The organism is Arthrobacter alkaliphilus, from assembly GCF_021483235.1.
Lineage (GTDB): Bacteria > Actinomycetota > Actinomycetes > Actinomycetales > Micrococcaceae > Arthrobacter > Arthrobacter alkaliphilus.
The window spans coordinates 1-56,276 of the sequence record NZ_JAKEEC010000027.1 but is presented as its reverse complement, the minus strand read 5'-3'; the positions used below and the strand labels follow the sequence as shown (position 1 = coordinate 56,276).

55 protein-coding genes and 1 tRNA gene (1 of these 56 running past the window's edge) are annotated in these 56,276 nt (G+C 62.2%); 23 read left to right on the top strand and 33 right to left on the bottom strand.

Annotation, left to right across the window (positions count from 1 at the left end; all coding sequences use genetic code 11):
* From L0B83_RS16410 to L0B83_RS20025, 5 genes are all read right to left on the bottom strand, one after another.
* Positions 1 to 444 carry the 5' portion of a DUF805 domain-containing protein gene (locus tag L0B83_RS16410; protein WP_234759622.1) on the bottom strand. It extends 63 nt beyond the left edge of the window, so 444 of the gene's 507 nt are visible here — the first part of the coding sequence; it begins with the start codon at positions 442 to 444; its stop codon lies off the left edge, out of view.
* 331 nt (positions 445 to 775) lie between these two features.
* Entirely contained in the window at positions 776 to 1,174 is a 399-nt protein-coding gene (locus L0B83_RS16405; RefSeq protein WP_268821023.1) for a DUF4259 domain-containing protein, read from the bottom strand.
* Between the two features lie 216 nt (positions 1,175 to 1,390).
* A complete protein-coding gene (locus tag L0B83_RS16400) occupies positions 1,391 to 2,071 on the bottom strand; it encodes an ABC transporter ATP-binding protein (protein WP_234759620.1) in 681 nt (226 codons plus the stop codon).
* A 31-nt stretch (positions 2,072 to 2,102) separates the two neighbouring features.
* Positions 2,103 to 4,097 carry a bacteriocin-associated integral membrane family protein gene (locus L0B83_RS16395; RefSeq protein ID WP_234759619.1) on the bottom strand — a complete coding sequence of 665 codons (1,995 nt, stop codon included), beginning with the start codon at positions 4,095 to 4,097 and terminating at the stop codon, positions 2,103 to 2,105.
* 94 nt (positions 4,098 to 4,191) lie between these two features.
* Complete coding sequence (locus L0B83_RS20025) at positions 4,192 to 4,482, bottom strand: lactococcin 972 family bacteriocin (protein ID WP_372461208.1); 291 nt, start codon at positions 4,480 to 4,482, stop codon at positions 4,192 to 4,194.
* Between the two features lie 312 nt (positions 4,483 to 4,794).
* Here L0B83_RS20025 and L0B83_RS16390 point away from each other — a divergent pair, with 312 nt between their 5' ends.
* The 4 genes from L0B83_RS16390 to L0B83_RS16375 all read left to right on the top strand — a co-directional run bounded on the left by L0B83_RS16390 (position 4,795) and on the right by L0B83_RS16375 (position 8,022).
* The gene (locus L0B83_RS16390; RefSeq protein WP_234759618.1) at positions 4,795 to 5,226 is read left to right on the top strand and encodes a LexA family protein; all 432 of its coding nucleotides are present in this window, start codon (positions 4,795 to 4,797) and stop codon (positions 5,224 to 5,226) included.
* On the top strand, positions 5,219 to 6,517 hold the full coding sequence (locus tag L0B83_RS16385) for a Y-family DNA polymerase (protein WP_234759617.1): 1,299 nt from the start codon (positions 5,219 to 5,221) through the stop codon (positions 6,515 to 6,517). The genes L0B83_RS16390 and L0B83_RS16385 overlap by 8 nt, the downstream gene beginning before the upstream one ends.
* Positions 6,518 to 6,584: 67 nt before the next feature.
* Positions 6,585 to 6,998, top strand: coding sequence for a VOC family protein (locus tag L0B83_RS16380; protein WP_234759616.1), 414 nt, complete (start codon positions 6,585 to 6,587; stop codon positions 6,996 to 6,998).
* Between the two features lie 199 nt (positions 6,999 to 7,197).
* A complete protein-coding gene (locus tag L0B83_RS16375) occupies positions 7,198 to 8,022 on the top strand; it encodes an alpha/beta hydrolase (RefSeq protein WP_234759615.1) in 825 nt (274 codons plus the stop codon).
* 90 nt (positions 8,023 to 8,112) lie between these two features.
* Here the strand turns inward: L0B83_RS16375 and L0B83_RS16370 are convergent, their stop codons facing one another.
* The 3 genes from L0B83_RS16370 to L0B83_RS16360 are packed head-to-tail and all read right to left on the bottom strand — an operon-like array spanning position 8,113 to position 10,888.
* A complete protein-coding gene (locus L0B83_RS16370; RefSeq protein WP_234759614.1) occupies positions 8,113 to 8,991 on the bottom strand; it encodes an aldo/keto reductase in 879 nt (292 codons plus the stop codon).
* Positions 8,992 to 9,001: 10 nt separating this feature from the next.
* A complete protein-coding gene (locus L0B83_RS16365; protein ID WP_234759613.1) occupies positions 9,002 to 9,394 on the bottom strand; it encodes a VOC family protein in 393 nt (130 codons plus the stop codon).
* 9 nt (positions 9,395 to 9,403) lie between these two features.
* Entirely contained in the window at positions 9,404 to 10,888 is a 1,485-nt protein-coding gene (locus L0B83_RS16360; RefSeq protein WP_234759612.1) for a DUF2142 domain-containing protein, read from the bottom strand.
* Positions 10,889 to 11,218: 330 nt separating this feature from the next.
* Here L0B83_RS16360 and L0B83_RS16355 point away from each other — a divergent pair, with 330 nt between their 5' ends.
* Entirely contained in the window at positions 11,219 to 11,626 is a 408-nt protein-coding gene (locus tag L0B83_RS16355; protein ID WP_234759611.1) for a GtrA family protein, read from the top strand.
* A gap of 167 nt (positions 11,627 to 11,793) precedes the next feature.
* Here L0B83_RS16355 and L0B83_RS16350 read toward each other — a convergent pair whose 3' ends face one another.
* A complete protein-coding gene (locus tag L0B83_RS16350; RefSeq protein WP_234759610.1) occupies positions 11,794 to 12,288 on the bottom strand; it encodes a GNAT family N-acetyltransferase in 495 nt (164 codons plus the stop codon).
* A gap of 234 nt (positions 12,289 to 12,522) precedes the next feature.
* Positions 12,523 to 13,149, bottom strand: a complete 627-nt coding sequence (locus L0B83_RS16345) for a 2'-5' RNA ligase family protein (protein ID WP_234759609.1) — start codon at positions 13,147 to 13,149, stop codon at positions 12,523 to 12,525.
* Between the two features lie 925 nt (positions 13,150 to 14,074).
* On the opposite strand from L0B83_RS16345, the gene L0B83_RS16340 reads away from it, so the two are divergent.
* The 4 genes from L0B83_RS16340 to L0B83_RS16325 all read left to right on the top strand — a co-directional run bounded on the left by L0B83_RS16340 (position 14,075) and on the right by L0B83_RS16325 (position 16,572).
* Positions 14,075 to 14,974 (top strand): uL30 family ribosomal protein, encoded by a 900-nt coding sequence (locus tag L0B83_RS16340; protein WP_234759608.1) that lies wholly within the window; start codon positions 14,075 to 14,077, stop codon positions 14,972 to 14,974.
* Positions 14,975 to 14,978: 4 nt separating this feature from the next.
* Complete coding sequence (locus tag L0B83_RS16335; RefSeq protein WP_234759607.1) at positions 14,979 to 15,383, top strand: hypothetical protein; 405 nt, start codon at positions 14,979 to 14,981, stop codon at positions 15,381 to 15,383.
* Positions 15,384 to 15,387: 4 nt separating this feature from the next.
* Complete coding sequence (locus L0B83_RS16330) at positions 15,388 to 15,966, top strand: hypothetical protein (protein ID WP_234759606.1); 579 nt, start codon at positions 15,388 to 15,390, stop codon at positions 15,964 to 15,966.
* Positions 15,967 to 16,356: 390 nt separating this feature from the next.
* Positions 16,357 to 16,572, top strand: coding sequence for a hypothetical protein (locus L0B83_RS16325; protein WP_234759605.1), 216 nt, complete (start codon positions 16,357 to 16,359; stop codon positions 16,570 to 16,572).
* Between the two features lie 563 nt (positions 16,573 to 17,135).
* Here the strand turns inward: L0B83_RS16325 and L0B83_RS16320 are convergent.
* The 6 genes from L0B83_RS16320 to nrdH form a co-directional block, all read right to left on the bottom strand.
* The gene (locus tag L0B83_RS16320) at positions 17,136 to 17,852 is read right to left on the bottom strand and encodes a protein NO VEIN domain-containing protein (RefSeq protein WP_234759604.1); all 717 of its coding nucleotides are present in this window, start codon (positions 17,850 to 17,852) and stop codon (positions 17,136 to 17,138) included.
* A gap of 151 nt (positions 17,853 to 18,003) precedes the next feature.
* Entirely contained in the window at positions 18,004 to 19,194 is a 1,191-nt protein-coding gene (locus L0B83_RS16315; RefSeq protein WP_234759603.1) for a type II toxin-antitoxin system death-on-curing family toxin, read from the bottom strand.
* Positions 19,195 to 19,729: 535 nt separating this feature from the next.
* Positions 19,730 to 20,704 (bottom strand): class 1b ribonucleoside-diphosphate reductase subunit beta, encoded by a 975-nt coding sequence (nrdF, locus tag L0B83_RS16310; protein WP_074590806.1) that lies wholly within the window; start codon positions 20,702 to 20,704, stop codon positions 19,730 to 19,732.
* Between the two features lie 118 nt (positions 20,705 to 20,822).
* A complete protein-coding gene (gene nrdE / locus L0B83_RS16305; protein ID WP_234759628.1) occupies positions 20,823 to 22,943 on the bottom strand; it encodes a class 1b ribonucleoside-diphosphate reductase subunit alpha in 2,121 nt (706 codons plus the stop codon).
* Positions 22,944 to 22,999: 56 nt separating this feature from the next.
* Positions 23,000 to 23,470 (bottom strand): class Ib ribonucleoside-diphosphate reductase assembly flavoprotein NrdI, encoded by a 471-nt coding sequence (gene nrdI / locus L0B83_RS16300; protein WP_234759602.1) that lies wholly within the window; start codon positions 23,468 to 23,470, stop codon positions 23,000 to 23,002.
* A 56-nt stretch (positions 23,471 to 23,526) separates the two neighbouring features.
* Entirely contained in the window at positions 23,527 to 23,769 is a 243-nt protein-coding gene (nrdH, locus tag L0B83_RS16295; protein WP_028267421.1) for a glutaredoxin-like protein NrdH, read from the bottom strand.
* A gap of 463 nt (positions 23,770 to 24,232) precedes the next feature.
* Between nrdH and L0B83_RS16290 the strand changes: the two genes are divergently transcribed.
* Positions 24,233 to 25,210: a LysR family transcriptional regulator gene (locus L0B83_RS16290; RefSeq protein ID WP_234759601.1), complete on the top strand. Its 978-nt coding sequence runs from the start codon at positions 24,233 to 24,235 to the stop codon at positions 25,208 to 25,210.
* A 51-nt stretch (positions 25,211 to 25,261) separates the two neighbouring features.
* Positions 25,262 to 25,768 carry a DUF2004 domain-containing protein gene (locus L0B83_RS16285; protein ID WP_234759600.1) on the top strand — a complete coding sequence of 169 codons (507 nt, stop codon included), beginning with the start codon at positions 25,262 to 25,264 and terminating at the stop codon, positions 25,766 to 25,768.
* A 137-nt stretch (positions 25,769 to 25,905) separates the two neighbouring features.
* Here the strand turns inward: L0B83_RS16285 and metE are convergent, their stop codons facing one another.
* Positions 25,906 to 28,239: a 5-methyltetrahydropteroyltriglutamate--homocysteine S-methyltransferase gene (metE, locus tag L0B83_RS16280; RefSeq protein ID WP_234759599.1), complete on the bottom strand. Its 2,334-nt coding sequence runs from the start codon at positions 28,237 to 28,239 to the stop codon at positions 25,906 to 25,908.
* 52 nt (positions 28,240 to 28,291) lie between these two features.
* Positions 28,292 to 29,260, bottom strand: coding sequence for a methylenetetrahydrofolate reductase (locus L0B83_RS16275; protein WP_234759598.1), 969 nt, complete (start codon positions 29,258 to 29,260; stop codon positions 28,292 to 28,294).
* Between the two features lie 451 nt (positions 29,261 to 29,711).
* Here L0B83_RS16275 and L0B83_RS16270 point away from each other — a divergent pair, with 451 nt between their 5' ends.
* On the top strand, positions 29,712 to 29,909 hold the full coding sequence (locus L0B83_RS16270; protein WP_234759597.1) for a hypothetical protein: 198 nt from the start codon (positions 29,712 to 29,714) through the stop codon (positions 29,907 to 29,909).
* Positions 29,910 to 29,927: 18 nt separating this feature from the next.
* Here L0B83_RS16270 and L0B83_RS16265 read toward each other — a convergent pair whose 3' ends face one another.
* The 4 genes from L0B83_RS16265 to L0B83_RS16250 all read right to left on the bottom strand — a co-directional run bounded on the left by L0B83_RS16265 (position 29,928) and on the right by L0B83_RS16250 (position 34,444).
* Positions 29,928 to 30,797, bottom strand: a complete 870-nt coding sequence (locus L0B83_RS16265; RefSeq protein WP_268821028.1) for a carbohydrate ABC transporter permease — start codon at positions 30,795 to 30,797, stop codon at positions 29,928 to 29,930.
* A gap of 5 nt (positions 30,798 to 30,802) precedes the next feature.
* Complete coding sequence (locus L0B83_RS16260) at positions 30,803 to 31,606, bottom strand: carbohydrate ABC transporter permease (RefSeq protein ID WP_234759626.1); 804 nt, start codon at positions 31,604 to 31,606, stop codon at positions 30,803 to 30,805.
* 126 nt (positions 31,607 to 31,732) lie between these two features.
* Complete coding sequence (locus tag L0B83_RS16255) at positions 31,733 to 33,088, bottom strand: extracellular solute-binding protein (protein WP_234759596.1); 1,356 nt, start codon at positions 33,086 to 33,088, stop codon at positions 31,733 to 31,735.
* A 102-nt stretch (positions 33,089 to 33,190) separates the two neighbouring features.
* Positions 33,191 to 34,444, bottom strand: coding sequence for an ROK family transcriptional regulator (locus tag L0B83_RS16250; protein WP_234759595.1), 1,254 nt, complete (start codon positions 34,442 to 34,444; stop codon positions 33,191 to 33,193).
* 129 nt (positions 34,445 to 34,573) lie between these two features.
* Between L0B83_RS16250 and L0B83_RS16245 the strand changes: the two genes are divergently transcribed.
* Positions 34,574 to 35,461 (top strand): aminoglycoside phosphotransferase family protein, encoded by an 888-nt coding sequence (locus L0B83_RS16245; RefSeq protein ID WP_234759594.1) that lies wholly within the window; start codon positions 34,574 to 34,576, stop codon positions 35,459 to 35,461.
* A 4-nt stretch (positions 35,462 to 35,465) separates the two neighbouring features.
* On the opposite strand, the gene L0B83_RS16240 is transcribed toward L0B83_RS16245, so the two are convergent.
* Positions 35,466 to 36,605: a class I SAM-dependent methyltransferase gene (locus L0B83_RS16240; protein ID WP_268821026.1), complete on the bottom strand. Its 1,140-nt coding sequence runs from the start codon at positions 36,603 to 36,605 to the stop codon at positions 35,466 to 35,468.
* Between the two features lie 209 nt (positions 36,606 to 36,814).
* Here L0B83_RS16240 and L0B83_RS16235 point away from each other — a divergent pair, with 209 nt between their 5' ends.
* Complete coding sequence (locus L0B83_RS16235) at positions 36,815 to 37,192, top strand: cupin domain-containing protein (RefSeq protein WP_234759592.1); 378 nt, start codon at positions 36,815 to 36,817, stop codon at positions 37,190 to 37,192.
* Between the two features lie 70 nt (positions 37,193 to 37,262).
* Here L0B83_RS16235 and L0B83_RS16230 read toward each other — a convergent pair.
* Both L0B83_RS16230 and L0B83_RS16225 read right to left on the bottom strand, forming a co-directional pair.
* Positions 37,263 to 37,338: transfer RNA gene (locus tag L0B83_RS16230), tRNA-Ala, on the bottom strand.
* Positions 37,339 to 37,591: 253 nt separating this feature from the next.
* Positions 37,592 to 38,542, bottom strand: a complete 951-nt coding sequence (locus tag L0B83_RS16225; protein ID WP_234759625.1) for an NAD-dependent epimerase/dehydratase family protein — start codon at positions 38,540 to 38,542, stop codon at positions 37,592 to 37,594.
* On the opposite strand from L0B83_RS16225, the gene L0B83_RS16220 reads away from it, so the two are divergent.
* Positions 38,541 to 39,230: a ScbR family autoregulator-binding transcription factor gene (locus tag L0B83_RS16220; protein ID WP_234759591.1), complete on the top strand. Its 690-nt coding sequence runs from the start codon at positions 38,541 to 38,543 to the stop codon at positions 39,228 to 39,230. The genes L0B83_RS16225 and L0B83_RS16220 overlap by 2 nt on opposite strands.
* Here L0B83_RS16220 and L0B83_RS16215 read toward each other — a convergent pair whose 3' ends face one another.
* Together L0B83_RS16215 and L0B83_RS16210 are read right to left on the bottom strand one after the other, a co-directional pair.
* Positions 39,231 to 40,118, bottom strand: coding sequence for a ScbA/BarX family gamma-butyrolactone biosynthesis protein (locus tag L0B83_RS16215; protein ID WP_234759590.1), 888 nt, complete (start codon positions 40,116 to 40,118; stop codon positions 39,231 to 39,233).
* Entirely contained in the window at positions 40,108 to 40,770 is a 663-nt protein-coding gene (locus tag L0B83_RS16210) for a TetR/AcrR family transcriptional regulator (protein ID WP_234759589.1), read from the bottom strand. Before L0B83_RS16210 ends, L0B83_RS16215 begins: the two co-directional genes overlap by 11 nt.
* A gap of 72 nt (positions 40,771 to 40,842) precedes the next feature.
* Here L0B83_RS16210 and L0B83_RS16205 point away from each other — a divergent pair, with 72 nt between their 5' ends.
* Both L0B83_RS16205 and L0B83_RS16200 read left to right on the top strand, forming a co-directional pair.
* Positions 40,843 to 41,886, top strand: coding sequence for an agmatine deiminase family protein (locus L0B83_RS16205; protein ID WP_234759588.1), 1,044 nt, complete (start codon positions 40,843 to 40,845; stop codon positions 41,884 to 41,886).
* On the top strand, positions 41,886 to 43,607 hold the full coding sequence (locus tag L0B83_RS16200) for an amidase (protein ID WP_234759587.1): 1,722 nt from the start codon (positions 41,886 to 41,888) through the stop codon (positions 43,605 to 43,607). Before L0B83_RS16205 ends, L0B83_RS16200 begins: the two co-directional genes overlap by 1 nt.
* A gap of 2 nt (positions 43,608 to 43,609) precedes the next feature.
* Here L0B83_RS16200 and L0B83_RS16195 read toward each other — a convergent pair whose 3' ends face one another.
* The 3 genes from L0B83_RS16195 to L0B83_RS16185 form a co-directional block, all read right to left on the bottom strand.
* Entirely contained in the window at positions 43,610 to 43,969 is a 360-nt protein-coding gene (locus L0B83_RS16195) for a sec-independent translocase (protein WP_234759586.1), read from the bottom strand.
* 47 nt (positions 43,970 to 44,016) lie between these two features.
* Positions 44,017 to 44,571, bottom strand: a complete 555-nt coding sequence (locus tag L0B83_RS16190) for a hypothetical protein (RefSeq protein ID WP_234759585.1) — start codon at positions 44,569 to 44,571, stop codon at positions 44,017 to 44,019.
* Between the two features lie 87 nt (positions 44,572 to 44,658).
* The gene (locus tag L0B83_RS16185) at positions 44,659 to 45,261 is read right to left on the bottom strand and encodes a cadmium resistance transporter (protein WP_234759584.1); all 603 of its coding nucleotides are present in this window, start codon (positions 45,259 to 45,261) and stop codon (positions 44,659 to 44,661) included.
* Positions 45,262 to 45,348: 87 nt separating this feature from the next.
* Here L0B83_RS16185 and L0B83_RS19920 point away from each other — a divergent pair, with 87 nt between their 5' ends.
* Both L0B83_RS19920 and L0B83_RS16175 read left to right on the top strand, forming a co-directional pair.
* On the top strand, positions 45,349 to 46,194 hold the full coding sequence (locus L0B83_RS19920) for a phosphotransferase (RefSeq protein ID WP_234759583.1): 846 nt from the start codon (positions 45,349 to 45,351) through the stop codon (positions 46,192 to 46,194).
* Between the two features lie 506 nt (positions 46,195 to 46,700).
* On the top strand, positions 46,701 to 48,467 hold the full coding sequence (locus L0B83_RS16175) for a putative bifunctional diguanylate cyclase/phosphodiesterase (protein WP_234759582.1): 1,767 nt from the start codon (positions 46,701 to 46,703) through the stop codon (positions 48,465 to 48,467).
* Between the two features lie 68 nt (positions 48,468 to 48,535).
* On the opposite strand, the gene L0B83_RS16170 is transcribed toward L0B83_RS16175, so the two are convergent.
* Positions 48,536 to 48,904 carry a hypothetical protein gene (locus L0B83_RS16170; protein WP_234759581.1) on the bottom strand — a complete coding sequence of 123 codons (369 nt, stop codon included), beginning with the start codon at positions 48,902 to 48,904 and terminating at the stop codon, positions 48,536 to 48,538.
* 539 nt (positions 48,905 to 49,443) lie between these two features.
* Here L0B83_RS16170 and L0B83_RS16165 point away from each other — a divergent pair.
* The 4 genes from L0B83_RS16165 to L0B83_RS16150 all read left to right on the top strand — a co-directional run bounded on the left by L0B83_RS16165 (position 49,444) and on the right by L0B83_RS16150 (position 53,614).
* Positions 49,444 to 50,160: a DUF4397 domain-containing protein gene (locus L0B83_RS16165; RefSeq protein ID WP_234759580.1), complete on the top strand. Its 717-nt coding sequence runs from the start codon at positions 49,444 to 49,446 to the stop codon at positions 50,158 to 50,160.
* Between the two features lie 183 nt (positions 50,161 to 50,343).
* Complete coding sequence (locus L0B83_RS16160; RefSeq protein WP_234759579.1) at positions 50,344 to 50,916, top strand: RNA polymerase sigma factor; 573 nt, start codon at positions 50,344 to 50,346, stop codon at positions 50,914 to 50,916.
* The gene (locus tag L0B83_RS16155) at positions 50,903 to 51,754 is read left to right on the top strand and encodes an anti-sigma factor (protein WP_234759578.1); all 852 of its coding nucleotides are present in this window, start codon (positions 50,903 to 50,905) and stop codon (positions 51,752 to 51,754) included. The genes L0B83_RS16160 and L0B83_RS16155 overlap by 14 nt, the downstream gene beginning before the upstream one ends.
* A 1,584-nt stretch (positions 51,755 to 53,338) precedes the next feature.
* Entirely contained in the window at positions 53,339 to 53,614 is a 276-nt protein-coding gene (locus L0B83_RS16150) for a hypothetical protein (protein WP_234759577.1), read from the top strand.
* A gap of 28 nt (positions 53,615 to 53,642) precedes the next feature.
* Here the strand turns inward: L0B83_RS16150 and istB are convergent, their stop codons facing one another.
* On the bottom strand, positions 53,643 to 54,461 hold the full coding sequence (istB, locus tag L0B83_RS16145) for an IS21-like element helper ATPase IstB (protein ID WP_234759576.1): 819 nt from the start codon (positions 54,459 to 54,461) through the stop codon (positions 53,643 to 53,645).
* Positions 54,458 to 56,134, bottom strand: coding sequence for an IS21 family transposase (istA, locus tag L0B83_RS16140; protein ID WP_234759624.1), 1,677 nt, complete (start codon positions 56,132 to 56,134; stop codon positions 54,458 to 54,460). The genes istB and istA overlap by 4 nt, the downstream gene beginning before the upstream one ends.
* Positions 56,135 to 56,276: the final 142 nt, after the last annotated feature.

Here is a 56,276-nt window from a genome sequence, read left to right as displayed (position 1 = left end):
CAGGAGGATGATTCCGCCGACGAACGGAATCAGGCCGAGCAGGATCATCCAGCCGCTTTTGTTGCTGTCGTGCAGGCGGCGCACCGTCAGAGCCAAGCCGGGGACGATGGTCCCGAGGCCCCAGATCACGGCGAGAACTGTGCCGATCACGGCACCCGGCCCGGGCGTGGTGCCATCTGCGGTGGTGGTGCTTCCAGCGCCGACGATGATGTTCAGGATGATGGCGACGACGACGGATACGAGCGTCCACCACCAGTATTCGCTGCGGCTGGCCCGCCCGGTGAAGGTGGCGTATTTCTTGAAGAATCGCTTGACTGCTGCCGGGAAAGGCGCGCCGTAATAGGGCGCCCACAGTGGCGGTTCGCCCTGCCACGACTGCTGCTGGGTCGGGTAGGGTTGCTGGGACGGGTATGGCTGCTGAGACGGGTATTGCGGCGAGCTCATGGTTCCCCCATGCGTTCAGAGTAATGAGACGCGCTCATCGTACGGCCTTGCACAGCTTGAAAGCGTCAGGTTTGGGCAAATTCCCGGGAAATTTTTCAACCGATAGCGGGCATCCGAAAGGGACGGCAGCGTAGCGCCGCGACTCAGCTTCGATGAACACCACCCAGTGGGGGCCGGACGCCAAGCATGCAGGGCGTCGCGCGCCTCGCCGGAGTGTCTTCGCAATCTCGGATGTCTCCCTGCAGGGGTAGCTATCCTCTCGAATAACTGCGCCGGCCGGCGCCCACTATCGGGCGAACATGAGCACCGTTAGCGCCTCGCCCGCAGCGCTCTACGGGAGGGCGGCCCGCAGCCGATCCGCAAGGTCGTCAAGGGATTCACGCCATTCGGGCTCGTCGGCGTCGTCCCACAGCTCGGCCAGCTCGGATTCTTCACTGGCTACCCGTTTCTCGGCCCGGAGGGCGAGTTCCACGTCATCCGGGCCAAGCTCGGACCCATAGGTGGCCAACCAGGAGGTGACATTCTCCGGCACCTCCCCGGGCGGGTTTCCCTGGGACGTGGAGATGATCTCCGCGGCGGCCACGGCAGTGCTGCCGTCCGGCGCCTCCAAGTAGTCGGCTTCGGCTACCTGCAACGCTGCGCGGACCACCTCCGCACCGCCGTCTTCGAGTTCGTCCAGCCACTCCATCGCGTCGTCATTCTCGAAAGGCAAAAACCCCCATGCGCCCATCTGTTCGCCCTTTCATCGGTCCCTGTCGCTAGAGCCTAACCCGGCGAGGAAGATCAGCGCTGTGGTGAAATGAAGTTCGGCATCGTGTTGGGAGACAAAAGTGGGGCGGCGGGTCTCCAGCCACCCGTCAGGTTGCTTTTTCGCCTCGTCGCTGAGTGTCCTCGCGTCCCACAACTCACCGTCTCCTACGCAAAATGCCAAATCCATTTGATGGTCTCAGACGATGGGATTGGCCACGGTTTGCGGGCGTGTCGCAGCGGCATGTCCTACGCTAACACGCTGGTCGCAGGCCGCGATAAGGGCCTCGTCATGAGTGGCGATGACCACAGTGGCACCTCGGGCGGCCTCTTCCAGGAGGAATCCGGTGACGAGGTTTCGGTTCTCCAGGTCAAGTGAGGCTGTAGGTTCGTCCGCCAATATGACATCGGCTGACCGGAACATCGCCCGGGCCAAGCCGACTCGTTGCTTTTCGCCTCCACTCAGGGTCGAGACTTTATGATCGGACCTACCGCCCAAGCCGACGCGTTCTAGGACTTTTTCGACTCCGGCCCTCTGGCTGGATAGGCGTCCGAACACAGGGAGCTTTGAGAGTGCGACGTTGACGGCGATCGATTCTTCGTCGATGAGCCCGTAGTCCTGAAATACGAAGGCCGCGTGTTGTTGCCAGAACCGGCGTCGGTGGCGGTCATTCCAGTGGGTGGCGTCGTTGCCACCTACCAGAACCCGGCCGCTATTCACGCGCCGAAGGAGGCCCAGAGTGTTGAGCAGGGTGGTCTTTCCTGATCCGCTGGGTCCGGTGAGCGCGAGGGTGGTTCCCGGAACGGCCGAGACACTCTGCCGAGCCAGAACGTCGTGGCCGTCAATGGTGATGGTGATGTTCTCTGCTGAGATTTCCAACCAGGTTCCCCTTTCGGGAGGTCATGAACCGTCAAGCCTTGCGGGCTAGGGTCGTCTTGAAGATGCGCTTGGCAAAGATGATGTGCAGGGTCGAGGAAATCGCCAGGTACAGCGGTATTCCGGCGAAAGCCCAGAGTACTTCTGGTCGTGTTGCCCCTCCGAGCGCCAGGAACATTCCAACGGTTAGCGCGCAGGCGAGGGTGGCTTCCCAGGCAGTTCTCCGTGCGAGGGACTTTCCCCATGCCCAACCTGCTGTGCGTTGCACGAACAGGCGTTTGGAGTGGGAGATGGCGTAGACAAGTGCGGAAACTGCGGTGCTCATCGTCAGGGCCAGAAGAGCGAGGGCGAATGACAGAGCCTTCAGGCCGGCGGATTGGTTCTGAAGCTGGCTGTTGTAGAGTGCCGCATCTGCGATCCTGTCGACGGAGAGGACGGCTGTTGTGAGCGAAGACGATTGGAGATATTCGCCGACCCAGTTTGAGTCGTTGAAGACGATGTTTCCGGACGAGAGGAAGGCTGCTGCTGTGGCATCGCTGAATATCTCTTCCGGACGCTCCGCAACGATGATCAGGGGGTTGTGGAACTCGGCCATCTCGCCCACTACCGGAGGCAGTGCCGGGAAATCCTGCCGGCCGGTGTAACGGTAATACTCGAGGTCTTGCAGGCTTCGCCCCGCCCGGTTCAACAGCGGGAACTGCTGGCCCCAGAATTCCTTGACTCCCTGCGGAAGTGCATCAAACTCGACCCGTTTCCCCACGCCTTCCAAGAGCGTTCCGGCGCGGGTTGCGCTTGGGGCGATCAGTGGCGCAATCGCCCGGAGGTAGTCCGGGTTGACTAGTACGATGCCGTCGAAATCGCTGGTATCCGGTCGGGTTTCTTGGCCGGGCCGGTCATTGGTCCGGGACGGGAACGCGTAGGACAGAGTGAGCTTGCCGGCTCGGGATGCGGCGGCGGCCATGTCGTGCAGGGCCGGCCGACGGCCGACAAATTCCGCGTCGGACTGTACGGAAATGCGTAGCGCCACATGGTTCTTCAGCACCTGCCACTTGGCGCTCTGGTTCGAACGATCCGTGGCTTGTCCTATTGATGCGCCCAGCACGGGAAGCATCACTGCGATCAATATGAGGGTTGCGGCCTTCAAGGCTTCGCTCGCGCCGCGGAAGCCGCTCTCCGGCGGCCGGCGTGAGGCGATCCCATCCAGGGTCGGCCACGTGATAAAGCCGACGACGATGGCACACAAGATCATCCCCGCGGCTGCGGCGGCGAGGAAAGTACCGGTGGTGAGGAGGAATTCGGGCAGCCGGGAAGCCTTGCCCTCGACCGTGACGACGGCTACGGCGGCTACCAGGCCAGCGGCGGCTGGTACCCCAAAGGACACGAGGAGTGAAAGCAGATCGTTGAGGGCGATCCTCGGCGTGGCGGCCCCGTTCAGGACTTTCAGCGCTCGAGCCCGCGCGCGCAGGACGTACCAGGAGATCACCGTCGTGAGGCAGAGGACAACGCACGTCAAGAAGGTCAGCCATGCACCGGATTCCACCAGAGCCTGACCGATTATTGTTGCCGGGTTCTTGGCGACCACATTCCGGCCAATCCCATGGGAATCAATCCAGCCGATGAACTGTCCGACGGCAGCAGGGCTCCCCGAGTAGACGTAGGGACCATTGAGCGAAGCGGTCCCCAGTTCGCCGGATGGAAGCAGCTGGCCAGTCATTCCGGGCTTGAACCAGTCAATTTTGCGGGTCTCCGCCGAGGCATTCTGCCCGAATGCGTAGAGAGAGCGGGAATTGAAGAAGTCATTCGGGTCGGCGACAACCTTGGCGAGCCGCAGGCCCGAGGCGTCTGCGATCGAATCCAGATCCGCGATGGTTTGGTCTTTTGTCAGCTGGCTGTGGGTGAAGTCAAGGCTCACCCTGAAATCTGCTCCCAACGGGAAGGCATCGTCGGCTGTGGAGATAACAATCCCGGCGAGTATGGATAGGAAAATGGCGATGCCGAACGATGTCAGCCTCACAAGAGTTTTGAGCATTTAGACGTGGTCCCCCGTAGGATTGACCCGTACCGTGGCGGGCCTTCAATGCTCGCCACGGCAAGGGCTCGATCAGGCCAGTGCGGCTGTCCGGCTAGCAGACCCCGTAGTACCACCGGTTGTTGGTCCAGATGGTCCCGGTGTGCCAGGCATTCGACCACTGATTAGGCGCAACGTTGATACTGCTGTTGTAACCCCAGTCGTTCTGAACGGATGACCTGTGGCACCTGCCAACGAGGTAGTCAGAGTAGATCCCGGTGTTATACCCGTAATTCCACGTACCACCCTCAGCCGGGTACTGGGTCCAAGCATTAGCAGCCACGGCGCCCGTCGTTGCAAGAACTCCGGTCAAGGCAAGGCTTGCCATCACCCTCTTCGCTTTCATGGTTTCCCCTATTTTTCTGCATGCGAAGGGGGCGCAATCCTGCCGCGCAAGTATCCACCCCCCCCCAAATGGATACCGTGACCATCGAGCCACGGTCCTGAGAGCCTCCACTACTGAGAGCTTGCTGTCAATTGTTTCACCGCGTGTTACAAGCGGGGCGGCTAGCTGAGTCCCAAAAGCCATGCCCACACCGCATAGCCGCACGTGGTCGCTGATGCAGCCGACTGAGACATGCTCACCGCCCTGACCGGTGAAATGTCTGCCGAAGAGACTACACTGATATTCGAACATATTTTCGAAAAAAGGTGTGTCATGAGTCTTGCTTTGGACCCCCGCATGGTAGACGCGGGGGCGCCTCCGGGGCACGTTCCGGTAGCCCCGGTAGCCGTCCCGGCGGGCTATCCGTCCCCGTCGCAGGACTACTTTTCCTCTGAACTCGACCTGAACGAACACTTGATCCAGGACAAGACCAGCACCTTCATTGTCCGGGTGGCCGGGGACTCCATGGAACCGGGCGGCATCAGCGACGGCGACGAACTCATAGTGAACAAGGCCCTTACGCCCAAGGACGGCTCCGTCGTCGTGGCCATTCTCGACGGCGAACTGACGATCAAACGTCTACGGATCACCACGGCCGGGGTGATCCTTCAAGCGGACAACCCCAAATACCCGCCGATCCGCGTCCCCGAACTGTCGGACCTTCGGATCTGGGGCGTTGCGGTCAGGTGCCTTCACTATGTCTAAGCCGGCAGTGATGCGCCGCATGCAGGAAATCGCGCACATCGATGTCAACTGCTTCTATGCCTCGGCCGAGCGGATCTTCGATCCTTCCCTTGAAGGCAAACCGCTCGTTGTGTTGTCCAACAACGACGGCTGTGCCGTGACCAGGTCCAGCGAGGCCAAGAAGCTCGGGATCGTGCTGGGAGAACCGTGGTTCAAACTCGCGCCCCGGGCGAAGGAATGGGGGCTCGTGGCCAGATCCAGCAACTACGAACTCTACGGATCGATCAGCGCCCGCGTCATGGAGCTCCTGGCCCGGTACTCCGCCTGGCAAGAGGTCTACAGCATCGATGAGTGCTTCCTGGGCGTCAAAGGCTCCGGAGAGGATCTGCTGGCCTTGGGCCGGACCATGAAAGACGCCTGCCGGACCCACGTCGGCGTGCCCGTTTGCGTGGGCATCGCCCCCACGAAAACCCTGGCCAAGCTCAGCAACAAGTGGGCCAAACACAACCCTGTCTTCGGCGGGGTGTGCCGGTGGGAATCCGTGCCGGCGGCCCAGCGCGAAGCCCTCATGTCACGACTGTCCGTGAGCGAGATCTGGGGCGTCGCCACCAGACTCACGAAACGCCTCGCGGGGATGGGGATCTACTCGATCCTTGACCTGTCCAAGGCAAATCCCGTGGCGATCCGGGACAAGTTCTCGGTGGTGATGATGCGTACCGTCCTCGAGCTGCAGGGAACCCCCTGCATACCCATGGAAGAAGAACGGATAGGACGCGACCAGCTGATCTTCTCCCGGTCCTTCTCCAAACCGATCACGACGACGGCCGACATGCGCCAGGTCATGAGCGTATACGCACAACAGGCCAGCGCCCGCCTGGCCAAACACGACCTCCAAGCCAAAGTCCTCACCGCCTTCGCCGGCACGTCCTACTACAGCCCGGGCGACACGTCCTACCCGTCCGTCTGCGTCGCGTTGCCGATGCCCACAGCCGACCCCGTGATCCTCACCAAAGCAGCCCACGCCCTGATCCCCAAAATCAACGACGGCGTGAAATACGTCCGCGCAGGCATCATGGTCACCGACCTGCGCCCCAGCGGAAACCAGAAGCCTCTGGAACTGTTCGAGAACGTCCACGAGGAACGCGGCATCGGCCCGCTGCTGGAACAAGTGGCAGGAAAATACGGCCGGGGATCCATAGCCATGGGCCACGCCGGCATCAAGGGAGGCCCGGACTGGACCATGAAACGCGACATGCTCTCCCCCAGGTACACCACGCACTGGGACGAACTCCCCCTCGTCAAAGCCGCCTAAACCACAGTCATGCGATCAGATCGCCAAGTGCTGGCTGGAAGACGCTGGTAGTTGCTAGTCTCGGCCAATGACGGGATTTCCTCAGTTACTTCACACGGTTCTCGACACGACTGACGTGCGAGGACTGGCCGAGTTCTACCGCCAGCTTCTCGGACTCCAGTACCGGCCAGGCGATGAGCCCGCGGCCGAGGGCTTCCCTGATGATCTCAACTGGCTTGTCTTAACTGATGCGCAGGGCAACCGCAAGCTCGCCTTTCAGCAGGTTCAACAATTGAAGCGGACCACATGGCCTTCGCCCGATGTGCCAATGCAGATGCACCTCGATCTCACTGTTCCAGACCGGGAAACCCTCACACATCAACACTCGAGGGCACTGGCATTAGGGGCCGAGCTCCTCTTTGATCGTACGGACGATCCAAACGAGCCGCTGTTCGTCTACGCCGATCCGGCCGGTCATCCGTTCTGCATCTTCGTGGGCTAGGGCGAGCAGGAACTCCCCGAGCGCACCGTTCGGGGATCCATTAGCGACGGCGGGGTAGAAGGGCGCAACCTTCCCTGAGCTCGGGGAACGATCCACCGCGGACAAGAGGATCTGGTGTCGCCGCCGGTTGAAGTTTGTCCCTTTGTACCGGCCGAAATTTGACTACCCCGGCCGGGGTGCCCTTGTTACCATGTAGCGCATGGCTACAGCGTCTAAGGTCGTCGTACTGATCCACGGGCTGTGGATGACTCCCTACAGCTGGCAACCGTGGGTCGAGCGCTACGAAGCGCGTGGTTTCACGGTGCACACGCCAGGTTATCCGGGGATCGGCCAAGGCAAGGAGGGTGTTGAGGCGATCCGCCGCGACCCGAGCCCGCTGGCCGGTCTTGGCGTGGCCGACGTCGTGAACTCCCTGGCCGAGCAGATCGAGGCCCTTGATGAGGCGCCGATCATTATGGGGCACTCCTTCGGCGGCGCCTTCGTGCAGTTGCTTCTCGACCGCGGCTACGGCGCGGCGGGTGTTTCAATCGACGGCGCGGGAGTCAAGGGGGTTAAGGCGCTCCCGCTCGCACAGATCAAGTCCACCTTCCCGGTGCTGAAGAACCCGGCCAACCGTGACAAGGCCGTGCCGATCACCGAGGAAGAGTTCCACTACGCCTTCACCAACAACCTCACCGCCGAGCAGTCCAAGCCGATCTATGACGAGTACGCCATCCCTGTCTCGGGTCGGATGCTGTTTGAGGCCGGGTTCGCCAACTTCACGCCACACTCCTCGATGACACTCGACTTCGGCAACGACGACCGGGCACCGCTGCTGTTCATCGCCGGCGGCAACGACCACGCCGTCCCGGCCGCCGTCCAGGCTGAGAACTACAAGAAGTGGGCCAAGAAATCCGAGGCGATCACCGCGCACCGGCTCTTCGAAGGACGCGATCACTACACCTGCGGCGAGGAAGGCTGGGAGACCGTCGCCGACTTCGCGCTCGACTGGGCCCTGAACCCAGTCGCCGGGGAGCTGACCTGACCGGTCACCAAGCTGCTTCGCCCTTTTGCCCTGCGCCGGGTCCGGCGGGTGAAACATTCGGGCTAAAAAGCTTGCAGTTCCAGCGCGAAGCTATGTCGATGCCGGCCAGTCGGAGCCGACTGCCCGCCACGCCCGGTCGATGTCCTCCAAGATTTGATCGGGTAGGGGTCCTTGGGTGGCGGCGGTGATGTTGTGGCGCAGGTGGGATAGTTTGGCCGTACCGACAATGGCGGTGTGGACGCCCGGCGCGTATGCCGTGAAGCGCAAGGCAAACTCTGCCCAATCCAATTCGCCGGGGTCGAAGTCGAGGATCTGAAGCCGCTCCCAGTAGAGCTCTGCGTAATTCCCTGCCGGACGCTCGACAAACCTCCACGGCGCGTTCGCGATCGGCCGCTTGGCGATCACTCCCAGTTCGGGCCGCCGCCCGAGGACGTTTCTGAGGTTCCACTGGTCCGCGATGTTGACGCTGGTTTCGATGGAACCGAACCTGCCGGAATCGGCGGCGAAGGCCAGATGCTCGTTGTCCCCGCTGTAGCCGGCGACGCCGATCTTGCCGGCGGTGACGGCCTGGTCCAAAGTCTCCTGGAGGTCGCCTCGGCGCAGGATCCCGATCGGGCACGAGTGCAGATAGAAGATATCGATCCGCTCGGACCGGGTTAACCGGAGGGACCGCTCGATACTGGCCAACACGCTGTCCGGCGACCAATCCCGTTGACCGTTGATCTTGGGACCACCCTTGGTTGAGAGCACAAACTCGTCCCTGCGTGCACCCAGGTGCCGGCCGATCCGTTCTTCGCTCAACCCGTAGCTCGCGGCGGTATCGATCAACGTCACGCCGAGATCCAATGCGCCGTTGAGCACCTCGGCGGCCTCGGCTTCGGTGACATCGCTCTCCCCGATCTGACCTGCGCCAAGCCCCACAATGGAGACATCCAATCCGGTGTGGCCAAATTGCCTTCGCTCAAGCATGCTGCTCCCCCTACCGTCGGACTCCCGGTTCGTACGACCCAAAGCTCCACTCGCGCCCGCCGGGGTCCAGAACGCGAGCCCGCCGTGTACCCCACTCAGTATCTTCGGGCGGAAAAACCGACACGCCTCCACCACTTATTGCGGCGGTGTAGAGCAGATCAACATCGTCACTCACGACATAAAGGCCCGCCCCGGTCGAGCTCCCAACAAGCGGAGCGACAACATAGTCGTTGTCATCACTTGCGACCATGACGACAACCTCGTCCATCCGCAGTTCAGAGTGCATGACCCTGCCCCCGGGACCGTCCTGCCGGACAACCACTGTGAAACCGATCGCTTCGAGCCAGGCAATCACGGCGGAAGCGTCAGGGTAGCTCAAGTAGGGCGCCAGCTTGGATGCCATACCGGCATTCTACGTCGATGAAGGAGTACTCGCCGTAGCCTCTGCCAGCCTCTCTTCCGCCTTCGGCAGGGCCGTCATTGACCGGTGCAGGAGCGTCGCTCCGGCTATCAATACCACTAGGTACGCCACCGCGAGTGCAATCCATCCGAGCGGCGGCTGCCATTGAGGGGCGGCAATCATATCGCTCCAATTGGATTGGTCCTGGATACCAATCACGTATCGGCGCAATCCATAAATGAAACTGTAAATATGGCCGAACACCATGACTGTCAGAACGACCAGGCTTGCCCGGCGGCCGACGCCACTGAGGTCGACGTTGAAAGACCGCAACGCAACTCCGCACGCAGTTATCAGAATAACTACTAGCGCCAGAATGTAACGCCCCTGCCAGATAATCCCGACGTCTTTCGCGAGCGGAATCTGTAGAAGTGGTGGCAGGACTATGATCGCCGCGACCAGAAATCCGATAGTCCAACGAGCTGCTCGACTTGGTACGCACAGCGCAGCCACGATCACGCCAATGATGAGGGCGGCCCACACCGCTAGTACGCCGCTCGGTCCTAAGGTGTCCAGCCACCCGAGGTAAGAAACGTATCCGGCTGCGAAATCGAAAGTTCTGTCGAGCATTATGGACACTATCTGGATCGGGGGCGTGTTAATCCCGGTACCCATGAGGTTCTGCAGGCTGTCCGCGCTTTTTTGCCAGAGCACGGCCAGGCCGCAGCCAACGGCGACCAGAGCGGCCATGACCCAGAAAAACTTTTCACGGAGGATCGAAATTAGCGGGCGGAGCCCGAACATGGTCAGCGAGGCCGCGACTGCCAGCGCAAGCCAAAGCAGTGATGCTGCTCGGGTATTGGCCAGAACTGCGGCGGAGACCGCAGCTGAAGCGAGAGCCGGGCGCCATCTGCCACCTGTAGCAGTTCTTTCCCAAGCGAGGCACAGGCCACTGAAAACAGCCATTGAGGTTGCGACTTCGAGGGCATTCGGATTCACTCCACCCGACAGAAACAACACCATCGGAGTCACCGCGAATGATCCGACGAAGAGCGGCAACTTCCATCGCTGGAGGCTGGCCAAACATGTCAACGCAACAGCCAGAAATGCCGCGCTGATCAGGCTACTCAGAATACGCATCGCATAGATGGCTTTGGCGCCGGTCCAGAACAGGCTTGGGAGTCCAGTCACGGCGTAGTACATCGGGTTATAGTTGCCCGCACTGGTATTTGCCTTGATTGTCGCGGTGCCTGGTGCCAACGCGGGGCTGCAAGCAGCGGATACGTTTGGTTTCCAAGTGAAGCAAGCAGACAAACCGTCTGTGCTGGCTATGAACGTGGGCACGAGCACTTGGGCGCGTTCACCCTGAGCTGTGCCCGGTTCCCCCTGCATTTGTCCTCGGACCACAGCGGCTGCCTTGATAGTATGGGCCTCTTCATCCGGCACCGACATCAGCGGGCTTGCGAGTGCCCAGAGCGATGAGAGCAATCCGAGCACAGCGAAAATTGTGAGAAACCGAAGGAGCCATGGAGCGGTGCTGGGAAATTTCAAGTCTGAGTGTCTGTTCTCTTCGGACGGGTCGAGGGTAACGACGTCTAATCTACGGGGTGAACCTGACTGCCGCACGCAGCTCGCTTGGACGCCGTGCCGCCGTGCCCAACATGGCGATCGACTGGTTTAGACTACATGGGTGCCTTGAGCAACAGTCGGGGACGGTGCGGTCCATCAATTACAGGCGGTAGTCGAATCATGCAGGGTAGTCCCACGAGTCTGGTTCGCCGTCTCTTCGGCTTCGTGCGAAATGGGTATCTCATTAAATTTCTGGTGGTGGGTGTTGCGTCCTTCGCCATTGATCTGGGACTTCTCGCGTTGTTGCATGAAGTGGGGAAGGTAGATTTGTGGATAGCCACACCGATCGCTTTCCTAACCAGCCTGGTCTTCAACTTCTTCGTGCAGAAGAAATTTACGTTCCAATCGGGCGCGCGTGCTCATGTGAGCTTCTTGAAGTACGGCGCGCTGGTGATTTTTAACCTTTTTGCGACAGATGTAATCGTGAACTTGATCGCAGGAGCTGGCCAGTCATATGCGATCGGCAAGGTTGTTGCCACGATCGCGACAACCGCCTGGAATTTCCTTCTCTACAAGCACTGGATCTTCAAAGAGCAGAAGGCGACAGGAACTCCGACCGCGGATTTGACGCCCGATGCAACCCTTTCGTCGCGGCGCGAAAAGTAGCGACGAAAACGGCACGGACTCCAACCGACTCCCCCACGCCACCGCCCAACACGCCGAGCCCTCCAACGCAATCGAAACTTTGGGACTTACCTGCAGTTGGGGATCGCCTTCCATCATGGAGAGCCCACAGCGTCAGAAGACTTGCGACGAACGCGTCCAATTTGTGGTTATCTGACCATGCGAATATCGACGAAGGAGCGTAGCGCTTCGTCCACGACTTCGGTGCCGTCCGCCGTAAAGCCGTTACGACGATAAAAGGCCTGCGCTCGAGAATTATCTTTGGCCACCCAGAGAAAGGCTGACTTCTTCCCGAGCACGGTGTCGAGAAGTGCCTGACCTGCGCCTGCGCCGTGGTGGAGACTGGAAACGTAGAGCATGTTGAGTTCGATTTCCCTTGCTGCTCCTGGCTCTTGGGCCGGCCCAGCGAGTGCGAAGCCAATGATGTCATCTGCTAATGCCGCGATAGCAACATGGCGTTGATCAGAACGGTTCTGGACGATCCAGGCCCATAACTGTTCCCGCTGTTCCAGATGCACGGGGGAAAAGAAGTCATCGGGAAGCAGATGGGCGTAGGTCTCCTTCCAAGTGGAGACGTGCAGCTTGGCCAGTTCTTGAACGTCGGTGTTCCGAGGTTCTCTGATTGCGAACGAACTATTCCCCATGATCCGACCCTACATGCCGGCCTCAACAACGAGTCATGGGATCGAATATCCATGCGCTAGCTGCTTTGTGGCGGCCAGCTACCTTCGAAGGGCCCTTGGTTCGGAACCATGGTGGTCCTGATTCGAGACGCAACAAAAGGTCCTGAATCACGGTGAGATATTCACGGGTTCCTGGACGTCCGATGGAGGATCCTGCACCGTGCACATCGTGGAAGGCAACGGCGTTCGCATCGCTTATTTGGCCGGAACTCCACTGAAGGGGAAGCGAGATGTGGCGTCCCAGGTGAAGGTTCCTCGGTGGACGTCTTGGTGGACGGCTATGAAGTGCACTTCGTTGATGGTCAGAGGAGGCAGGGCACGGACCCGTAACCGGTCGGACGCTTGTTGAATAAGCTCGGTACTTCCTTCGGCCAAGGCGTAGCCCAAGGTGAGATGCGGATTGAAGGGGGCTCCGGGCAGCGGTTGGCTCTTATTGATGGTATCGGCGGCCGCGTCGCGGACCTCCGCGGTGAGTTTCGCCCATGGTGGACTAATCGTCCCTTTGACCCCGAGCGAATAATCATCCGCTTCGGGTTCGCCCAATTCGATGCTGAACGCCTGGGTTTCGGAGGCGAGGCTCTTGAGCCTGGAGCTGAAGGCGTCCATTTCTTCGGGGCTGACCTCATCGGAGGAAACCGCGAACTGCTGCACAGTTGCATGCAGGTAATCGGCTGGCTGGATGGAGCAGTAATCGAAAGCTTCCAGGACGCGTTGACGTTCCTCCAGTGCTGATCGGAGATCAGGGCTGGGAAGGGCGTAGACATGCAGGCGGTTCCGCATGGACGGCCACAAGGTCATGGGGTGCCCAAAGAAGCGCTTCACGAGTGCACCGTCACGTCATGGTATGAACCGGAGGTTAACCGCCTGCCTGGTCGCGGCATAATGCAACCGTCTGGGTGCCCTCGGGATGCCCCTTCACTCCCGACTTTCGCGCCGCCCGATCACCCCGACCGGTCTCCGTGGTGCTCACGTCATTGGCGAAGTCGAGCTGAGCATCAGACAGTTCAACTCCAGGCATTTGGCCGCAAGCGTGCCACATCAAGGGCCAGCGGCCATTTCATCCCGGCGGCTTACAAATCGGGCCCTGCACGATCTACCGCGCAGGGCCCGCTTTTGTGAGATTCCGATCTAACTGGCCCAGTCCGTGAAGTTGAACCCACCGTTTGCGGGAAGTTTTCGACTAAGCAATTAGGCCGCTGTTCCAAGATAGTTGCCCATTTTCTATCAAAGACGGTCCCCCATCGTGGACGAGCAGCCGTCCGCCTGTTCATCGTCGGGGTGGCTGCGTTGGTCGATGAACTCTACTCTTTTCCGCGGGCGCCCTTGTCTGCTCCGAGCATGACAAAGCGATGTGGCGCGGCACCGGTATCCGGCGATGACACGAGATAGGTCGCGATTTGGAGAAGTGCTTACAGACCCGACACGCCGAATTACATGCATGTGATTTGCATCGCTGCACCGGATCGTATACTGAAGTCAAGAGGGTTGTAGGACCGTAGCCCTTCCGGGATACTTGGCATTTTAGGACGTGCGTCTCGCCCAAGACTTGGCGTCAGGAGGTCGAAAAATGAGCATCAAGATTATATCCGACATTATATACGATATTTAATAAGATTTGCCTGATTATGCTCAAGCTTCTGCCGGACCCAGCCAGTCGAATCTTCGGCCTCCGTTCTTCCGGAGAGTGTCAGGCGGCGCGCTTTGACGCAACAATTTTTCCATTTAGCGTGAATTGGGGAATTATTTCATGGGCCCTACGCAGGCGCGGGAAAGACAGCCAGGCTCGGTTTACAATTTCGAAACCGTCCACAGCCGGTACAGTTTCATGGCTGCCGGAATTGATCACCTCGCGGAGAACGCAAGGGTACGGAGCTATGGCGGCCGACTCCTTTTCATACGCACGGGCAGTCTCATCGGGGCGACACACAGCCAGCGGAGGTGCGCGGAAGACCTTCGACTTGGCAAACGCGGGCAGGCATGTATCGTCGATGCCGATCGCCCAGAGCTGTTGGGCAAGCTGCGAAAGATCCGACACTTGGTCACGCTCTACATCCTGCCTAGCGACGTCCCGCCTGGACGCTTTCGAATCTCGAGTAGGGGCAATGCGATGATCCTGAGACACGAGCAGTTCGACGCTAAGGGTGTTCACGGCGAAGCAGTTATCGCAGGCGTTGACGAGTATCTAAGAGTAGAAAGCACGAACAAGGGTACGGGGGCTCTTTGGACAAGCGATCTCAATCCCTTTGAATCGCTCCAAGGGTGTCTTAAGGCCCTCGATGCCAGTCCCATCGACGATGAAGGCTACCTCGTTGTCGTTAAGCGGGAGGACGGCGAGGACGTCGAGTTCAAGGGGAATGGGCCGTCGACCGAGATCTACGACTATGTTCAAGAACACTCAGAGCAAGTTGTGTATGTCGTACTGTGCACCGACGGCGGAAAGGTGACCTGGGAAGCCCCAGATCGCCGTATTTTTAGCGCAAAACGGCCAACTGCAGAGGCCGGCATATATCAGGAAGGCCTGAGTCGAGCTTCCGTGACAAATTTGCTCGGCTACACAGCTACTGCCGGGCTTCGGAACCACTCCCGTGCTGTTTCTCGCAAGATCAAGCATCTTGCCGATATTCAAACGGAGAACCATGCCCATTAGGTTCGTGCGCGTTCAGTCCCACAAGGAAGCCCTGTTTCCAATCAAAGGCATGTCGCTTGACGGCGAAGTAACGGAACGGAGAAATCAGGCATCACTATCTCTCTCCATCGTCAATCGGTCGCCAGTGTCTCCTACGGTGAGGGGCATCAGCGAGATTCGGGAACACGCCGATCTTGCTTACGGTGTTCCTACTACGGGCACCGTAAGCGGCCGCAGCTGGGTGTTGGAGAATCTCGAGGCGATTGATGTGTGGAAGACCATTGGGCCTTTCAATATTGTCCTGGAAGGCTACACGCGAGACCGTTACAGCTGCATCATTGTGGTCGGACAGGTGAAACCCGAGTTCTCCGACTGGATGAGGAAGACGGCCAAGATGAGCCTCGTTTGGCCTCGGCATCCCGCGGGCTGACACTTTGTTTTCGGAGCTCACGGCGGCGATCGTCGGGTTTCTGCTGGTGTTCGTTGGCCAGATCGCGTCCACCAACGCCGGCGACCTATTTCAGCGCGAGGTGGGTGCTCGCCTAAACTTTGCAAGGTCTCTGGCTGAGGACGAAAACCCGGGAGGCAACGGCCAAAGCGTAGCCCCTACGATTAGCCTCAGCGTTCCTGAGATCATGGTTGACTTTGTCTGGGCGACGGACATCGTCCAGACAACACTCACACTCGTCGCTGGCGCTCCGCTTGCGGCAATTGTTCTCAGTGGGGTTTTTGGTCTGACAGACCTGCTGGCGATTTTAATTGCTATTGTGCCTCTAGGCGCCTACTTGATCATCGCCGGCATGGACTCCAATCGGTATGTGTCCAAGAGCCAATGCCGCGTGCCGTTGCTCGGCAAAATCAGCCCAGGGTTCAAGTTTTGCCTCGTCTGGTATGGTCTCTTGCTAACATTTGCCACCGTCCAGCTTGTGCTGCAGCTCCAATCCTGCCAATTGTCCTCGCCTGCTAACGAGTCAATTTCCCTGAAAATCGTACTTGAATGCCACACAAAGTAGGCAAATGCCGAAACCCCGCACTAGAGTTCTAGGCAAGTCGGAATTGGTTTTGAGCACGGCGGTGCGAGGTGCTCGAGCGGTATCCAGGCCAGCTGTTAGTCGTACCCTGTGAGCTTGCCAAAGAAGTTCCTGCCCCGAACCGACCTCGTACTGGGTGGGCGCCCCGTCTCGGTCAAAGCCTGCTTGAACAGGCGGCCCCTCCCGGACCGTCAGCGGTCTGGCCGCAGATCTGACCCCCGGGTACTGACCCCCGAATGAGTGCGAACCCCTCGGGATTCGGGAATCCTACGGTTGGCAATATCCGCACACCTCGCTGAGGTCCGGCTCTTTCCGCCACGACCGAACCCCGGTATCATCCCCGTACCGAGCCATCCAACATGGGAGCCAGCGATGCCACTCAAAGCCAAAGACCACGTAGTCGCCCACGCAGACATCAAGGTTGACAACATGACGGTCGTCAAACGAGGCGACAAAGGGATCGTGGTGGGCGCCAACGGAAGTTGGGGTAAGTCCTACGTAGTGGTTTTCGTTCCGACTACCGACGCCACCAGCGGTTACCCGGTAATGGTCGACATGGTCGGCGAAAACCAGATCACGCCGGTATAACCTGGCGTTCTCGGTTCCGCATTGTTCTTCTACCCAGGCCATCCGCTCGCACTCCGGAGCGGTGGAGTTCGGAGTGCGGTTTCCGAACCAATTTATGCCGACCTGTTCAAAACCTGTTGAATTTTTCTCCAGCTTCTAATCCGCTCGGCGGTCCCGACTAAGGCTGGCTGCTAAACAGACCTGCGCGTGGGTAGTTACGCATGGGTACGTGCGAAGAGATGTCGGGCAGTAAGTACACCGGTGAGAATTGTTGGAGTCAGGTTCTCCGGTCACGGCGAGGTATTCGATCTACGTAAGACCGGATCTTCTGTCACCCCGAGAAATTCTGTTCCTCACCGATGCTCCCGTAGATCCTGCCGAGGATCGGCGGGAGCCGCACTCACCTGGGCGGGTGCGAACGCGAAGTCCTCGCACTCGTGAAGGGACACAGATTCAAGAAAGTTCCGGAACTGGCACAGGAATAGTCCAGTCAAAGTCACGTGGACGCAGTTCGTGGTAGTCCGGGCTAAAAGCAAGAATCCGGAACTTGCCCGCTGAGCGATCCACAACGCCATCCACCAGCTTCATATCAGACCAGATCCCCATGACGCATTCTCCGGGATGCTGGCGAGCGTGCTCGACCTCGTTACGGGTGACGATGACAGAATCCCTCGGCTTTGAGTACCCTTAGCTTCGAGGTAGATCCTTTCTGTTCCCCTCTCGGCGACAGCGTCGTAAGGGCGATTGTGCCGGGTATCGGTGACGGTCCAGCCTCTATCGCGGTAGTAGTTCATCAAGTAATCCTGCGCGGCATCCTCTATCGCCCTGCGGACTTGAGGGTCCGTCTGCACCCCGTGGCCCGCGGCTCCGGTCCAATCGGTCGTTTCAGCATCGACCGCCGGCGCGGAGTCAGCATCCACGAGGCTGTCGAGCTCAGGGGTCGGGTCGTATTGAATTGCGTTACGGCTCGAGTACGAGATCTGCTTTCCAATCAGGGCTTTGCTGACCGGATGATCCTCTGTCAGGACACGGCCGAGGAGCGCCTTCTTCGGTCGTGCTACCCCGGGGGGCACCTCGTATGCGGGGTCCTCAAGTTCCGCGACCAAGACGACCTGGCCCTCAAAGTTCAGCGCTACCCAGCGTTCCTCTGAAATGCGCTCCGCCAATAGGCTCCAGTCCCCGCGGTTGTTCGCCCAGAGTTCGGCCGGTATCGCGTCGGGGTCGTAGCCGTACCAGGAGCGTCCAAGGGGATCATCGCCGTCGGCGGTCTTATGGGGGCTGAGTTTGATGTGAACGACCATGAATCGAGTATCAGGGAAGCGGCCGAAAACGCCGAGCGCCGGCACGCCATGCTTTCCGAACTCTTCTTTGTAGAGTCAGGCGCGGAGAGCCACGAGGGCATTAGTGTGCGCCCCACAGAACCCGACTGCATCACGTGGCCGGCCCGGACGGTCAAACACGAGCGAGCCTTTGAAGCAGCTTCGAATACTCCAAGATGAAGTAGTCAGGTTCGCGCGCAGTTGAGTAGAAGTGCTCGGAATCCACGCCGTGTTCCTGATCTAGTTCCAGTTCTTGACGGATGCGCTTCACTATCGCTTTGGGTACTTCTCGTCCGTCCCCCGTGTTCGTGAAATACGCCTGGAGGCGTCTAGATCTAGATAACCGGAGGATCCCACGACGTTCAACCACGACGCGCGAAATTTCGAGTTTCTCACCTCGGTGTTGAAGTATCTCGCAGCCCTTGGTCCTCAAGAGCTTTGACAGTTCCCGCCATGTTATTGAGCGCTCTTCCTTGCTAACTGGCCGCGAGCGTCGGATGATCCAGTCTGCGATCTCGGAAGTCTCACGGTCGGCGACTTGGTCGAAGACAAAATTCGATGGCAAGAGCTGATGCGATGCGACCTTCAGCATCCACTTGAAAAGCTCATCTTCACTGGACTCCAACACGAAGTTGTTACGATCAAGAAAGACAAGAAGCGCCACTAGCGCCGTTCGTTTGTTTCCATTGTGGAAAGCGTGATTCTGAACTAACGAGTGTAGGAGGGCGGCGCCAGCTGACTGGATGGTGGAGTACTTGTACTGGCCACCCAAGCTCGTCCCTGGTCTCGACACAGCGCTTTCAAGAAGCTGTACGCTCCGGACGCCTGGGGGACTAATCGGGTCCTCCGCTTCCGCGAAATCACGTTCGAGTTCCTCATGGATTCCTAGAATCTCCTCGGTCGTCAGGAGTCTGCTCTCACGAGCCGTTCCCTTCGCCGTCCACTCAAACGGCGGCGCCACAGGCTTTGAATCAATCTTGAGAACCTCGCGCTGCTGTTCCAACCTGCGGGCCGTGTTGTCAGTGGTGGACACCAGATACGAGTTAAGTCGTCTGATGGAGCCTCTTGGCATGGTGATGGTGCCGGGCTTCAATGTGAAACCCAATTCCTCCAACAGGTCTGCGAATTCGTTGCGCTCCAGCCCGTACTCTCCCAGCCAGTACGAAACTTTCCTCTGCTGAGCACCCGGAAGGCCCAAGGCCCTTTCGGCCGCCCGCATGTCGCGGCGTTCTACTACCGAGTTTGGGGAGTCCACATATTCGATGCCTTCTCCCCATAGCGCGACCAACACTTGCTCAGTGTCGACCTTGGCCTTTGCTGCCAACGAACTGACTGTAAGCGAACCCTTTGCCACTATTCCCCCAAATTTTGCGATCTCAGATTCACATGAACAACGCCCGTAGCTGCGCCATTTAGCGCACATCTTGGCAGCCGCGAGCCGCTCGTCCAACTTGCTGGCAGAACTAATCTCCATTACGAGGGAGTCGGTGGGCCGGGCCCGGCCCCAGCTGCCAAGCTGCTTGTCACGGATGCCATGTCAATTGTCACCGACCGACTAACTCGTCACTTGTGCCACCTATCCTGCATCTCACAGCAGCGATTGGAGCCGAAGACGGCTCGGCCCTAGTTGTGAGTCCAGCAGCTAGGGCCAAGCGCCTGTACCGCCAAAAATGCCGAGGCTTCGCCAACTACTTTGAGCCGTTCCGCCGACTAGCCGGGTAACCGCCAACGAGCCTCCGACGATCTCGTACGTCTACTCGCACGTACTGAGCAATGCTCAGATACGAGGCTGTTCTTACCGGGATACTTTAGTGGAAACTATCCGGAAGGATTCCCGATATCACACAGCAAGAGAAGAACTAAAACTCCCAGTCCTCATCCTCAGTATTAACAGCCTTGCCAATCACATACGACGAACCGGACCCAGAGAAGAAGTCGTGGTTCTCGTCGGCGTTCGGTGACAGGGCCGAGAGGATGGCCGGGTTCACGTCGGTGACGGAAGCCGGGAACATGGCCTCATAGCCGAGGTTCATGAGGGCCTTGTTGGCGTTGTAGTGCAGGAACTTCTTGACGTCCTCGGCAAGGCCGACGCCGTCGTACAGGTCGTGCGTGTACTGGACTTCGTTCTCGTACAGCTCGAAGAGCAGCTCGAACGTGTAGTCCTTGATCTCCTGGCGCTTCTCCTCGGAGACCTTTTCGAGGCCCTTCTGGAACTTGTAGCCGATGTAGTAGCCGTGCACGGCCTCGTCGCGGATGATCAGGCGAATGAGGTCTGCCGTGTTCGTGAGCTTCGCCCGGGAAGACCAGTACATCGGAAGGTAGAACCCGGAGTAGAACAGGAACGATTCCAGCAGCGTGGAGGCGACCTTGCGCTTCAGGGGATCGTCGCCCTGGTAGTAGTCCATGACGATTTGGGCCTTCTTCTGCAGGTTCTCGTTCTCGAGGGACCAGCGGAAGGCGTCGTCGATTTCCTTGGTGGAGCACAGGGTGGAGAAGATCGACGAGTACGACTTCGCGTGCACCGACTCCATGAAGGCGATGTTCGTGTACACGGCCTCCTCATGGGGAGTGAGGGCATCCGGGATCAAGGAAACGGCGCCGACCGTGCCCTGAATGGTGTCCAGCAGGGTCAGGCCCGTGAACACGCGCATCGTCAGCTGCTGCTCTTCAGGCGTCAGCGTGTGCCAGGACTGGACGTCGTTGGACAGCGGCACCTTCTCCGGCAGCCAGAAGTTGTTGACCAGGCGGTTCCAGACCTCCACGTCCTTGTCATCCTGGATGCGGTTCCAGTTGATCGCTTCGACGTGGCTGAGCAGCTTGACCTTCTCGGTCATTTCGTCCCCTTAACGTATGTGTTCTTTAAGGTAAGCGTACGACGCCGGGCGCTCACCCGGCGTCGTACTCTTCAGTTTTGAGGCGCGGCGGTCGCCGCAGATAAGCAACCGATACCGGTTACAGCATGCAGGAAACGCAGCCTTCTACCTCAGTCCCCTCCAGCGCGAGCTGGCGGAGGCGGATGTAGTAGAGCGTCTTGATGCCCTTGCGCCATGCGTAGATCTGCGCTTTGTTGATGTCACGCGTGGTGGCGGTGTCCTTGAAGAACAGGGTCAGGGACAGGCCCTGGTCCACGTGCTGCGTGGCCGCGGCGTAGGTGTCGATAATCTTCTCGTAACCGATCTCGTACGCGTCCTGGTAGTACTCCAGGTTGTCGTTGTCGAGGTACGGCGCCGGGTAGTAGACGCGGCCGATCTTGCCTTCCTTGCGGATCTCGATCTTGGCGGCCACCGGGTGGATCGACGACGTCGAGTTGTTGATGTAGCTGATGGAACCGGTGGGCGGCACAGCCTGCAGGTTCTGGTTGTAGATGCCGTGCTCCATGACGGAAGCCTTCAGCTCGCGCCAGTCGTCCTGCGTCGGAATGTGGATGCCGGCGAAGAGCTCGCGGACGCGTCCGGTTTCCGGGACCCATTCCTGCTCGGTGTACTTGTCGAAGAAGGTTCCACTGGCGTACGTGGAGTTCTCGAAGCCGCCGAAGGGCTGGCCGGTCTCGATGGCCAGCTTGTTCGAGGCCCGGAGTGCGTGGAACAGCACCGTGTAGAAGTAGATGTTGGTGAAGTCCAGGCCCTCTTCAGAACCGTAGTGGACGTGCTCACGGGCAAGGTAACCGTGCAGGTTCATTTGGCCGAGGCCGATAGCGTGGCTCTGCGCGTTGCCCTGCGCGATGGACGGCACCGAGTTGATGTAGGACATGTCCGACACTGCGCTCAGGGCACGGATCGCCGTCTCGATCGAAGCACCGAAGTCCGGAGAGTCCATGGTCTTGGCGATGTTCATCGAGCCGAGGTTGCAGGAGATGTCCTTGCCGACGGTCTCGTACGTCAGGTCCTCGTTGTACAGCGACGGCGTGGAAACCTGCAGGATCTCCGAGCACAGGTTGCTCATGGTGATCTTGCCCGCGATCGGATTGGCCCGGTTCACGGTGTCCTCGAACATGATGTACGGGTAACCGGATTCGAACTGGATCTCCGCGAGGGTCTGGAAGAACTCCCGCGCGTTGATCTTGGTCTTCTTGATCCGCGAGTCGTCCACCATCTCGTAGTACTTCTCGGTGACCGAAACGTCGGAGAACGGGACGCCGTAGACGCGTTCGACGTCGTACGGGGAGAACAGGTACATGTCCTCGTTCTTCTTGGCCAGCTCGAACGTGATGTCCGGTACCACGACACCAAGGGACAGGGTCTTGATGCGGATCTTCTCGTCGGCGTTTTCACGCTTGGTGTCGAGGAAGCGGTAGATGTCCGGGTGGTGGGCGTGCAGGTACACGGCACCGGCACCCTGGCGGGCACCAAGCTGGTTGGCGTAGGAGAAGCTGTCTTCGAGGAGCTTCATGACCGGGATGACGCCGGAGGACTGGTTCTCGATCTGCTTGATCGGGGCGCCGTGCTCGCGGATGTTGGTCAGCGAGAGGGCCACGCCGCCGCCGCGCTTTGACAACTGCAGTGCCGAGTTGATGCCGCGGGCAATCGACTCCATGTTGTCTTCGATGCGCAGGAGGAAGCAGGAGACCAGCTCGCCGCGCTGGGCCTTGCCGGCATTCAGGAACGTGGGAGTGGCGGGCTGGAAGCGGCCGTCGATGATTTCCTCAACGAGGCGGCTGGCCAGTTCCTCGTTGCCGCGGGCAAGGTGCAGTGCAACCATGCAGACGCGGTCTTCGTAGCGCTCAAGGAAACGCTTGCCGTCGAACGTCTTGAGTGTGTACGAAGTGTAGAACTTGAAGGCGCCGAGGAAGGTTTCGAAGCGGAACTTCTTCTTGTAGGCGCGGTTGAACAGGTCACGGATGAAGTTCATCGTGTACTGGTCGAGGGTCTCCCGCTCGTAGTACTGGTTCTTGACCAGGTAGTCCAGCTTTTCTTCCAGGTCGTGGAAGAAAACGGTGTTGTTGTTCACGTGCTGCAGGAAGTACTGGTGCGCGGCCTCGCGGTCGGCTTCGAACTGGATTTCTCCGTTCGGACCGTAGAGGTTCAACATGGCGTTGAGCTCATGGTAGCCAAGGCCCTTGTAGGCCTCCGGCAACGGCTTCTTGGTTGCCTTGACTGCTTCCACGGCGGTGGCCTGCCCTTCCGACCTGGTTACTTCTGTATCTGCGACAGTCGTGTCCAAAACTTTTCCAATCCTTGTTTGACCCGGACAACATCTTCCGGAGTCCCCATGAGTTCGAATCGATAAAGAAGCGGAACCCGGCATTTGGTGGCGATGATGTCCCCCGCCATGCAGTAGTTTTCCGCGAAGTTGGTGTTTCCTGCTCCAATGACTCCGCGGATCAGTTCCCTGTTCTGCGGGTTGTTCAGAAACCTGATGACTTGCTTGGGAACCGATCCTTCGCCGTTCGTGCCGCCATACGTGGGCAGCACAAGGACGAAGGGTTCCAGTGCGAGCAGCGGCGCGTCCTTGGCGTGGAGCGGGATGCGTGCCGCCTCGACGCCGAGCTTCTGGACGAAGCGCTTGGTGTTCTCAGATGTGGAGGAAAAGTAGATGAGGTGACTCCGCGTGCTGACAGCTTCGGCGTTTGGTTGAGCAGTTGCTGTTGCCAGCGCTGCCATGGGAGTCACCTCGACTACATTGGAATGCTTTGTGGCTGTGGCGGAGTCTTGGAAGACTAGGCCACCGAAGCGGCAGCCAGTGCCAGCTCTTCGATCTTGTCCGGACGGAATCCCGACCAGTGGTCCTGCTCGGTCACCACGACGGGGGCCTGCATGTAACCAAGGGCCTTCAGGCGCTCGAGGGCCTCGGCATCCTGGGAGATGTCAACGCTCTGGTAGGCGATGCCCTTCTTGTCGAGTGCGCGGTAGGTTGCGTTGCACTGAACACAGGCCGGCTTCGTGTAAACCGTAACAGTCATGGTTCCTGTCCCCTTTGTTGAAGTCTTTGCTCTTCGTTCGGCAGGCCCCGACCGGAACTGGTTCCGACTCCGATACTGGCCCGCTGGCCGCCGAGGCGGCCAAACTCTCTTATTCACGTCTTGTGCTGGCTTCCCGCTCAATCCGTAAGTTGATACTACATGTAGTGCAAGCGCCTCAGCGGAACCCCAAGATGATGTATTACAAGTATGTCATTTTACGCACCGATAGTCCACAGGCGAAGGGGGTAAAAATGTCCGGGAATCCGCCAAATCCAGAGACTTAATCCACACCCTGTGGACTACTTAGCCACAATTAATCGTCAGCGTGTCGCTGGGGTACCGGCGTGTCGCGCCAACCTGCAAGCACTGCTTCATGGCTCCCCTCCGCACGCAGCGGAGACTGAATTCACACCGCTAAGCTGGCTGGGCACGGTTTTCGGCGCCCTGAGCCAAAGGATCACTGATGGTCAACCTTCTCCACCTGCGGACACTGATTGAGGTCACGCGGCTCGGTTCGTTCGCAGCAGCCGCCGCGCGGCTCGGCTACACCGCCTCAGCCGTATCCCAACAGATGTCGACGCTGGAACGGGACACCGGCGTCGAACTCTTCCACCGTTCCGCACGCAGCGTGGCTCCCACCGAAGCCGCCATCACCATGGTGCGGCATGCATCCAAGGTGCTCACCGACGTCGAGACCCTGCTGGCCGCCGCATCGCGGAGCACGGACTCCCCCGTCCAGGAACTGCGGCTCGGCATCTTTCCAAGCCTGGCAACCTACGTCCTGCCGGACATCCTCCGGAACGCGCGCTGGAAGAAGCTGGGCATCGAACTGCGTGTGTGGGTGGCCGAACCTTCCCAGACCATCCAAGGGCTGCGCGCCGGCGGCGAACTGGACCTGGCGCTGGTGTACCAGGTGGGCCAGTCGGGGCTCGCATGGCCCCATACCTTGGAGCGGCAATGGATCGGCGACGACGACTTCCGGGTGGTGCTTCCCGCGTCCTGGGGCATCCGGGAAGACGCGGAGATGCAGGCCTCGCAGCTTTCGGAGATGCCGTGGATCATGCACCATCCGGGCACGAGCGATGCCGTAGTGATTGAACGCCTGTTCGCGAGTTGCAACCTCCATCCCCGCGTCGTGGCCTACAGCGACGATTTCCACGCAAGCCTTGAGATGGCGGCGGCGGGGCTGGGTGCCGCGCTGGTGCCGGAACTGGCGCTGCGGCACCGTCCTCCCGGCGTCGTGGTCCTCGATGTCCCGGACATCAGGCTTGCCCGCAACGTGTTCGCCCTGCTCCTCAACGGAAAGCGCACGGCGCAGGTGCAACTCTTCACCGAATTGCTGGCCGATACGCTCCACGGGAGCACCGCAACCGTCCGCGCCGGCAGCACCCCAACCGTGCCCAAAACAACTCAAAAGTCAACGCCCAAGCCGCCTTCCTGAAATCTTCCTGGAAGCTGGAACACGCCGCTCCTTTGGGACTATCTTGAAGACATGAGCAAGGTAGCGAGCAAACATTTCGGGGAGATCGAGCTCAACCACGGGCGGGAGCACTGTTATGTGGCTTCGCACGAGCTCGCCGGAAATCCCCTCGAGCTGGACCTCAACGTCGGGGCTCACGACCACTTCGACGAGAAGGCACTCCACAAAGTGGACTACCGCCTGGGCTACCTCCCCGAATTGGTGGACCAGGTCCGGGACATGATCGCCGAGGAACTGGACCAGGACGGCACCAACTCCCAGCAGTTCCTCCACTTCCACTGCACCCAGCTCAAGGAAGAGCAACTGGAGGCAGTGTTCGGCGTCCGCGACAAGAGGCAACTCACCAACGAAGTCTTCCTGAAGGCCCTCAAACTAGGCCATGTAGCGATCTATCCCGGCCAGCCGGAGCGTTATTTCGTCCTGGATTTCACGTTGGGATCCCACTTCACCGACGAGCTCCTGGTGGCGGCCGCGGACGAGGACGGCGTGGTGGACGACGAGATCCTCTGGGAGTCGTGAGGGTTTAACGACGGCGGCCGGCCACCTTTCGGGTGGCCGGCCGCCGCTGCTTGTACTGCTTGGGCCTTACTTTGCTGCTTCGAGCAGTCCGGCGCGGACCGTCTTNCCCCCCCGCCGCTGCTTGTACTGCTTGGGCCTTACTTTGCTGCTTCGAGCAGTCCGGCGCGGACCGTCTTGGTGGCCTTGACCAGGTTGCGCAGGGACTCTTCGGTCTCGGCGTAGCCACGGGTCTTCAGGCCGCAGTCCGGGTTGACCCAGAGCTGGCGGGACGGAACGTGCTTGACGGCGGTGGACAGCAGTTCGGTGACCTCGGCCTCGCCCGGGACACGCGGCGAGTGGATGTCGTACACGCCCGGCCCAACCCCGCGGCCAAAGTGGTGTGCCTCGAGGTCGTGGACAACCTCCATGCGTGAACGCGCCGCTTCGATGGACGTGACATCGGCGTCGAGGCCGTCGATCGCGTCGATGATCACACCGAACTCCGAGTAGCAGAGGTGGGTGTGGATCTGGGTGGCGTCGGCAGCACCGGCGGTGGCGAGGCGGAAGGAGTCAACTGACCACTTCAGGTACGCCTCGTGGTCGGCCTTGCGCAGCGGAAGGAGCTCGCGCAGCGCGGGCTCGTCCACCTGGATGACCTTGATGCCGGCGGCTTCGAGATCGGCGATTTCGTCACGCAGTGCCAGGCCTACCTGGTTTGCGGTCTCGCCCAGCGGCTGGTCGTCGCGGACGAAGGACCAGGCCAGGATGGTGACCGGGCCGGTCAGCATGCCCTTCATGGGCTTGTTGGTCAGGGACTGGGCGTACTCGGCCCAGGCAACGGTGATCGGTGCCGAGCGGGTCACGTCGCCCCACAGGATGGACGGACGGGTGCAGCGCGAACCGTACGACTGGACCCAGCCGTGGACCGTCACGTCGAAGCCTTCAAGGTTCTCGGCGAAGTACTGGACCATGTCGTTGCGCTCGGGCTCGCCGTGGACCAGGACGTCGTAGCCAAGCTCTTCCTGCAGGTCGACGACGCGCTTGATCTCATCCTTCATGAGCTGCTCGTACTGCTCGTCGCTCAGCTCGCCCTTGTTGTTGCGGGCACGGGCGGAGCGGATTTCCGAGGTCTGCGGGAAAGAACCGATGGTGGTGGTGGGCAGCGGCGGCAGGTGCAGGGCTGCTTCCTGGGCCGCTTCACGGACCGAGTACTCGGAACGGTTGAAGTCGGCCTCGGTGAGGGCCGCGGTGCGGGCACGGACGTCGGCGCGCCGGACGCCTTCGGCAGTGGCGCGGGAGGCGATCACGGCGGACGCCTCGTCGATGGCGGCCTTCGCGGAAGCGGGGTCGGCCAGGTAGTCGGCCAGGGTCTTGACCTCCACGGCTTTCTGGTCGGCGAACGCAAGCCAGCTGCGCAGCTGCTCGGAGAGCTGGGTCTCCTCGGCGGTGTCGTGCGGAACGTGCTGGGTGGAGGTCGAGGTGCTGACAGCGAGCTTGCGGGCCGCGGCCTTCAATTCGTCGAGCTTCGCGGCGGAGGCAGCGAGGTCGTTGCGCCAGATGTTGTGGCCGTCCACGACGCCGGCAACCAGCGTCTTGTCGCCCAGCCCGGCCAGGGCTGCCGCGGACGGTACCGCGCCCTTGAAGACGTCGATGTGCAGGGCATCGATGTTGGTCGCGGCAAGGGCGCCGAGCTGGCCATCGAGGGACCCGTAAGGGGTGGAAACGAAAAGCTGCGGGCGGGCAGCGGCAGCGGAGAGGACCTCGTAGGCGCGGGCAACCGCGGCCTGGATTGCCGGCGCCGGGGTGTCCTGGTCGACCACGAGGGCGGGCTCGTCCAGCTGCACCCAGCTGGCTCCGGCAGCGGCGAGCTTGCCGAGCAGTTCGGCGTAGACCGGGAGGATGTCCTCAAGCCGGGACAGCGGGGCAAAGCCCGCAGGAGCGTCGTCAGAGGCCTTGGACAGCAGCAAGTAGGTCACGGGACCGACGATGTAAGGCCGAGTCTCGATGCCGTTGGCCAGCGCGAATTCGAACTCTTCGACAATGCGGTTGGACGCGAGCTTGAACTCGGTCTCCGGGCCGATTTCCGGAACGAGGTAGTGGTAGTTGGTGTCGAACCACTTGGTCATTTCAAGCGGCTGCTGTTCCTTGTTGCCGCGGGCAAGAGTGAAGTAGCCATCGATATCGAGCTGGCCTTCGGCGTTGAGCAGCTGGCCGAACCGGGCCGGGACGGCGCCGAGGTGTGCCGTGGCATCGAGCACCTGGTCGTAGAAGGAGAAGGTCCCGGGAACTGCGGCGGCTTCGTTGAGGCCGAGTTCCTGGAGTCGCTTGGCTGTGGTCAGCTGGATGTCCTTGGCGGCGGTGTCGAGGGCGGCGGCGTCGATCTTGCCGGCCCAGTAGGCTTCGACGGCTTTCTTGAGTTCGCGGCGGCGGCCGATCCGTGGGTAGCCGAGCAGGGAAGCTGACGGGAAGGGGGTCTTGTTCTGTTCAGTCATGGAGTTTCCTTATTGCTGTAGGTGCAAATCGTTGAGGTTGCGGGCCAGCGGATCAGCTGACGAGTTCTTGGCGGCGGGCGATGGCGCTGAGCCGGCTGGCTGGCCGGGCCGGCCGGGGCAAGGCGAGCTTGTCCAGCACGTCCAGGGCGCAGGCGTGCTCGTTGAAGGTGTACAGGTGGATGCCCGGAGCACCGGCCTGAAGGGCAGCGTTGGCCAGGTCCACCGTGGCGCGGACGCCGATCTTGCGCCGTTCGGCGTCGCTGTCCGCCGCGGCGAGGCGCTCGATGAGCTCCGGTGCCGGCTCGACGCCGGTGAGCTCGCCGAGGCGCTTGAGGCGGCGAAGGCTGGTCAGCGGCATGACGCCCGGGATGATGGGGATGGTGACGCCGGCACGGCGCGCACGCGAGATCAGGTCCGCATATTGCTCGGTGTGGAAGAAGACCTGCGTGATGGCGAAGTCCGCACCCGAGCGCTGCTTCGCGAGCAGCACCTCGACGTCGTGTTCCACGCTCGGGGATTCCGGATGGCGGGTGGGATAGGCGGCCACTCCAACGGCGATCTTGCCGGCGCACAGCAGCGCCGAGCGCCGCTGCTCCACGCGCCGGATCAGTTCGATCAGGTCCTGGGCGTAGCGCAGGGCGCCGCTGACCGGCTGTCCACTGTCCTTGGGGAGGTCTCCGCGCAGGGCGAGGATGCCGCGCACGCCGTCGTCGAGGAGTTCGCCGATGATCTCGGCCAACTCCTGCGGGGTGTTTCCGACGCACGTGAGGTGGGCCAGTGGCCGCAGGGTCGTTTCGAGCAGGAGCCGATTGATGAGCTCGACGGCGGTGTCCCGGTTGGAGCCGCTGGCGCCGTAGGTCACCGAGACGAAGTCGGGGTCCGTGGCCTCAAGCTCTCCGATGGTCGTCCAGAGGGACTCCGCCGCAGCGGGAGAGCGGGGCGGAAAAAGTTCGTAGGACAGGGCAACGGGAGCAGCGCCGGTCAGGTCTGGATGGGTGTCGATGAGGCTTGGTGGCGACATTTGCGTCCTTGGCTGTTCGTCAGCGGGCCTGCGTTCAGGGACTTGAAAGGCGGGTCCATGGACTGCAGAATCGGTGAATTGAGTTTGGGGATACACGCAACGAACTCCAGCAGGGCGCAGCCGCGACTGTTACGCCTGGGATGAAGTTGTCCGTGTGCAAATGTCAGGCCCACATGGGGGCACCCACACCCTCCTGCCTGCCTTCTCGAGGCAGATCCGGCGGAGGATCGCTGACACGTTACCGCGGTAACTTGAATACGACTCTAGATCCGGGGCCCGGACGCTACAAATCCCCCGCCGAATTAAGACGCATTTTTACGGTACGTTTCGCCCGGTTTCTGAACATTGTTCGCTTTGCCCGGCGCCACGGGTCAAAAGCCGAAATGAGTGTGCCGCTGGGGACCTCGTGCGGGCCCTCCCCATGCCGCTTCCGCAGGGCTATCCTTTTGCCATGATCCAGCTTCCGGCCAGTTATCAGGAATACCTCGACGGCAAGGACGAACGGTTCATCCAAACCGTCCGCCCCATCTTGCTGCAATCTGCCGCGGACAAGCTTCACGGTGTCCGCGTGGTCGACAACCCCAGCGGCCACCAAGCCCACCTGGACGAATCCATCCCCTACGGCACCATCATCGAGGACATTGACTGAGTCCTGGCGGTTGGCCCCTCAGCCCTTCATCGCACCGGACAGCGCAAACGCACTTCCGGAGCCCCTGGCAACCACCGTGTACAGGACAAGAACCGGGACCGAGTACAAGATGGAGAACGCAGCGAGTTCTCCGTACGCGATCGCTCCATGCTGGCCAAAGAAGCTGAAAACGGACACCGCGGCCGGTTGCTTTGAGGTAGACAGCAACAGGATGAACGGGACGAAGAAGTTCCCCCAAGCCTGGATAAAGACGAAGATGAACACCACGCCGAGCCCTTGCCTCATGAGGGGCATCACGACTCTTCGCAACGTGGCCAGTCCCGAGGCGCCGTCCATCCAGGCAGCTTCCTCCAGCTCAAGCGGCACCGAATCCATGAAGTTCTTCGTCATCCAAATAGCCATGGGCAACGTGGTGGTTGCCATGAAGAAGATGGTTGCCGGCATCGAGTCCAGCAATTGCAGCTGCACGAACAAGCCATAGACCGGCACCATGATCGCCGTCACCGGGAGCGACGTGCCGAACAGGATCGCGTAGAGGAACGGCTTGTTGAACCGCGATTGGCAGCGGGACAGCGGATAGGCCGCGAGCACTGCGACCACCAGGTTCACGATGGCCGTTCCGGCGGAGAGGATGAAACTGTTCGCGAGCGGCTGGAAGAGCAGCCCTGGCGTCAGCACGGCTGCGAAGTTGGCGAGCGACGCCGATTGCGGCCACCGGGTCTCGTATCCGGCGTGTGGATCAACGGAAGCAAGAAGCAACCATGCAAGGGGCAGCACAAAGCACAGCCCGATCACGACCAGAGCTGCATTGGCACCGAAGCGCACGCGGCGTCCGCGGCCAGGTACCGCCGTCGGGCGCTTCCTCGCGGGAACCTGAGCCCGGCGCAGGGAGGTCACGGCTTCGCCCCGCGGATCAGCCTGACATACACAGCACCGAAGAACATGCCGATCAGGATCAATACCGAGGCGATCGCGGTGCCATAACCGATGTCCCCCAGCTTGAAGGCTTCCTGGTACGCGAGCACCGGCAACGTGGTGCTCGCGTTGGAGGGGCCACCGGCCGTCATTACCCAGATGAGGGTGAAGACTGCGAGAGTCTGGAGGGTGGTCAGCATGAGGTTGGTGGCAATGCTTCCACGGATGACCGGCAGGGTGATGAAGGCCAGGCGTTGCCAACCCCTGGCGCCGTCCATGAGGGCCGCTTCGGAAATGTCGCGGGGCACATCGGACAGCGCGGCCCGGTAGACCAGCATCGAGAACGCGGTGCCGCGCCACACATTGGCCAGGATGATGGCCGGCATCGGAAAGGCATAGAGCCAGTTGGCGCCCTGGACACCGAACGTCCCCAAGAGTTGGTTGAGTGTGCCGTCCTGGCTGAAGTACGCGTACGCCGCGAACGCCGCTACGATCTCCGGGAGGACCCAGGCCGCGACCACTGCGGTACCCACCAGCGACGCCGTCGCTCCCCCGGATCTTGTCATCAACAGGGCAATGACCAGGCCCACGGCGTTCTGTCCGAGGATCGCGGAAACGGCCACGAACACTACCGTCAGCCATGCCGACAGCGGGAAAACCGGATCGGTCAGCATCCGGGCGTAGTTGTCCAAGCCGACCCATTGGGGGTTGAGGGCTGCTTTGCCGGTCAAGGCGGCGTCGGTGAAGGAGGCGTAGAAGGACCATGCCACGGGCGCCGCCATGAAGAGGGCCAGCAGCAGAACTGACGGCAAAACCGGCAACCATCGGAGCCCGCGGCGCAGAGCCCCTCGAAGGCGGGGTCCAGGTCCCAAGGGGCCGCGTTGGGAGATGTCAGGGACTGCCATGCGTCATTTCTGCATGACCTTGGCTTCGCCGACCAGTTTCTTGACCGACGCGTCGTATTCGGCTGCGGCCTCCGCAGGGCTTTGCTTTCCGGTGATGACGGCCTCGGTGGCTTGTTGGACCGCGAGGGAAATCTTCGGATAGTCGGCGGTTGCCGGGCGGTAATGGGTGACAGCCACCAGATCGGAAACGTCCTTCACGAACGGGTTCGCGCCCTGGTATCCGGGATCGGAAGCGACGTCGGCGCGGACGGCGATCTGGGAATTGTTCTCGTCAAAAGCCAATGCGTTCTTCTTGTTCACTGCGGTGGTCAGGAACGTGAAGGCCAGGTCCGGGCTCTTGGTCTTCGCGCCGAGGGCGAGGGTCCATCCGCCGGACATGCTCACGCCATGCGGATCCTGTCCAAACTGCGTCGGGAACATCGCAACGCCCATATCCTGCGCATAGCCGGCCCATTCGTAGGAGCCGCCCTTTTGCCAGAACGACGGCGCGTAGGAGCCTTCCACTGTGGCGCCCATTTTGCCTTGCGGCAGCCACTGTCCAAAGACTTTCTTCCAGACGTTCGAATCGAGTGCGTCCGCCGGGGTCACGGAAAGCTTTTCGTCGTAAAGGGTCTTCAGGAACTGGAGCGAGTCGGTGAATCCTTTGGAACCCACCACCCACTTCTTGTCGCTCTCCGAATACAGGGAGCTTCCCGTTCCGTACAGCAATTCGTAGAAGCTCTGCATGACGGTTCCCTCGCCGGTGCCTTTTCCGGCGTACATGCTGAAGGGAATCACGCTTGGATCCGCGGCCTTCATCTTGCGTGCCGCCGACAGGATGTCATCCCAGGTTTTCGGATGCCACGGCACCGGTATGCCGGCCTTTTGGAGGACTGTCTTGTTGTACCAGATGGCCCGCGTGTCGGTGCCGAGCGGGACGGCGTAGATACCGCCGTCGTCGCCCCGTCCCGCGGCTTTCGCGGCCTCGTTGAACTTGGACCACTCGTCCCACGCGGAAAGTCGCGAATCGAGTTTCAGCAAGTATCCGGCGTCGACGTCCGATCTCACCTTGAAGGTGTCCTCGTAAAAGACATCCGGAGCAGTATCCGGGGAACGCTGGGCCAGGGCGAGCTTGGTGCCGTAGTCGTCGTCGTTGGCTTGAATGGGCTCCAAGTCCACGGTGACGCCGGCATGTGCCGCCTCGAATTCCTGCTTGGCGTCCTGGAAGACCTTGTCCAGCGCGGTGAAGGAATCCGTCTTTTGATACACGATCTTGATGGTTTGACCATTAACAGCTTGCGGTTGGGCAGAGCAGGCAGCCGAGGCCAAAAGGCCTACGACGCCGAGAAGTGCTGCCCCGGTCCGGACTGGGCGACGCATGACGCTCCGATCTTCAAGCGGCTGTACCCCCATATTTAGCCGGCCCAGCCTGTTGCCGATATTGATAAGTGCGGTCCCGCGACGCAGGACCTGGTGAAAGTCTCAGCCTTCGAGCAGGAGCCGCTGGGCACGCGGCGCGAGCGTATGTTCCAACACCAGGCAGGCTGCGCCGATGGCACCGACGTCTTCGCCGACGCCGGTCCCGACAACCTCGATGCCGTGGATGCTGTTGGCAGCGTTGTTGGCCGCGAGCAGCGGCGGAATGCGATCCAGGTAGCGTTCGGACATGCGGCCCCAGAAGGGACCGCCGAAGACGACGCGCTCGACGTCGAGGGTGTTGGTCACCACCGCGACCGCACGGGAAACCAGCACCGCCGACTTGTCGATGATCGCGATGGCCCGCTCGTCCCCCGCGTCCGCTGCATCGCAAAGCCGGGCGAAGCCGTCCTGCACTTCCGGTCCCTCGGAACCTTTGCGGCCACCGTTCAGGACCCCTTGTTCCTCGGCTTCGGCCACGAGCACCTGCGGGATGCAGGAAGACTTGACGCAACCGCGCAGCCCGCAATCGCAGGGCGGCCCGTCCGGATCGACAATGATGTGTCCGATTTCGCCCGCGTTGCCGGATGTTCCGCGGACAACTTCGTCATTCAAGACGATGCCGCAACCGATGCCGGTACCCATGTACATGAAGATGAAGCTTCCGGTTCCGCTGGCCCCGCCAGCCCAGGTTTCGGCGACTGCCGCGCTGGTCACGTCCTTGTCCACCAGGGTGTCGAGTCCGGTGGCTTCGGCAAGGGCATCCCTCAGCCGCACCCTGTCCCAGCCAGCCATGAGGGGCGGATCGACTACCGTGCCCTCGTCAAGGTCTATGGGCCCCGGCGCCGCGACTCCAAGTCCCGCGATCTTTCCCGCGTCAACACCGGAGTCTTCGATCACCGCTTTGATTTCCGCCGCAATGGCTTCGATGACTCGCTGTGGATCGCTGCCGGCGGGCATGGGAATCCTGGAATGCTTCACGACGTCGCCCACCAGGTCCAGGACAACGGTGGTGATGACCGCAGGATCGAGGTGGACGCCCAGCGCGTACATTCCGGAAGGGTTCAGGCGCAGGATGGTGCGGGGCTTGCCCGGACCGCTGCCTTCCTTGCCTGCTTCGACAATGAGATGTTGATCCAGGAGGCGCCGGGAGATATTCGATATGGTCTGCGGCGAAAGACCGACAATCTGGGCGAGTTCCACCCGGCTCAGTCCGCCGGTCGAACGCCTGATTGCGTCGAGAATCACGGTGAGGTTGAAGTCCCCCATGCGGGGCAGATTGGTTCCGCGCCTCGGAGTCGGCTGGCGGATCTCAGTCACGGATTCCCCTAAAATCATTCGAATAATGCTGTTGCATTTGCATCGTACGGCACGTCTGCGTGTCCGGGTATGCCCACACGCTGCCGTGGCGAAACTGACCCGGATATTGCTGATCGGAGGACGGGAAAGATGGCACTCATGCCGGCGTCCGAGCTGGAGATCACCACCGGGTTGGTGCGAGGGTTGCTCGAAGATCAGCTGCCGGGGCTCGCCGGCCTCCCCTTGGAGTTGGTGGCCAACGGCTGGGACAACGTCATCTACCGGCTCGGCACCGAGTGGGCCGTCCGGTTGCCCCGCCGCGAGGCCGCAGCTCAGTTGATACTGCATGAGCAGCGCTATCTCCCCGGCTATGCCCGGCGTTCCCCCGTTCCCCTTCCAAGCCCCATCCATTCGGGACAGCCATCTCCGGATTATCCGTGGCCTTGGAGCGTGACTCCTTGGCTGGAGGGACTCACCGCGGCCGCCGCGTCCCAGGAGTCACGGAACGCGGCGGCCGGAGACCTTGCCGCGTTCCTCCTCGCCATCCACGTTCCAGCCGTACCGGACGCGCCCGTCAATCCCTTCCGCGGCGTGCCTTTGGCGGCGAGGTCCGAGGCGGTCTTGGATCGACTCGATGATTCGGGCCGCTATCCGCAGGCGGCGCAGTTGCGGACACTCTGGGCCGCGGCCTGCCAGGCACCGCCGTGGGACGGACCCGGGCTGTGGCTGCACGGAGACCTCCATCCCGCCAACGTCCTCCTGCGGCCCGACGGCCGGCTCGCCGCCGTCGTCGACTTCGGGGACCTCGGCGCCGGGGATCCCGCCGTCGACCTCGGCGTCGCATGGCTGATGTTCGACGGCGGCGCGCGGCGGCGCTTCATGGCTGCCTTCGACGCCGCCGTGGACGCCGCAACGTGGACCCGCGCCCGCGGCTGGGCCGTGATCCTAGCGACCGCGATGGTGAGTTTCTCGGATGACAATCCGCGGATGGCGGGAATCGGGCAGTTCGGGGTGGAGCAGTTACTGTCGGAGCCCTAGCCGGCTAACGCTTGATACTGCGTGTCACCGTGAATTTCGAGTTCCGGCCGATTTCAGCGGTGGGGCCGATCATCCTCTCCAGGGCCGGGCGGTACTGCAAGTGGCTGTTGTAGACAGTCCAGAGTTCGCCGCCGGAAGAGAGGACCCTCGCCGCGGCATCGAACATCTTCGTGGCGGCGCCGGCATGGACGCTGGCGCCGAGGTGGAACGGCGGGTTCAGCAAGATGAGGTCGGCGCTGCCCGCGGCGAAAGTGGACATGGCGTCGTCCTGGACCACGGTGATGCGGTCTGCAAGCCCGTTGGCTGCCGCCGTTGCCTTGGCGGACGCTACGGCTGCAGCCGATTGGTCCGTCGCTGTGACTCGCGCTTCGGGATGCGTGCGGGAGTACATCGCGGCGAGGATCCCGGTACCGCAGCCCAGGTCCACCGCGTGGCGCGCTTCGGGAATCCTGTCCAGGAAGCCCAAGAGGAAGCGCGTGCCGATATCGAGCTTCGTGCCGGAAAACGCACCCCCGTGTGCACAGACAGTCATCCCGAGCTCCGTGTTCCGTTCGGACACCGGGAAGGGCTCCGGAGTGTCCGGCCGCTTGGGTCCGCTGGCAAGCAGGACGCGGGACTTCCGCTGCGCAAGTTGCGGCTGCACCGACTCGAAGCTGCGTTCCAGGACGGCGTTCATGCCCAGGGACATGTGCTTGACGCGACCTCCGGCGAGCAGGACCACTCCGGGTGCTGCAAAGCGTGCAACGGCGTCGACGATTTCTTCGAGCTCCGCGAGGGACTTGGGGAGCTGCATAATCACCAGTTCGGCGCCGTCGAGCAACCCTGCGCCCAGCTCGAACTGAGCAAAGCGGCCGGACATCGCGGACGCCTCGGCGTTCCGTTGCAGCGCGAGCCTGCCGACGAACGAATCTTGCATCACGCGCACATGCCCGACGCCGAGAGCCGCCAAGGCGCCCAAGGTCATGGCCCCGTAGCGGTCACCGATCACCGCGACGCGGGTTTCCGGATTAGTGAGGTACGCCGCCGCGGTCTCAAGGAGGAGCCGGTCGGTGGCGTCGTGCGCCTGGAGGTTCTCCGCCTCGACATCGGGGAACCGGCGCAGGGTGCCGAACAGCGTCTCAAGGTGTGCATCCAGCTCGGTCAAAGTCACGGTGCACCAATCTATCCCCCTCAGGAAACCTCGACAACACAGGGGTGGCGGAGGAAGGTAGAGATTGCAGGTAATCGACCGTCTGACTGCTGCTGGACGCACGGCACGCCCGCAAGCAGCGCGGACATCAGGGTCCGCCGCGAAGGGCGAGCCACGTGGCGGACTTGGAAGACCCGGGCTCCCACTCCCCTTGTGAGCAGACCATGACTGTCAACCTCGTCACCCAGCTTGAAGTAAAGTCCCACAATTCCCCCGATGAAGTTCGCCGCCCGGAGAAAACCGTGGTGGAGAACGTCACTGTCGGCGACTACACCATCGGCCGCCTCACCTTCGAACCAGGCTGGAGCTGGGCGGATTGCATCAAACCGCTGGCCCAGACCGAATCCTGCCAGCTCAACCACGTAGGCTACTGCGTTGCGGGCACATTGGAGGTCGAGACGACGGACGGCAACAAGATCAGCATCTCCAAAGGGGATTCGTACACCATTCCGCCGGGACACAACGCGTGGGTCGTAGGCGACGAGACCTACTCGGCCATCGAATTTGTCAGCGCGGCAGAATTCGGGGTCAAGCGCGACTAACAGTTGGCTCCGCGCTTCCCGGAGCGAGACAAAAAAGGGAACCACCCGTTCGGGTGATTCCCTTTTCTTATGGTGGAGCTGAGGGGACTCGAACCCCTGACCCCCTGCATGCCATGCAGGTGCGCTACCAGCTGCGCCACAGCCCCAAACTTTGCCCGCCGGGACTTTCATCCCCGCCGGAGCAACTCGTCAATACTAAACCACAAGGATGTGAGATAGGAAATCGAAAGCCCGTCGGCCTCCGGTCCCCTCAGTTGCTGTCGGACAGATGAGGTGCGGTCGGTCACCCGGCCGCACCTCCCCCCACATTTCTGTCCTTCAACTCATTGCCGCAAACGCAACGAGCTGCGGACTGGAGTCTAGGGCCTAAACGCTCATCGAACAAACCATTCAACCGGTTTATCGCGGGTCCGCTCCCCCGGAAGGTTCGTAGGCAGAAGAAAACTCGCCAAGGGAACCGCCGAACGTCTCTGGTTCGAGCCCGGAGATCCGCCAAAGATCGCCAGAGGAATACCAGTGATCCTTGGTCACCAGGTCAATCTGGTGGGCACTGAATCCCGCAGCGCGCAAGGCCTGGCCGGCTCGCTCGTTATCCCCAAGGAACGTCGGGCAATCCTCGCCGAGTATCCGCGCAACGCTCTCTACAAGGAACGACACCCGAACAGGTTCCGGATATGCGGCATGGAAGGCCCGCCCGGGTTGCGGGTCCGTCAACGCGAGCCCGGAAATGAGCCTTCCCAGCGCCGCGACATCGATGATCGAAAGCAGCGCCGAACCGTCGCCCGGCCACCCGCCAGCCACTTTCATCAATTTGAGCAGCCCAGGAACAAGCCAGCGGTCGCCCGCGCCGAACACGAGGCTGGGACGGACAATCTCGCCTCCGTAGCCGAGAACAAGTTGCTCGGCAACGGCACGGCTCGCACTGGCGGCCGAGGCCGGGTGATAGCCCGCCTCGGATTCGCGGATGCCGCGGTGGGGACCGCTCCCGTAGACACTGCACGTACTGACATAGATCAGCCGGGGAACTCCGGCCTCCCGGCACTGCTCAATGACATTGCCGGTGCCGGCCTCGTTGACCGCATGGGCAAGCCGGGGTTCGGAACCCACGTAGGACGCGGCGTGGATGACCACATCCGCACCGGTCAAGATGCGACGCAGGCTTCCCGGCACGGAAATGTCGGCGGTCGCAGTGGTAGCGTTATTGTCTCGTAGCCCCGCAACCGGTTTTCGTGAGAGTGCCACAACATGCGCTCGTCCGGAATTCCCAAGTGAGGCAACAACCCGGCTTCCAATGAAACCTGACGAACCCAGAACCAGGACGCGGGGCACACGGCCAACACCGGTTGGCATGGCCTCACCCATCTCCGGATCCGCCAGTTTCATGTACCCAAGTATCCCGGACGAAGAAACCGGAGAGGTCTCCAGACGGATCATGCAAGAACGTGCCAAAGCCACCCGATCGGCAGTAATAGCGGGTGCAGCGTCGATCTTCGAAGAGGTCGGCTACGGGAACGCCAGCCTGAGTGACGTCACCGAGCGCGCCTCGGTCACTAAAGGAGCGCTCTATTTCCACTTCAAGTCGAAGGAAGAGCTGGCGCTGGCAGTCATCGCCGAACAGCACAACATCGCGCGTATCGCCGGGGAGAAGATCGCCGCCGCCGGGCTGCCGGCACTGGAATCCATGATCGCCATGTGCCGGACATTCGGCCAACAGCTCCTCGATGAGCCAATCGTCAGGGCCGGAATCCGGCTGACCTTTGAAGCTTCAGCCTTCAACGGAGATGTCAAAGGTCCCTACCAGGACTGGATAACCACCATGGAGATGCTGACGCGCCAAGCCCAATCGGAGGGTGACGTGCGGCCCGACATTGACGCAGCAGACTTCGCGCGGTACTTGGTTGCGTCTTTCACCGGCGTCCAGATGGTTTCCAACGTTCTGACAGAACGGCGCGACGTCCTCAAACGGATTGAGGACATGTGGCGCTTCATGATGCCAGCCCTCAGCCCGAGCCATCAGCAAGGCCCGGCTTCTCCCTGATCAACGTGGCGTTTTGACCCGGGCAAACAAGGACACCAGAGTCTCCTCTTCGTGCAACAACCGGACTCGTGTAAGACCCTGGGCGAAATTTGATTCGGGTTGGTTCACCACGACGTCCACCGGATAGCTGAATTCAACCAACTTCATGAATTCCGCCTCGAACAGGGCAAAATCCGCATCCGGGCGGGAACTCGCCGCGCGCACTGCCTGCCTTGCGGCCTCCACCAAGAGCATTCCCGGGACGTGGTCCAGGGGGTGGTCGAAGAAGATGGGGTGGCTTGGATCCACCCGCAGCGGCCAGACGAAGGGGCGCGGACTTCGCCCGAGCATCACGTTCCGCTGGGTGGCATGCCCGACGTCGGCGCACGCCAGCAAGTCTTCACGGGCAGCGGGCAACCCAGTGGGGACAGACCCGCGGAACCGCTCGTACGTCGCCGGGTCCACCATGCGGGCCAAAGCCGTTCCGTCCCCTACGGGGTCGCCATCCACAACGAACCGGGCGGACACGGTCAGGGCGGACAACTGCCCTCTATTGAGCTTCATATCCTTCACATCAAGTTCCACCGCAACCTGCGCGGGTACCAGGGGATCCAGGATCGCGGCTCCCACCGAGATGCTCATGAACGGCATGAGGAACCTGTAGGTCAGGGGCACCCCGCACAAATGGGACAAGAAAATGACCGCCTGCCTCAACGTCTCAGCCATGAGCGCGGAATCCGGTGAACCGTCGGGCAATCCATAGAAAACGTGCCATCGCGGCCATTGGGCTCCTGCGACGAACCGCCTGGAACTCAACTGGACAAAGTCGGTCAAGAAGACTTCCGAAACGGAGCGCTTGTGAACGAGCTCACGCTTGACGGAAGCCTCGAAGAGCGCGTCATCCCGCATTGGATCTGGAGATCCGCCCGCCCTGCTGGACACCGAGCAGCGAACCGCGGGCCGCACCTACCATGCCTTCCACTGCGCGGGCCAAGTGCGTACCGCGATCGCTGACGCCGTCCCAGCGCACCAGGGCCTGGGCATTCAGGCCGTCCACCATACCCAGGATCTGCCAGGCGACAGAGGGCGCGTCGAAAGTCTCAAACTCACCGGCGTCGATCCCCGCCTCGACAAGACGCTGCACCACGGCTTGCCATGCATCCATCTGCTCACGCACACAGGCCGCGAGCGCCTCGTTCCGGCGCCCCAGCGTCCACGCCTCCACCCAGATGGCAGTGACATCCAGGCGGCTGCCGTCCATGAGCGTTTCGAGCAGCATTCCGAGCTGTTGCAACGGAGTCGCCCGCTTCTCCAGCAGGGCGGCAACCTCCTCGGTCTCCTCCGACACAATGGCCGCAAAGGTGCCCGCCACGAGGGCGTCCATGTTGGGCTGGTAGTGCGCGACAAGCCCTGAAGCCACGCCGACCCGCGCCGCCACATTGCGCAGCGTAATAGCGGAAAGCCCTTGCCCAAGCGCTATTTCCCTGGCGGCCTCGGCTATTTCGGCGGCGCGTTCGGCCGGCGACTTCCGCGCAGCGCGTTTCTGAATGGTGCTTGACATCAAACAACAGTCTAAAGTAATTTCCTTCCTATTGATCATGCGATCAACAAGAGCACCACTGAGGAGAGATCCATGGCCTGGAGAATGCCAGCCGAAACCGCACCCCACGAGCGCACCTGGATGGCGTTCCCCCGTACCGGCCTGACCTTGGGCGACGACGCCGCTTCGGCGGAAGAAGCGTACGCCGCCTGGACCGCCGTCGCGCATGCTGTGTCCGAGTTCGAACCCGTCACCATGGTGGTCGACCCCAGCGAACGGGACCGGGCGCACCGGATGCTCGGCGCCGGCGTCGAACTGCTTGAGGCTCCCCTCGACGAGTTCTGGATGCGCGACGTCGGCCCCACCTTCGTGGTGGACGACGAACGTCCCGGCGTGCTCGGCGCAGTTGACTGGATCTTCAACGGCTGGGGCGCCCCGGCCTGGTCCGAATGGCAGAAGAGCGCCGGCATGGCCCGCTTTGTCGCCGAGGAGTCCGGCGCGGAACTGGTCGCTTCGCTGCTGGTCAACGAAGGCGGCGCCATCCACGTCGACGGCGAAGGCACCGTCCTCGTCACGGAAACCGTCCAGCTGGATCCGCACCGGAACCCCTACGCTGACAAGGCACGCATCGAAGCTGAACTCTCACGCACACTTGGCACCACCCACACCGTCTGGGTACCGCGCGGCCTCACACGGGACTACGAGGACCTCGGCACGCGCGGCCACATCGACATGGTGGCCACGCTTCCCTCCCCCGGCCGGGTCCTGCTGCACTCGCAAACCAACCCTGAACACCCGGATTTTGAGGTCAGCCGCACCCTGGAGCGGTTCTTCGAAGACCAGCAGGACGCCGCGGGCAAGCCTTTCGAGATCACGTTACTTCCCGCGCCCGCCACCTTGCGGGACGAGGAAGGCTTCGTCGACTGGAGCTACGTCAACCACCTAGTGGTCAACGGAGGGGTGATTGCTTGCGGCTATGGCGAGGAGCGGGCCGATGCCTTGGCCGCGGAAATCCTGGCCGAGGCCTACCCGGGCCGCCGCGTCGTCACCGTCGACGCCAGGCCGATCCTGGCCCGGGGCGGGGGAATCCACTGCATCACGCAACAGCAGCCCAAGCTCACCGGGCGGCCGGCATAATGGGCCGCTTCGACGTCGTCGAGGCCTCGATCGCGCAATTGCGGGCAGCCTTGGATTCGGGCGAAGTGAGCAGTGAGGAACTCACGCAGGCGTACCTGGACCGTATCGAAGCCTTCGACCGCCACGGCATCAAGCTTAATTCGATGGTGGTGATGAACCCGGAGGCACTCGCGGACGCGCGGGCCTCCGATCAACGCCGGGCAAACGGCACCACCCTCGGGCCGCTCGACGGGATCCCGTACACCGCCAAGGACAGCTACCTTGCCAAGGGGCTCACCGCGGCCGCCGGCTCGCCGGCGTTCGCCAACCTCGTGGCGCAACACGATGCCTTCACCATCGAGCGCCTCCGCGGGGCCGGCGCCGTACTCATCGGGCTGACCAACATGCCGCCCATGGCCAACGGAGGCATGCAGCGGGGCGTCTATGGACGCGCCGAGAGCCCCTATAACGGCGATTTCCTCACTGCGGCCTTTGGCTCCGGATCCTCGAACGGCTCGGGAACCGCCACCGCGGCGAGCTTCGGTGCCTTCGGCTTGGGCGAGGAGACCTGGTCCAGCGGCCGCGCACCGGCGTCGAACAACGCCTTGTGCGCGTACACACCGTCCCGCGGAGTCATTTCGGTGCGCGGGAACTGGCCGCTGGTTCCCACGATGGACGTTGTGGTGCCCCACACCCGGTCCATGGCGGACCTGTTGGAACTGCTTGATGTCATCGTGGCCGACGACGCCGAAACCCGCGGCGACTTCTGGCGAGCACAGCAGTGGGTGAAGATCCCGGCAGCGTCCCGTATCCGTCCGGCCTCCTACCCGGCGCTGGCACCATCCGACGTCGACGGCGCGCGATCGGCGTTGAAGGGCAAGCGCTTCGGCGTGCCGCGCATGTACATCAACGCCGACCCTGGCGCCGGCACCGCCGAATCACCCGGAATCGGCGGACCCACGGGTCAACGAATCCAGACGCGCGCTTCCGTCATGGAGCTGTGGGAGGCCGCCCGGCGGGACCTCGAAGCCGCCGGCGCCGAGGTGCTGTTGGTGGACTTCCCCGCAGTCTCCAACTACGAAGGCGACCGTCCGGGGGCGCCCACCATCGCCACCCGCGGGCTGGTCAGCCCGGAGTTCCTCAGGCGCGAAATCGTCGATCTCTCGGCCTGGGCCTGGGAAGACTTCCTCGCCGCCAACGGGGACCCGGCGCTGAACAGCCTGACCGACGTCGACGGCGCGGCGATCTTCCCGCATCCGGAGGGCGCGCTCCCGGACCGCTATGACGGGTTCGACGACGACATCGCCGACTATCCGGCGCACATCCGCGCACACGGTGTTTCTTCCTTCGCCGACATTCCGTTCCTTGAGGAGGGCGTCCGCGGTCTCGAAGAGACTCGGCGGGTAGACCTCGAGGAGTGGATGGACGCCCTGGGCCTGGACGCGGTCATCTTCCCCGCGGCAGCCGACGTCGGCCCGGCCGACATGGACGTCAACGAATCCTCAGCCGATCTCGGCTGGCGCAACGGCGTCTGGGTGTCCAACGGCAACCTCGTGCCGCGGCATCTTGGGATACCGACGGTCACGGTGCCGATGGGAACGATGCGAGATATAGGCATGCCCGTGGGGCTAACCTTCGCCGGCCGCGGGTACGACGACAACGCACTGCTGGCACTGGCCGCGGCTTTTGAAGCTACAGGCGAGCGCCGCACCGCTCCCCCGCGCACACCGCGCCTCGACTAGGATCAGGTGGACTCGTCGTCGAACGGGGCTTTCTGCCCGGCCGCCAACCGTACCACCGGCCGGGCAGGAGGCTGCACCCGGGCGGGGGCGGCCGGCTCCGGGATCGGGTCATCTTCTAGGAGGGCCTCACGGATGATGCGGCGCGGATCGTATTGGCGCGGGTCCATCTTCTGCCAATCGATGTCCTCGAATTCCGGACCGAGTTCCTGGCGGAGCTTTTCCTGCGCGCCGGAGGCCATGCGCCGCAGTTCGCGGATGAGCCGGCCCAGCTTCCTGGCGTACTCGGGAAGCTTGGTTGGTCCAAGGACCACAACGGCAATGATCAGGAGAAGGGCTAGCTTCTCGACCGAAATATCGATCATGGCTCCATTCTAAATCCACCGCCCGGCGGTTCCGGACGGCACGGGGTTCAAGAGATCGCGTACAACGCCACGGCGAGTCCGGCTGCCATCAGCGCCTCGCGGAGACCCTTCAAGCGAGGCACAGCGTGCGATTTGCTCTCGGCCGGCATCGCGAAGGTGCCCAGCAGCCACCCCGTGGCGGCGAAGAGCATAAGGAACGCGCCCATGATGTCGGCGAGGATGGTGCCCAGTTCGTGTCCTGGGTGTTCAGTCACCGATCCCGCTCCACTCGACGCCGAGAGCAGCACCCAGCCCGAGAGGGCCGCCACCGCGGCGCCATAGATCGCTGACCATCGCCCTGCCCCGCCCGTTCGCGGGCCCTGGTAGACGATCCCGACGACGAAGAGAAGGAAAGCAAGGCCGATGGCCGCTCCGAGGGGGACAACACCAAGCGGAGCCCATCCGAGCCCAACCGCCGCCATGGCCGCCGCCAAAATACCGGCCGCTGCGGCGTCGACCCTGGCGGCCACGCTCTTAGCCCGGAAGATGCTTGCAAACCCCAATAAAGCCGCTGCGCCGAAAAGCAGCACCATGGCGCCTACAACAAACCAACCTCGGAACATACCTGCAAATCCTCCTACGCGCTTCCGGTCAAAAACCCATCCGCAGTCATATCAGTTCCGGATGGAAGAACCCTGATGGCGTGCAGATCAGCGCTGGAACAGCAGCGCAACGACTCCCGACCGGACAAGGATAGTGGCCCCGAGCGCTACATACACCACGGGAATCACCCAGTTTCCGGCCCGGCGGCAGAGCGCAGCTACGCTTGGATGCGCTGTCAGCCAGTATCCGGCTGCGCACCAAACTCCCACCATCACCGCGAAAGTGAGAACGGTCGTCGCCAAGGCAGCGGGTCCCAGCGAGCGGAACAGCGGAATGTATACCGAGACATTGTCTCCGCCGTTGGCCAGCGTCACGGCGACAACCACAGGCACTGTCAGCGACCGGGGCTTCGGCGGGTCAGCGGACGGGAGGGCAATCCTGAGCAAGGCGTAACAGCCCAAGGCAAGCGGCACCAGGCCGAGGAGACCCACCCACTCCATCGGGACGGGAGTGAGCGCCAACGCCGCCGCAGCCGCCACCAAGGTGAGTATCCCGATGCCGATGTATTGGCCGAGCCAGATGCTCCAGAGTCTTGGCACCGGCCGGGTCCTGGCCGACAAGAAGAGAACGGACAAGACCAGGAGGTCATCCAGATTTGTGGCCGCAAAGGCTCCAACCGCTGTCAGTACGGTGCCGCCCAGATCTTCCATCGCTGATGACACTACAGCGTCGGGACGGTGCGTTTGTCCGGACCACATCGGGTGGCGCCCGAGACCGGGCCATGGCAGCATCGGACGGTGACCACAGAGACCCGCCGGTATGTCGAGCCCGGGGAACCGGAACCTGCCGTTCCGCTGCTCGGCGGGGATGTGACGGAGGGCCTCGTCCGGGTGGGCGATACGGTGCGGCGCCCTGTCAGCGACACCTCGGAGCGGGTCCGACGTCTCTTGGATTTCCTCCACTCGGCCGGGTTCGAGGGCGCGCCGCGCTTCCTTGGTATCGACGGGAGCGGCAGGGACACCTTGAGCTTCGTCCCCGGCGATACCGCGGGACGCCCCTGGCCGAGCTGGGTGGCCGAGGAATCGAGCGCCGCCGGCGTCGCGCGCTTGGTGCGGGCCTACGATGACACGGTGCAGCCGCTGGGTGTACCCGAATGGGCAGCTGCGGTCGACGCCGCTGATCCCCCCGGGTGCCCGCCCTCGGTTGCGGGGCCGCCAACGTTCCTCGCCCACATGGATATCACCCCGGAGAACGTCGTTTTCAGGAACGGTGCAGGTGTCGCGCTGATCGACTTCGATTTGATGCGCCCGGCGACCCGTGCGGAAGAAGTCGCAAACTTGCTCCTCTGGTGGGGCGCCTGGATGCCTGTCGCCGATCGCGAGCCGGTCATGCGCGAGGTCGACGCAGCTTCGAGGGCCGCCCTACTGGTGGACGCCTATGGCCTGGGTCCGGCCGACCGCGCGAAGATTGTCGGCGTGGCCCGGAACGCCGCAGACCGCTCTTGGCACTTGATGAGGCACCGGGCGCTCACCAGGGGTGGCGGCTGGAAACGGATGTGGGATGAAGGCATTGGCGACAAGATTCTTCGCCGCCAAGCATGGCTGGCCGAAAACGCCACGGTTCTCCACGCCGCATTAGCGTGAACGGCGATTAAGCCTCGTCCCGCCTGTGCCTCGTCGAGGTGGCGCAGCAGAAAGGAACCGTCGCGCGAATGGTCCGGAGATCGCCGTCGCTGGCTGCTTGGCGGGGCTGTGGCGAGCCGGTAAGAGTCGGTCCCGGTTTCGATGATGAGGCCGGCGGGATTAGCCGAGGTCGGCAACTGTTCATGTGATTGTCGGCCCGTGTTAAGGATTGAACCTATAGGGTTTGATTTTTGGGGGCCTTAGGCCGGACCGCTGACGTTCTTACCGCAAAGCCATGCCCGGCTCGATGCTAGTGATTCTTTGACGGGTGCCGAAGGTGGTGCTCGCGCTTGATTCGCTGCTTGACTCATTTTCTCCTGGCGCTACGGTGCGGCGGGAGGATCACCGGTCATCGGCGGGGCGTGACCCGTTGACGTTGGCCGGGCGGACTCCCCCATGGGCGTTCCCGGACTGGCTGCGCCTTGGGCTGCATCCAACTTTTGGGGGTACGGGCGTACATGAATGGTGTGAGCGAGCGGATCGGGGTGCAGGAGACCCCTGCGCCTCCTTTCCTTGACGAGAGGGTCGGGCGGATCGGCATTGAGGTCCCCTCGATCCCATCTGACCTACCCGTCCCTGAGGTGGACGAGCTGTTCCGCCTGGACTCTGACCTCCGGGCCGTTGCTGTGTTTGATCCTGTCAGCGGGGCGCGTTCCCTCCTGACGCGCCATCATCTTGCCAGCCGCCTTTCGGGGCGCCTGGGTTACGGCCGGGCATTGCACGCGCGAAGCACGGCAGGGGAAGTCCTTGAAGGACCTTCCACCGTCCTGGATGAAGGGACGACGTTGGAGCACGCGGCGGCGCTCGTGCTGGGCCGGCCCGAGACGACACGTTACGATGACCTGCTGGTCATCGGGGCGGATGCCGCCCGGGTGGTGACCGTGTCGCAGATATTCGAGCGCCTCTCGGCGTCGTTCCGCCATATGGCCTGGCATGACGCACTGACCGGGCTGCCGAACCTGCGCTGGCTCAGCGAGCGTGGCGGTTCCGTTCTGGCGAGTGCGGACCCGGCTCGCACTGCACTGCTGTATATCGACTTGGACAACTTCAAACCGGTCAACGACACCTACGGTCACGATGCCGGCAACGAGGTGTTGGTGCAGTTCGGACACCGGCTCGCTGGCTGCCTCCGGGCGGCCGATTTCGCCGCCCGCCTCGGAGGCGACGAGTTCATCGTCCTGCTGACGGATGTGGGAAGTTCGGACGCCCAGGGGGTCGCACAGCGGGTCCTGGAAGTGGCACAGCTGCCCTTCTACCACGACGGTCATACCATCCGGCTCTCCGCGAGCATCGGCCTTGCCATGGGGGTGGACGTTCCAGCTGACGAGAAGCTCGGGCCGTTGGATGCCCTGCTTCGCCAGGCTGACGGGGCCATGCTGGCGAGCAAGCGGTCCGGCAAGCGGAGCCTCCAGCGTGCCACCGGGGAGGGGAACAACCTTAGCCGTGTGGCGAAGATCCGCCGGCGACTGCTCAACGCGCTCGAGGAGGACGCGCTGAGCGTCCTGTACGAGCCGGAACTGGACCTGGAGTCCGGTACATGCAGGGTTGTGCAGGCCACAATGAGGTGGGTCGACCCGGAGCTCGGAGTGCTGAAGCCGCGGGAATTCATGCCACTCACCGGGCCAAGCGGTCAGCTTGTTCCCTTCGGAAGGTGGATGTTGGAGCGGGTGTGTAGGCAGATCCATGAGTGGATCCTCAGCGGACACCACTGGCAGACGGCTTTGCGCGCGCCCTCCGGCTGGTTCATGAACGGGACCCTCGCAGCCGACGTCGCAGCCGCACTGGACGCGCATGGGATACCGCCGGCCCGGCTCAGGATCGATATGATCGGCCCTCTTGCGCCCCCTGGGATGCCCGCGGCCCGGAAAGAACTGGAGAAGCTGCGCGAACTGGGGGTCGACGTCGGGCTGGACAGGTTCGGAGGCGACACCGTCCCCCTGTCGGTTCTGCGGTCATTGCCGTTGAACGTGCTCAAGCTCGACCCATCCCTGACCGGGCGGGTGGAGAGCGATCCCGCCGAGGCGGCACTGGTTGCAGGCATCGCCGACGCTGCCCGGGCCCTCGGTATCCGGGTCGCCGCTTCGGACGTCCGCCGGGCGGAGCAACTGCGCATGCTGGGCGACCTCCGGATCCAAAGCGTGACCGGCCCGGTCGTCTCCACTCCCCTGGCAGCCAGCGACGTGGCAGCAGCACTCGAAAGAAACATGTGCCCACGGTACCCGGACCTCAATTAGCAAACGGCCAGCAAAACCTCCACGAGGTGCGTTGTTCACCGATGCTTGACCGGACGGCATATCGATTGTCAGGAACAGGTCTTGAGAAAGCCTGTCGCACCGGGACGGGCAAGGAAGGTGACAACGTGGCCATTGTCATCCCGAAATACAGCTTTTGAACCGGACACGGTCACGGCGCCGTCCTGATAGGGATTTCCCCATCCCGGAGGGGGATTGCCGTGACCGTCGTCCAACGGTGTTTCGGCGAAGAAGAATGTGTCCTCGACGCGCAATTCCTTAATTCCGCAGTGGGTATAAAGCCTTGTTGGCATGCCAGAAGCAGCAAGGGCGGGCACTTCCCTGGAGACTTCGGTCATCGGCGTGGCAGGGCCTGCGCACGCGCTCAGGACGGCCAATAGCGTAAAGACCAAAGATAAGCGTCTGATTTTTTCGGCCATTCGACCGCACCCCCGATTACTGATCAGCTCAAAGAATATGTCCTGGGAACGAGCGCCACAATGATGGGGCTGGTTCATGTTTTTCGAAGGGCCTGTCCCGAGGCTCGCAGATTTCCCACCTTTTCCGGAGCGGTAAACGCCTGTTGGACCAAGGTCTGGATTTAATACCCCCCTGACTGATAGTTTTATATCGTTTGGCATTCGCGGAACACGAGATCCGGGGTGTCCTGCCCGATTGTCGCCACGGGGCTAATGGGGGGCGTGGCGCCAACCGAACGAAGGATCCCTTGCGATCCACCAGGGGCCACCGCGGCTTGCCCGCGGTGGCCCCCATTTCTGACTGACCTTCAGCTGACCCGGATGAGGAAGCCGGCCGGGCAGTTGGGCGGTCCGCCCCCCGCCCGGGCAGTCGAATCCGTGGAGCATCCAAGGTCGGGGCAAGAAACTTCCCTGAGGGTGCATCCGGGAACGGCCTTCGACAGGTAGTAGGGGTGTAAGCAAAACCACACCCCCATGCGGGCCCTTCTTAGGAGTTGGAAATGCGCAAGAAAATCTTTGCAGCCGCCGGAGCAATGACGCTGCTGGCAGCACTGGCACTGGCCGCCCCGGCCCAGGCCGGCACCTGGCACCACCAGGACGAAGGAACAGCAAAACTGTCCGTCCTCCACGGCGTCCCGGGCCTTACCGTGGACGTCTGGGTCGACGGCAAGCTCACCCTGGACCACTTCAAGCCGGGCACGCTGGCCGGGCCGTTGAACGTTCCCGACGGCGACCACAAGATCGCGATCACCGGCCCTGACGCCACCAGTGCCGATAACCCCGTGATCGGCCCCGTCACAGTGGACCTGGAAGCCGGCCGGGATTACACGGCGGTCGCACATCAGGCCGCTGACGGCACCCCCACGGCCACGCTGTTCACCAATGACACCTCGGCCGGCCCGGATGGAACGGGCAAGCTGACCGTCCGGCACGTCGCCGCCGCGCCCGCCGTCGACGTCCTGGCCGGCGGAACCGCGGTCATCAAGGGACTGACCAACCCGCATCAAAAGACCCTGACCCTCGATACCGGAACCGTCTCCGCCTCGGTCGCCGCCGCCGGAACCACAGCCCCGCTGATCGGTCCCGCCGACATCAAGGTCACTGAGGGGAAGAACACAATCATCTACGCCTGGGGAAGCCTCGCCGAGAACAACCTCGGAGTCGCTGTGCAGGTGGTCGACTCCTCACCGTGCGGGCACGACGACGACGAGGACTAGCCCTCCGGACGCCCGCAGCTAGCCCGATCCCACTACCGGTTGGGGCCGCGTCGACCGCGGCCCCAATCGGCATGCCTGCGTTGGTGTCCCCGGGCGGCCGGTCCCGTTCGGCCATGGCGGAACCCCGATGGTCGGGGGCATAATGTGCTTCAATACGACCAGTTGCCGCTCAAAGGAACACCGATGGAGGCTGCCGAAACGCACGACTGGGACCCCGGTCTCGATCGAGCATTTGCCGGTGGCGACGAACGCGTCCTCGCGCAGGCCTACCAGCGGTTCGGTCCGCTGGTCTACACACTGGCGCTGCGAACTTTGGGAGAGCGCGCCGCGGCCGACGACGTCACCCAGGAGGTCTTCATCCGGGCTTGGAAATCACGGACCAGTTATCGCCCCGACGCGGCACGACTGCCCGCTTGGCTGATCGGGATCGCCCGCAATGCGATCTCCGACGCCTTGTCCGCCCGCTCCCGCCAACGCCACATCGAACAAGCAGCCCTTCACCTGGTTGCTGACCCCGTCCCCGCGCCGCATGCCGGGGACGTCGAAGAGGTCGCCGACCGTCTGACCCTGGAGGAAGAACTGGAGCACCTAGGGGAACCACAGCAGGAAATAATGCGGCTGGCATTCTACGAAGACCTGACCCACGACCAAATCTCGTCCCGCCTGAACCTGCCGCTCGGTACCGTCAAAAGCCACATCCGGCGCAGCCTCACCCGATTGCGCACACGCCTGGAGGTGGAACATGGAACACCTTGACCCGGAACTCCTCAGCCTCCTTGCCCTCGGGGAACGCTTGGGCACAGACGCCGAAGCAGACCACCTCCTAAGCTGCCCCACATGCAGCGAAACGCTCCGGAGCCTGCAACACGCCGTGCACATCGCGACCCTCGATCCCACGGGCATCGAACTCGAGGTACCCGGCAGTCACAACTGGACCGCCATCCACCATGCCCTCGGCCTCTCGCCGAGTCTCGCGGCAGATCCCCTCACCCAGCAAGCCGGAGGGGACCCGTCCCCTGCCGAGAAGCAACCACTCAGGACGGCCACGCCCGGCACCCCGTCGACCCACGGTAATGACTCCGGGCGGACACCGGTTCCGTTACGGTCCGGCACCAAAGGCCGCCGTGCCCGTACCGGCCCCTGGATTGCCGTGGCCGCCGGCATCGTCCTCGGCGCGGCTGCCGGATGGGCCGCCGCCGGAGCACTCCGGGACACCGGAACCCCGGCGCCGGTGTCCACCCAGTCCGTTCCGGCCGTCGCCATCCTGGCCCAAACAGCCCTCTCCCCGCTGCCCGCGCACACCGGGAGTGGAAATGCGCAGGTGGAGCAACTCCCTGACGGAAGCCGGCAGCTGGTGGTCAGGCTCTCCAACGAACACATCGCGGGATTCCGCGGAGTCTGGGTCGGTTCTGCCGACTTGACCAAAATGGTCAGCCTGGGCGTCCTCGCCAACGACTCTGGCAGCTTCGCCATCCCGGCAGGGGTTGATCTGGCCCAATACCCCATTGTCGATATCTCCGACCAGCCGTACAACGGGGACCCCGCCCACTCCGCCGACAGCATCGCCCGCGGAAAACTCAACCCGAAAAGCTGACCCTACGGGTGATACCGGGCGGCCGACTTTCCTTGGGGTCCGCCCAGGCATCGACTCACGGACGCCACGCTCTGGTTAGCGAAGATTACTGGCGATTATGCTGGCGTCATGGCACCCCGGCGGCTCGGCATAATTCTTCTCTGCTTGGGTGCGCTTAATGCGCTGATCGGGACACTGCTGGCCATCCGGGTCCCTCCGGAGCGAATCGACGGCTCCCCACCCGTAATCATTGTTTGCGGGCTCATCCTGATGTTTGCCGGGTATTACACAGGGAAACGGAAAGCATAACCACAGTCATCGAGCGTGCCTGAACGGGATGACCTGTCTGAAGCACGTTTTGCCGTTGCTGGTTCCATAATCAAGGCATGGACAGAAAGCAGCTCGAACTTTCCCTCGCAGCAGAAGGTTTCCCACCGGATTCGTACGTCATACACGGCAGCGACCGGAACGACACCTTAAACATGGAACAGCAAGGGAGGAAGTTCATTGTCTATTACACGGAGCGTGGGACCCGAAGCCATGAACACGAGTTTCCGTCCGAAGCTGAAGCATGTGCGTACTTCTTAGAATTAATGAGACGCGCCTACCCAGAAGCAAAACGCTCCGGGCCAACTCCGCCGAGTCGCTAGAGGACTGCGGGAATATCGTCGTCGTTTTTTTGACGGGTATCGACCTGCACCGTGTCCAGGCAAGGACGTTACGAAAGTTGCCAAAGCAGGGACGGTTACGGGTTGCTCTTTATTCGAAGCCTCCTAATACCGACGAAAATGAACATGAGACCAAAGATGATCGGCGTTAGTCCAGGCATCATCTTTCCCGAGTNCACCCGGACCGTCCAGGTCCCGGCCGCCGCCATCAAAACCCTCACACGGGACACTACGACGCAGAAGGTTGCCACCGTCACCCTCACCGGCCCCGCCGTGAACGGCACGACAATCACTGCCGGGCAGGTCCTCGTCCTCGCCCCCACCCCCGCTATCGAATCCGGCGCCATCGTCTACATCAGCACCCTGACCAACAACCCCGACGGGACAACCACCGCATCCGTCACCCCTACCACCCCGGCCGACGCCTACACCGCAGGCACCATCAACAGCATCGACCCGACCCTCACCACCGGCGCCATAGCGGCCCAGTCCTTCGGCACCACACCTGCCCGTTCGGTCACAACCCAGACCACCAGCCCGTCCGATTTGCAATGCGACGCAGGAGTCACCGCGGTTCCCGCAGGATTGTCCACGACAACCAACCTGACCCCGTCCCTGGCAGCCATCTGGAAACACCCAATCTTCGGATTCGGCGGCATCTACGTCGGAACCGGCGGACTGGATGAGTATGTCAACCTGACCCAGGACCACAGAGACGGCCTGATCCAGGACCACCCACGCCCCTGGGGGCGTGAAACAGCAGTCACTGGCTTTTAGGTTCACAATTTCGAGTGCGGTCTTGAGACACGCGTTTGAGGAACTTTTACGAACTCGGAGAATTAGACGGCGCAACACATTATGCACAGTCTTTGTGACCGGCTGATGCACGTGCGATTCACCCGGTGACTGGTCCTAGCATGTTCGCTATTCTGTGGGTATGAGTGGGGACAAGGATGTTTCGGCAAGGCGGAGGGTCACCGACCTGCTTGGCCTCACAGACAGCCCCCGCGTCCGGGCCAAGATAATCGAGAATTCGACCCCCACTGAGCTGCTCATCCGCGCCGTAGTTGCTTCCGCTTTTGTGGTTCTGTTCACCGTCGTCATTTTCATTGAGCAAGACAGAGGATTCATCTGGTTTCTACTTGCTGACCTGAGCTTCGCCTGTGCCGCAGCGTTCGCTTGGGTTCGGTGGGGCCGATACCGGAACCTCTAAGTGCGCTGGATGGCGAACCACCGCCTGCCTAGCCTGCGGTTTGTTGGGCGATGGTGTGGGCGAGGCGGTAGGAGTCGGTGCCGGTTTCGATGATGGCGCCGTTGAAGGTCAGCCGGTCCACGATCGCGGCGCAGAGCCGCGGGTCCGTGAAGGTTTTGGTCCAGCCGGAGAACGATTCGTTGGATGCGATCGCGATTGAATTCTTTTCCTCGCGTTCGGTGAGAACTTGGAAAAGGAGTTCGGCACCACGGCGGTCCAGTTCCATATAGCCCAGTTCGTCAATACACAGCAGATCGACCCGCCCGTATCTGGCGATGGTCTTGGCCAGGACCTTCTCATCGGCGGCCTCGACGAGTTCGTTCACGAGCCTCGTGGCGAGGGTGTATTTGACCCGGTAGCCCTGTTCCGCTGCCGCGGTGCCGAGCCCGATGAGCAGGTGGGTTTTGCCCGTTCCGGAGTCTCCGATCAGGCACAGGGGTGCGCCTTTGCGGATCCAGTCCCCGGTCGCGAGGGTATGAATGGTTGCGGGGTTGATGTTCGGGTTCGCGTCGAAATCGAAGTCCCCAAGCCACTTGGGCCTTGGAAAGTTTGCGGCTTTGACCCTGCGGATGGAGGAGCGGCGGTCCCGGTCATCGCACTCGGCCAGCAGCAGCTCAGCCAGGAAACCCTGGTAGGAGAGTTGTTCCTTCCCGGCGACGGTGAGGGCTTCGTCCAGGACCGCCCTAACGGTGGGCAAGCGCAGCCGGCGGCAGGCCTGGTCCACGGCCGCTACCGCGGCCTGTTCGGTCAGGCCTCGCCGTCGGCGCAGGGTCGGTGTGATGGTGGTGGCCGCTGCGGTGGGACTCATGAGATGTTCTCCTTCGACTCGGTTCCTGCAGGGTTTTGGGCGCGTTTGGCCAGCAGCTCGTCATAGGCACTGACCGATGGCAGCGGCCGAGTATCGTGCGGAAGCCCTGCGATGACCGCTGCGGGGTCCATCAGCCGGCGCTGGGTCAGGCTGACAACTCGTTGCACTTTCGCTTCAGCATGAGCACCGGGATGACGGTCCGAACCGGCCCAACCCCCGGCGGGAGCTGTTGCGAGTCTGCGGGCTTCGACCGCGACGACATCGGCGCTGACCGCGCCCACGCCCAGTGCCGCGGCGATCCCTGCCTCGATGTCTGCCGCGCCCATGGAACGGTGGAGCAGCAGGACGTCGATCAATTCACGGGTTCCCTCGGCGTCGCCGTTGACCCGGCGCGAGGCGGCCCAGAAGGCTTCATGGGCGCTGGTGAACGCCCCGGACTCCCGTGCCCGGGCCAAAGCGGTGGAGCCGGGCAAAGCGCCGGGCTTGGTCTTGAGGACCTCCAGGTAATGGTCCAGCTGGACCGACTGCGCGCCCTTGGTAACGATCCGCTGATGCCGGGCCACCACGGCGCGGCCGTCGAACACTACAAGCTCCGATGCCCGCAAGGAGACCCGGACTCGTCGGCCGATGAACCGTGCCGGCACGGAGTACTTCACCATCCGCACCGTGATCATCGAGGACCTGTCTACCCTCGGGTTCAGCACGAGGCCGGGATCGAACTCTTCGGCCGGCAACGGTGCCAGAAACGGGCGCTCGGCGGCGAGGTCCTGGCCGATGGTGCGGATCCGGTCATTGATCCGCCGCTGATCGTCTTGGACCTCCCAGGCCCGGATCCGGTCGTTGAGCTCCTCGAGGGACTTCACGACGGGCATCGGGGACAGCCTGTTGCGCCGGAACCAGCCCACCTCGCCCTCGACCCCGCCTTTCTCGTGAGCCCCGGCAAGACCTGGCTGACAATAAAAGGCATCAAAACCATAGAAGGAGCGGAACAACACCCACCGGTCGTTCTCCAGGCGGTTCCGGCCCTGGCCGAACACCACAGCCCGGACGGCACTGGTGAGGTTGTCATAGCGGATGTGTTTGACCGGAACGCCGCCGATCTCGTTGAACGCTTCGATATGGCCTTCCAAAAATGCTTCCTGGGCCTGCGTGGGGTAAATCCGGTGGATGGCCTTGCCGGAGTGGGACAACCGGAAGATGAACATGTGGCACTTCGTCTTCACCCCGTTTAGCATGATCCAGACTTCGCCGAAGTCCACTTCCGCTTCGGCTCCGGGGGCGTGTTCCTGCGGGATGAATACCTCAACCCGGCGGCCGGCCTCGACATCGATCTGCGCCCGTCGGACCCTCACGTAGTCACGCACGGTTGAATACGACAACTCCTCGGCTCCGTGCTCCTCAATGAGCCGGGCCAGGATCCTGCGGGCGGTGTGGCGCTGCTTCCGCGGCGCCGTCGTGTCCTCGTTCAGCATGGCATCGATCGCGGGCTTGAACGGGTCCAGCCGGGGCGATGATCTGACGGGCGTCTTCCGCGCTGGCGGGACCGGATCCGATAAGGCCTGCCGGACGGTGTCCCTGCCGATCTGATACCGCTTTGCCAGCCCGCGGATTGATACGCCCTCCACGCGGGCGTCTCTGCGGATCTTGGCAAACAGCTCCATGCGCACCCTCATCCGGACCTCCAAATGCTCGCTTTCATCAGATGAAAACAACACTGGAGGTGGTCCTGACTCAAACCGTCACAAGCAACCGGCGAGTCGTGGGTGGTCCTGGTTCAAGCCGTCACACCGGTCCTGAACCAAACTGCCATATTCA

Excerpts from the sequence above, each read along its gene's own strand:
- L0B83_RS16375 (WP_234759615.1), top strand. The coding sequence starts at position 7,198 with ATGGCTACAGCGTCTAAGGTCGTCGTACTGATCCACGGGCTGTGGATG.
- L0B83_RS16205 (WP_234759588.1), top strand. The coding sequence starts at position 40,843 with ATGGCCTGGAGAATGCCAGCCGAAACCGCACCCCACGAGCGCACCTGG.
- L0B83_RS16210 (WP_234759589.1), bottom strand. The coding sequence starts at position 40,770 with ATGTCAAGCACCATTCAGAAACGCGCTGCGCGGAAGTCGCCGGCCGAA.
- L0B83_RS16270 (WP_234759597.1), top strand. The coding sequence starts at position 29,712 with ATGATCCAGCTTCCGGCCAGTTATCAGGAATACCTCGACGGCAAGGAC.
- nrdH (WP_028267421.1), bottom strand. The coding sequence starts at position 23,769 with ATGACTGTTACGGTTTACACGAAGCCGGCCTGTGTTCAGTGCAACGCA.
- L0B83_RS16275 (WP_234759598.1), bottom strand. The coding sequence starts at position 29,260 with ATGTCGCCACCAAGCCTCATCGACACCCATCCAGACCTGACCGGCGCT.
- L0B83_RS16350 (WP_234759610.1), bottom strand. The coding sequence starts at position 12,288 with ATGGGGAATAGTTCGTTCGCAATCAGAGAACCTCGGAACACCGACGTT.
- metE (WP_234759599.1), bottom strand. The coding sequence starts at position 28,239 with ATGACTGAACAGAACAAGACCCCCTTCCCGTCAGCTTCCCTGCTCGGC.
- L0B83_RS16255 (WP_234759596.1), bottom strand. The coding sequence starts at position 33,088 with ATGCGTCGCCCAGTCCGGACCGGGGCAGCACTTCTCGGCGTCGTAGGC.
- L0B83_RS16225 (WP_234759625.1), bottom strand. The coding sequence starts at position 38,542 with ATGCCAACCGGTGTTGGCCGTGTGCCCCGCGTCCTGGTTCTGGGTTCG.
- L0B83_RS16200 (WP_234759587.1), top strand. The coding sequence starts at position 41,886 with ATGGGCCGCTTCGACGTCGTCGAGGCCTCGATCGCGCAATTGCGGGCA.
- L0B83_RS16285 (WP_234759600.1), top strand. The coding sequence starts at position 25,262 with ATGAGCAAGGTAGCGAGCAAACATTTCGGGGAGATCGAGCTCAACCAC.
- L0B83_RS16245 (WP_234759594.1), top strand. The coding sequence starts at position 34,574 with ATGGCACTCATGCCGGCGTCCGAGCTGGAGATCACCACCGGGTTGGTG.
- L0B83_RS20025 (WP_372461208.1), bottom strand. The coding sequence starts at position 4,482 with ATGAAAGCGAAGAGGGTGATGGCAAGCCTTGCCTTGACCGGAGTTCTT.
- L0B83_RS16170 (WP_234759581.1), bottom strand. The coding sequence starts at position 48,904 with ATGGCCGAAAAAATCAGACGCTTATCTTTGGTCTTTACGCTATTGGCC.
- L0B83_RS16380 (WP_234759616.1), top strand. The coding sequence starts at position 6,585 with ATGACGGGATTTCCTCAGTTACTTCACACGGTTCTCGACACGACTGAC.
- L0B83_RS16320 (WP_234759604.1), bottom strand. The coding sequence starts at position 17,852 with ATGGTCGTTCACATCAAACTCAGCCCCCATAAGACCGCCGACGGCGAT.
- L0B83_RS16370 (WP_234759614.1), bottom strand. The coding sequence starts at position 8,991 with ATGCTTGAGCGAAGGCAATTTGGCCACACCGGATTGGATGTCTCCATT.
- L0B83_RS16390 (WP_234759618.1), top strand. The coding sequence starts at position 4,795 with ATGAGTCTTGCTTTGGACCCCCGCATGGTAGACGCGGGGGCGCCTCCG.
- L0B83_RS16395 (WP_234759619.1), bottom strand. The coding sequence starts at position 4,097 with ATGCTCAAAACTCTTGTGAGGCTGACATCGTTCGGCATCGCCATTTTC.
- L0B83_RS16195 (WP_234759586.1), bottom strand. The coding sequence starts at position 43,969 with ATGATCGATATTTCGGTCGAGAAGCTAGCCCTTCTCCTGATCATTGCC.
- L0B83_RS16325 (WP_234759605.1), top strand. The coding sequence starts at position 16,357 with ATGCCACTCAAAGCCAAAGACCACGTAGTCGCCCACGCAGACATCAAG.
- L0B83_RS16160 (WP_234759579.1), top strand. The coding sequence starts at position 50,344 with ATGGAGGCTGCCGAAACGCACGACTGGGACCCCGGTCTCGATCGAGCA.
- istB (WP_234759576.1), bottom strand. The coding sequence starts at position 54,461 with ATGAGTCCCACCGCAGCGGCCACCACCATCACACCGACCCTGCGCCGA.
- L0B83_RS16405 (WP_268821023.1), bottom strand. The coding sequence starts at position 1,174 with ATGGGCGCATGGGGGTTTTTGCCTTTCGAGAATGACGACGCGATGGAG.
- nrdI (WP_234759602.1), bottom strand. The coding sequence starts at position 23,470 with ATGGCAGCGCTGGCAACAGCAACTGCTCAACCAAACGCCGAAGCTGTC.
- L0B83_RS16165 (WP_234759580.1), top strand. The coding sequence starts at position 49,444 with ATGCGCAAGAAAATCTTTGCAGCCGCCGGAGCAATGACGCTGCTGGCA.
- L0B83_RS16340 (WP_234759608.1), top strand. The coding sequence starts at position 14,075 with ATGGGCCCTACGCAGGCGCGGGAAAGACAGCCAGGCTCGGTTTACAAT.
- istA (WP_234759624.1), bottom strand. The coding sequence starts at position 56,134 with ATGAGGGTGCGCATGGAGCTGTTTGCCAAGATCCGCAGAGACGCCCGC.
- L0B83_RS16215 (WP_234759590.1), bottom strand. The coding sequence starts at position 40,118 with ATGCGGGATGACGCGCTCTTCGAGGCTTCCGTCAAGCGTGAGCTCGTT.
- L0B83_RS16290 (WP_234759601.1), top strand. The coding sequence starts at position 24,233 with ATGGTCAACCTTCTCCACCTGCGGACACTGATTGAGGTCACGCGGCTC.
- nrdF (WP_074590806.1), bottom strand. The coding sequence starts at position 20,704 with ATGACCGAGAAGGTCAAGCTGCTCAGCCACGTCGAAGCGATCAACTGG.
- L0B83_RS16150 (WP_234759577.1), top strand. The coding sequence starts at position 53,339 with ATGAGTGGGGACAAGGATGTTTCGGCAAGGCGGAGGGTCACCGACCTG.
- L0B83_RS16385 (WP_234759617.1), top strand. The coding sequence starts at position 5,219 with ATGTCTAAGCCGGCAGTGATGCGCCGCATGCAGGAAATCGCGCACATC.
- L0B83_RS16185 (WP_234759584.1), bottom strand. The coding sequence starts at position 45,261 with ATGGAAGATCTGGGCGGCACCGTACTGACAGCGGTTGGAGCCTTTGCG.
- L0B83_RS16260 (WP_234759626.1), bottom strand. The coding sequence starts at position 31,606 with ATGGCGGCGCCCGTGGCATGGTCCTTCTACGCCTCCTTCACCGACGCC.
- L0B83_RS16235 (WP_234759592.1), top strand. The coding sequence starts at position 36,815 with ATGACTGTCAACCTCGTCACCCAGCTTGAAGTAAAGTCCCACAATTCC.
- L0B83_RS16220 (WP_234759591.1), top strand. The coding sequence starts at position 38,541 with ATGGCCTCACCCATCTCCGGATCCGCCAGTTTCATGTACCCAAGTATC.
- L0B83_RS16190 (WP_234759585.1), bottom strand. The coding sequence starts at position 44,571 with ATGTTCCGAGGTTGGTTTGTTGTAGGCGCCATGGTGCTGCTTTTCGGC.
- L0B83_RS16155 (WP_234759578.1), top strand. The coding sequence starts at position 50,903 with ATGGAACACCTTGACCCGGAACTCCTCAGCCTCCTTGCCCTCGGGGAA.
- L0B83_RS16365 (WP_234759613.1), bottom strand. The coding sequence starts at position 9,394 with ATGGCATCCAAGCTGGCGCCCTACTTGAGCTACCCTGACGCTTCCGCC.